Genomic DNA, 57671 nt, shown 5'->3' with positions numbered 1-57671 from the left:
TTCTCGGTAGGCTGACTCAGATAAGCTCCACCCCTGGAATAAGCGTCAGAGGGGGTAACCTCGAACTGAATATATTTTCCCTCCAAGCCGGCTGAAAGCTCCAACACAGCTTGCACCGCCCCGTCGATCGGACTGTATGTCCCGTCGGGCGAATCGCTTTGCAGCCATCTGTAGACAGACCCGGCCTCCGGATCGCCGTCCGCATCCTTGTAGGTATAGGCGGCACTCAACTGCCTGCCTACAAATTGCACCCCGCTGATACAGACATTTTCCGCGGTAGGAGCTGCATTGGCCATTACCGGTACGGGCTGGCTGGACTTGGAATCCCCGACAGCAGGATCAGCCCCATTCTTGGGAGTCACCTGGAATTGAACGTATTTGTTGAGATCATCCTCTGAAACAGTATAGGTCCGGCCCAAGGCTTCGGGGATTGCAGCAAACGCTCCGGTTGGCGTATCGCCGATCAGCCAATTGTAGGATGATCCCGCCTCCTTATCCCCATTGGCATCGGTATAATCGTAGAGGCCTGTCAACACCCTTCCCGGCTTCGCGCTGCCATCCACTCGGACATTGGCAGCAACAGGCGCTTTGGGCTCAGGGTCCGGCGTGCTTGGGGTGAGTTCTACAGGATAAGCTGCCGCTGCGGATGGATTCACATCCGATACGGCGCGGACCGCAATTATGCCCGCCTCCGCAGTGTCGGTTACGGTCAGCGCGCCTGTGGTTCTGTCAATGCTGACTCCTTCGGGGTTTCCATCTACAGACCAGGTAATTGCGGAATCGGTGATGCCTGTAGTGTTGCCCATCTGATTCTTCACCGTTTTGGTGTAAAAATAGGTTTGGCTGCCTGCCGGAGGAATGGCTGCGGAAGCGCTTCCGCTAATCGCAATCGTCGATGGCAAAACCGGCTCCGCGATAATATCATCTACATAAAAATCCACATAATGGCCTGCCGGATCTTTCGTTTCTTTATCGTCGACCTTATGCTGAATGTACACATCCGCATTGTCGTACACATACCCTGACGGCGCCGGGGACGGTTCGGTGGGGAAGGTTTTGATGCCCTCGATATGGGTCCAGTTTGTTCCGACCACAGCTTCCGCCATAATGGGATAGGTGGAATTGTTCCATTTATTTCCTGTTTGGGTAATATAGATTGCGACGGCTCCCGAGCCGGACACACGCTTGACCCATGCGGAGAAATAATAGGCTTGGCCTGGCTCGAATGAAACCCCGAGCTGGCGAATATTGCCGGAGTAAGAGGTTGATCTGACCAGAGCAGCCGTGCTGCCGGCATTCCACCCTTTCAGATCCGTTTCAAACCCGGAATTGGTTAATAAATTGTAGTCCGGACGGACGGCGGGCTCCGCCAATGCGGCAGGGACTCCTATGGGGCCGATAGGAATTGAAGCCATAAGCATTGCGGATAAAATTAACTTTGAAATCGCTTTCTTTTTGCTGATCAATCAACTCACACTTCCTTTCTCAGATTCCAAACCGATTAGAAGCCGGCAGGGGCATGGCTTGACCCTGCTGATGCCGATTCACCTCCCACTCCTCAACTTAGCTTCACTATAAAGAAGGTTCAGCAGGGGTTCAATCCACATAAATTTCACCGGCACATCCCCTCTATTTGCGGTGCATCCACAATTTTTTCGGTACACAGCATGAGCTTCGCGTAAGCAATAAAAAGACTCCGGTAAAAATCACCGGAGCCTTATTCCATTACCCCTTCAACGAACCAAGCAGCATACCCTTATTGAAGTGCTTTTGAAGAAACGGATAAATCACCATCATCGGCAGCGCAGACACAACGATGGCCGCCATCCTTGCTCCGGGGGTATAGACAATCACCTGCTCCATCAGGGTAGCGGTTTCGTCCATGGATGTGTTCAGAACGAGGATTTGCCTTAAGAATACTTGCAGCGGCCACATGTTGGAGTCATTCAAATAGATCAAGGCTGAGAAATACGTGTTCCAAAAGCCGACCATATAAAACAAAACAAAGGTGGCGATGGACGGCTTGGATAAAGGAAGCATAATGCTGAAGAACATCCTCCACTCCCCGCAGCCGTCCACCCTTGCCGATTCCTCCAGCTCATACGGGATGGAGGAAAAGAAGCTCCGCATAACAATCATATAGAACGGAGCCACCGCCCCCGGAAGCCACAGGGACCAGAAGGTATCGATCAAGCCGAACTGCTTGATAATCAGATAAGTGGGAATCATGCCGCCTGAGAACAGCATGGTGAATACCACCATGAAGTTGAACACCTTCCGTCCCTTCAGCCATTTCTTGGACAGGCCGTAGGCCATCAATGTGGTGATGGCGATGCTGATTGCCGTGCCAATCGCCGTAATCACCGCCGCGTTTTTGAAGCTTTGCGAAAAGCTGTCGTTGGCCAGCAAATACAAGTAGGCGTCCCATGTCCATTCCTTCGGTATGATGAAGAATCCCCGGGTCAAATATTCTTTTTCGGTGGCGAAGGATGTCATCAGAACATACAGCAGCGGAAACAGGATGAATATCCCCCAGATGATGAGCACCGCGTAGATGAGAATATCGAAATATCGTTCACTGCCGGATACGCGCCTGTTGTTCATCAGTATACACCCTCCCTTCCCGTTCCTTTGGCAATGGCGTTGGCGGAGAGCACCATCACAAGCCCAACCACCGACTTGAACAGGCCAACCGCTGTCGTATAGCTGAATTCACCCTGCTGTACCCCAACCCGGTAGATGTAGGTTTCAAAAACATCGGATACGGCAAGATTAAGCGGGTTTTGCAGCAGGAATACATGCTCGAAGCCCACATCGATAAAGCTTCCCAGACGGAGGATGAACAGGATGATAATGATCTCCACAAGAGATGGCAGGGTGATATGCCAGATCTGTCTCCACCGGCTGGCTCCGTCCACTACGGCAGCCTCATACAGTGTCGGATCAATGGAGGCAAGAGCGGCCAAATAGATGATTGCACTCCAGCCCACTTCCTTCCAGATATTCTGCAAGAGCCATATCCAGCGGAAATGGTCCGGGTCGTTCAACCCTTGGTATCTGGGAAGACCGAGAGAATCGAGAAACAGATTGATCCCGCCGAATTCTCCGGCAAACAGGACAACGGTGATGCCAACAACCACAACCATAGAGACAAAGTGGGGCAAATACACAATGGTTTGCATCGACGTTTTGAACCATTTCAGACGAACCTCATTAAGAATCAAAGCGAACAGAATGGGGGCCGGGAAATAAAAGCAAATATCAATCAGGTTAAGCACGAGGGTATTCTTAAGGAGCGTCAGAAATTGATGCTCGGTGAACAGCCGGACGAAATGATCAAGTCCCACCCACTCGCTCCCCCAGATCCCCCGGAAGGGACTGTATTTCTGAAAGGAGATGACAACGCCGAACATGGGCAAATATTTAAACAGAACAATGCACAAAAGTCCCGGCAGAACCATGGAGTAGATAGGGAAAGCCCGTTTAAGATAATGGGCAAAGGCTGAGGAAGTCCTTGGCCGGCTATTGGTGCTTAATTCGCTTACAGTCGATTTCATGCTCTCCCGCCTTCCTTGTGAGAAAGAATAGGCCGGCCGCGGATGCAGCCGACCCGGCATTTATTTATTTGCCATTATATTTGGCGTAAGCGTCGTTCATTTCCTGAATGATCTTGTCTCCGCCGTTTGCCTTCCAGGCTGCAATGGCCTTGTCGATGCTGTCCAAAGGCTCCTGCCCCACGACGATTTTCAGTTGGGTCTCCTTGAATTTCGTGTCCAGATCCTTCCATAGCTTCGCATGAGTCTCCGAATAGATTTCCAGGCCGCCGGAGTCATTTTTCCAGGGATATTTGGCATTGTTTTTATTAAAGCTATCAATGAACTCGGCTACCTCCGGGTCCGTCCACCTGAATATATTCATATTGGGGTCTGCGCGTTTGAAAAACCAATTGTTCAAAATCCTCGGAAGATCCGTGTCGATAAGCGGAGTTGACGTATATTTGCCATCGGCCACCTTTGTATAGTGGGGACCCTCAATCCCGCTTTTCATAATATCCGTACCTTCGTCGGTGACCCACCAGTCCAGAATCTTCAGAATGCGCTCCTGCTTTTTGGGATCGATTTTGCCGTTGACCACCACTTTATTCGCCCCGTTCAAACCTGTCCCATTACCGCGGAGACCGGTGGGACCAATAGGCGGAGCAAGCTGAACCAATTCGGCGTTGGGGTCGATTTTCTTCAGCTTTTCGTTATCCGCCAGCATGGCAGAAGGGTGATGGGTGTATATGCCCGACTTGCCCGACTGCATCAGCTCGTAAACATTTTGGCCTTTTTTGCTGAGGAAATCCTTGTCCATAATGCCTTCTTCATACATTTTGCGGAGATAACCGAGGAAATCCTTTTGCTCCTTGGCTTGAACCTGTTGGGGAATCAGCTTGCCGTCCACCAGCTTCCAGCCGTTGGCCAGGCCAAAGGCGGCCCGCAGTTGGGCTGTGTTCACGCCCAGTTCGTTGTCGGTGGTGAAGCCAACCGTATCCTTCTTCCCGTTTTTGTCCGGGTCATTAAGGGCGAACGCTTTCATGAGCTGATAAAACTCATCTAGGTTAAACGTCTCTTCCTTCGGCATCGGCAGTCCCACATTGCGAATCCAGTCGGCCCGAATTTGATAGCTGTCCCGGATTTCAATTTCCCACAGCGGTATCCCGTATGTCTTTCCCTGCGGATTCAGCATCTTCCATTGATCCTCCGGGAAGGCCTTGGCCAGATTCGGATACTTGCTCAAATGAGGAGCCAGATCCATGAAGATCCCCTCATTCTGCCATTTGCCGAAATTATCCGAGGTGACTCTGTACATGTCCGGCAAGCTGTTGGACGCAGCCATCACATTCAATTTGTCTTTGTATGTCGGACCATCCGTCCACATGAGCTTCAAATCGATATTAAACTTTTCGTTCAGATACTTGATCGTCGGGTGGTCCTCCCTCCACTTGCCGCCACTCCACGATTCCGGTAAAAAGGTGATAGTCAGCTTTTCCTTGCCGTCATCCACGGCGCCCGCGGCAACGCTTGCGGCGGCGCTTGGCTGGCCCGCTGTTTTCCCGGGTTCTTCCGTCTTTCCATTCCCTGAGCAGCCCGCCAGAGCGGAAGCGCCCAGAGCGCCTGCAAGAAAAAGTGCGATTTGTTTTCTCAAGTTTTAAACCCCTCCTCTATTTTGCCTTCACGTATATCGTAGCCCAAAAGAACCTGCTTGTTTTTTCACATTTTACGCTTTGTTATCCAATTTTACTTTTTGTAAGGGATACGGATGGAAACCACCGTTCCTCTTGCCGGGAACGAATTGATGCCCACTCCGTACCGGTCTCCATATTGCAGGACAAGGCGGGCATGGACATTGGCCAGTCCCAGGGAATCCTGCGTAGCGTTCTGGTCTGTAGCCTGATAGTCGCCCATCTGTACTAGAGAGCGCCGAAGACTCTCGAGTTTGTCTGCCCGTATGCCTGGCCCATTATCCGCCACTTCAAGGACAAGATCATCTCCTTCGTCGAAGGCGCTGATCAGGATGGCGGCATTCCCATTCTTCGGCTCCACCGCATATTTCACCGCATTCTCCACGATAGGCTGCAGGGACAGCTTAACAAGATGCGCCTCCATAAACTTCTCGTTTACATAAATCTGGCTTTGGAAATTCTGCATGAACCGGATATGAATGATATCCAGGTATTTCCTAAGATGGTCGATTTCCTCGCGCAGCGTCACCTCAAGAGGCTCCAGCTTGGCCGTGTACCGGAAGAAGGAAGCCAGGTTGCCGGCAATTTTCTCGATCCGGGGGACCTCCTCCAGATAAGCCATGCTTCGGATAATATCCAATGTATTATACAGAAAATGCGGGTTGATCTGCCCCTGAAGGGCCTTGATGGCCGCGTCCTTCTGTCTTACCTCCAGCTGTATCTCCCGCAATTGATACTGGATCACATCCTCGATAAGCTTCTTCAGCCGTTGGATCATTTGGCCGAAGCTGCGGTTCAAGCTCTGAAACTCATCATTGCCGGGGTGAAATTCCACCTGAACGTCCAGATTGCCCCTCTCTACTTCGTGCATCACCTTTTTCAACCGGACCACAGGCTCCATCAGCAGCTTGGTCAAGGCCGGCACAACCAGAATGACAAAGAGAAACAGGAAGGACAGCACGATCAGCATGGATTTTGTGGCAACATTCAATCCGGTCGCCATCTCATGAAGCGGGACAATGGCAATAATTCGCCATTCGGTAAACTCGGACCGGGTAAATGTGATTAAATAGTCCACATCCCTGGCTTTTTGCAGAGTGTCCGGTTCGTGGAGATGAAAATCATTTAGCGGCGTCTGGGAAATGGGTTTGCCAAGAAGGCTGGAGTCCGGATGATGCACAATCGTGTCCGCGGAAGAAACGATGACGAAGGTGCCCGTTTTCCCGATGGTGGTTTTGCCCATCATTTCCTTCAGCTCCGCCAGGGACAGGTTAATCACCAGCCTGCCGATAATGCGCGCATTCTCCGTGCTGAATACAGGAATAACCAGGGATACAATCGACACCTTATACGGATAGGACTCATAAGTGGGAAGCACTGCTGTTTGGGAAGTAAACGGCAGGTTGAGCCATGGCTCCTCCGGCCGGTAATCGGGCTGTCCGTTGGAAGAAACCAGCTCGCCGTTTTCCTTCAGAAGAATCAGACTTTCAATCTCGGAGTAGTTGATTGTGATGTAGCGGCGAAGAATATCTTCTATAATTAACCGGGTTGATGATGTCAATGGGGTCTTTCCGGCCAGCCAGGCCTGGATCATTCCGGTTTCCTGGCTCGGATACAGCGGGCCGCCGAGAGGAGGAAGCGGCCCGGCAATAACAGCTGACGTGGATTGAATCATTTGCTTGAAATAGCGGTCAATTTGATTGTTCAGACTGGCCGAGGAGCTTTTTGCAAGGTTATAGAAGTCCTGGGTTGTTGCTTTGGTGTAATAATGCTGTGCGGAGAAGGCGATGATCACAACCCCCATCAGACTGATCGTGAGGAAGGCGACGATCATCTTCTGCTTCATGGAGTACCGGTACATAAAATGCTTCATATGATTCATGGCCCCATTCTCTTTCGGAACGAATTGGGAGAAACGCCTACCGTATTTTTAAATACGCGGATAAAATAAGGCTGTGTGGCAAAGCCCACCTGCTCGGCAATCTCATAATTTTTCAGCTGTGTCTCCAGGAGAAGCTGCTTGGCCTTTTCAATCCTGACCTCCTGAATATATTGAACCAAGGTTCGTCCGGTGCATCTTTTGAACCAGGAGCTGAAGTAGGAAATGCTCATGTTCGCATATTGCGCCATTTCTGTTAACGAAATATCCTTCTTATAATGCGTCTGGATATAATCGCAGACCCGTTTGGTCATCAGATGGGTATCCGCTTTGTTCTGCTCCGCAGAATGCATGATCAGAAGCATGGCCAATTGGTCAAAATGGCGGATGATTGCCGTGTCCTCCGCATCGGCGGGAATCGAGGGCAAGGCCTGCCCCGGTGACAGCTCCTTCACCAGGCCGGTCAATTTCCATTCAAAGATGCGAAGCAAATTCAATCTGGCGGCGGGATTGAGATGTTTAAGCCTCAGAACAGAATGGATGAGGTCGGACATCTTTCTGCCGGCGGTCTGTGGGGTTATCTCGCCGAGGCTGTTCACAAGCTGCTGGAACCGCGACATATATTGGCTGATTTCCTTCAGGCTGCCGATACTTTGCTCGGATCTGCGCAGCGCCTCCCGAAGCTGGTCCAGATCCACCGGCTTCAGCAAATATTCCGTAACCCCGTAGCGAATCGCTTTTTGCGCATATTGGAAATTATCGTACCCGCTGATGATGATGAAGGCCATCGGAATCCCGTATTCATGAATCTTCTGGATCAGCGACAGGCCGTCCATCATCGGCATCATAATGTCCGTAATCAGCACAGTGGGCCATGACTCCTGAATCAATGCCCAGGCCTCTTCCCCGTTGGTCGCCTGCGACACGGTGAACGTCTCTTCTCCGATCCGGTTCACCATCTCCACAACAGAGCTTCGAATCCAAGGCTCATCCTCGGCCACCAAGATATGATACATGGCTGTCACCACCCTATCATTAGCGTTATCCTTTTATTGTAGCAAAAAATTATTATCCGATTTTTTATTTTTTATCTTATCTTCCAAAACATGTGGCAAAACCACCGGCCCTTTAAAGAACCGGTGGTTTTGTGGGTTATGTTTTATGGCGTGATCTTGTTGCCGCAGAAATATATTCCTAACCTGCAGCAAAGAAGCTATAATCTAACTGTACAAGGGGGGGATTAACATCATACGGCAGGTGGAAGAGGATCGAAAAAATCTGGAATCCCTTGTCGGGTATGAGGTAGTTGGCATGGCGTATCCCGGCGGCGGTGTCAATAACAATGAGTTCGTTGCCGATGTCATTAAAAGGCATACGTCCATCCGTTATTCAAGAACCATCACGTCAACAGGCAATTTTGATATCCAGCATGAGCTTCACCGCTTCAATCCCACCGTCTATCATCATCGGGAATGGGATATGATGTTCAAGCTGGCAGAAGAGTTCCTCCGGCAAACCAAACAGCTTGCCGACAAAACTGACGCTGCCGGAAATAGCCCCGATTTTTTTGCCGAAGCGGTCCAGCACCTCCCCCTCTTCTCCGGGAATGTCGCGGACAAGCTCATGAAATCCGTCCCCGAACAGATCCACCACAGACAGCTTGTGGCTGCCGCGCGCCCCCGGCTCTCCATGCACGTATCCGCCGATAATAAAATTGCGGTACATGTAACTGAGAGGCTGCAGCCTTTCCTTGACCGGCCAAGGCCATTGGCCCAGGCTTGCGCCTGTGCGGGAATCCGCATATGCTTCCATCATGATCTTCAGGAATTGGGATATGGTCGGGGCACGCCTCAGCCTTCAAGACTTCTGCTCCCTTTCGCCCATAAAAAGTGTCAAAGTTTTGGAAGTGGGGCCGGAAGTTGACTCCAGTCCTGCTTCTTCATTATCCATGTCAACTCCGATAAATACCAATTTGATCACCCGATCTCCCATTCAGAATCCCAATCGGGTGATTTGTCAAGTTCATCAATCTGATGTAATTTCCGTTCCTCCGTCCGAGATAATCCCCCGCCTTCTCTAACCAATTCGGCATCAATATTTATTTCACTACAGAATTTTAGTCTGCATATTCACACCTCTCCTTCAATATGTAGAAAAACCGGACATTAATGTTTGTCCGGTTGTGTCAAGGCTTCGTGTTATCGAGTTTCCCGATGCAAGGTGTACTTTTTTAAACGTGGACAATATTTCTTCAACTCAAGACGTTCCGGATTATTTCTCTTGTTTTTTGTGGTTGTATAGTTCCGGTCACCGCATTCTGTACAAGCCAAGGTAACAACTACTCTCATTCGTATATTCCTCCATGTTCTAAATTTTTGTTCAGAACGAGATCATTTGCCGCTCGAATCTGATCCTCAAGCAATCGGAACATCCTCTTGGATCACCGCTCCATCGAGACTGACTTTCCCAATTTTGTTCATTATTACAGCCGGCAACAAATCCCTTTCTTCTTGTCTAAAATGCATAACCTTACCACTTTATTTAAAGCTGGGCAACGGATCGGGAAGCTTCCGCCAATTACTGTTCATCTCCTCGGGTGTCAATAACGCTGTGTCCAGAGATCGGACAATTTCATCCCGGTTCATGTCAATCCCAATAAAAACAAGCCTCGTCACACGATCACCCCATTGATCATCCCAGTCCGGTGTCTTCGGATAATCCTTGCCAAAATAGGAGACTCGTTCCTCCTCCGTTAATGAAGCGACCCACAGACCCGCTGGGGCCAGTTGCCGGGACACACCTGCTTGACTGAAGGAAACAGCCATATTGTTACGGGTAGCAAGCCACAAAATCCCCTTGGAGCGTACCACCGATTGAGGCCACTTGGCCATCCAGTGCAGCAGCCGTTCCGTATGAAAGGGAATCTTCCTGGTATATACAAACGAAGTTATTCCGTATTCCTCGGTTTCCGGAATGTGTTCCCCTTTTTGCAATTCCTGAATCCAGCCGGCCGACATACTGGCCTTCTGAAAGTCAAACAAATTCGTATTCAGAATATCTCTGGGATCTACTTTCCCGTGACTGGAACGGATAATCCTCGCACCGGGCTGCAAGCTCCGCAAGGCGGACTCCAGCTTTTCCAGCTCTTCCTCGCTGACCAAATCACACTTGTTGATGATAAGCACATCGCAGAATTCCACCTGCTCAATCAACAAATTGACAACCGCTCTCCGATCGCCCTCCCCGGTTTCCTGCCCCCGGTCGCGCAGGGTTTCCCGGGTGTTATAATCCCTCCAAAAATGATAGGCGTCTACCACCGTTACCATGCAATCCAGCCGGGTCAGCTTGGTCAGGTCAATTCCTTTTTCTTCATCTACATAACTGAAGGTCTGGGCTACAGGCACGGGTTCGCCGATTCCGGTGGACTCAATCAATATATAATCAAACCGCTTTTCCTCCGCAAGTCTTTGCACCTCTGCCAGCAAATCATCGCGCAAGGTACAGCAGATGCACCCGTTGGACAACGAGATCAGCTTTTCCTCCGTACGGCTCAGCCCTCCCCCATCGCGAATGAGGTCGGCATCCACATTAACCTCGCCCAGATCATTTACAATTACGGCAACCTTTAGCCCTTCCCGATTGTTCAGCACATGGTTAAGAATGGTTGTTTTGCCAGCTCCCAGATATCCGCATAACACAGTGACGGGAATTTTTTCATCTGTCATTACCTGCATCTTCCTTTCTTATCCCATTACGGCATGACATGTCTCACACTGACCAAAAATATCAAATTGAAAATTTAGTAATCGATAATTTTCAGGAAGAAATAATTTTAACTGATTCGGATCAATTTGAATGGATGTCATGGTTCCGCAATTCTGACAGATAAAATGATAATGCGGACGTTCCTCATCTACCAGTCGAAAACGAATCTCGTTTGCATAAGCAAAGGATTCAATCAGCTTTAAATCCAAAAACAACTTAATGTTCTTATAAACAGTTCCATAGCTTAATCCTGTAAATTCAGGAGCCATACATTGATAGATTTCCATGGCCGATAGAGGACGCTCCGCTTGAAGCAACATCGTAAGCAAGCATTTTCGCTGCTCGGTAATGCGATGACCCGTTGTGGTTAATTTTAACAACAACTCCTCCTGATAATTCCGTTCTTGTGCCATGATAGTCCCTCCTGCTTAGAGGCGGATACGAAGGCTTTCACCTTCATATCCGCTTGCCAGCCTTATTCGTTTAATGCCTTTTTGCAGCGCCGCCAAATTATTTTTCATGATGCCAATGTAATCCAGGTTATTTTTCTTATCCTCGTCTGTTAAACCTTCCAAGGGATTAAGCACATCCGTTTTGGCGCCAAGCTCGTTAGCGATGGTTTGTGCTACCTTCGGATCGACCAGTGTTTCAAAGAAGATAGTCTTTACCTGCTTTTCCTTGGCAAATTGGATAATATCCGCCATCTTGTCCGGAGAAGGCTCCTGTTCCGGTGAAAGGCCGGCAATCGGCACCTGCGTCAGTCCATACTCCTTGGCCAGATAACCGAAGGCAGCATGCTGAGTAACGAACTCCTTGCGTTTGACATCCTTTAATCCGGTTTTATAAGCATTATCCAGCTCCTTCAGCTTGGCGATATAGGCATCGGCATTCTTCACATAATCGTCTTTATGGGCGGGGTCGGCTTTGACCAGGGCAGCCTCAATCGCCTTTACTTCCTTCTGAGCAAGCACCGGACTCAACCATACATGGGGATCAAGAGCATGTTCGTGATGGTCTTCTTCATGCGCCGCTTCCTCTTCGTGTTCTTCCTCGCCTTCATGCTCTTCTTCATGTGTTCCTTCCATCAGCTCGATTTCCTGGCTTGCTTCCACTACAATGCGCTTGTCATTTGCCGCTCCCTTCAGAGCGTCCTCTGCCCATTCCTCCACTATCCCGTTATAGACAAACACATCTGCTTCCTTGAGCTGGGCAATGTCTTTGGGGCTCGGCTCCCAGTCATGGGGCTCCACGCCGGTTGGGATCAACCCGATAACCTCGGCATGGCTGCCGGCTACTTGCCGGGAGAATTCCACCATGGGGTAGAAGGTGGCCACTACCTTCAATTTTTTGCTTGTATCGGTTGGTTGGACGGAAGGTACGGAAGAGACCGCAGGTGAAGGACTGGATGATGCTGTTAAATCCGATTCCTTGTTTGCTCCGCAGCCCGTGAGCAGCAAAGCAAGAGCCGCTGTTGTGATAAACGCATGTTTTACACTGAACCTCATGATCGAATACCTCCTGATTGACAATTCATTTGGTTTTTATATTTAGCCACTTTCAAAACAAGCTTGCGCAAGCCTGTGCCAGCTATTAAAAACAGCAGCAAAATCAACGCAATGGTGCCTCCCGGAGGCGTACTGAGCCGGTAAGAAGCGGCCAGCCCTGTCCATGAACCGATCAGCCCGAAGACCATAGAGAAGACAATTGCGGTGTTAAAGGAGGGCGCGATCCGAATAGCCAAGGCGGCAGGCAGCACAATCAGCGCCGATACCAGCAATACGCCTACAACCGGTATAGCGGAAGCCACGATCATCCCGGTTATTATGCTGAACAGGAGGGAGATCCGGTCAACCGGAAGCCCGTTGGTTTTAGCCGTATCCTCATCGAAGGTTATTTGGTAGAGAGGACGCCGGAAAATAAAAAAGAAAGCCGCTCCCACAGCGGCAGCGATTCCCAACAGCAGCAGCTCGCTGCTATTGATTGCTACCACTGAGCCGAACAGATAGGACGACAAGCTTTTATTCAAGCTTTTGTTCAAGCTCATCAGCACAACGGCGGAAGACAGCCCGCCGATCATGATAACCGCAATGGATATCTCACTATACGTTTTATAAACTCTCCGGACATACTCCACGGCAACTGCACCGATTACAGCTACGGCAAAACCGCTCCATACCGGATTTACCCGCAGCAATGCTCCCGCCGCGACCCCGGCCAATGAGACATGAGACAGCATATCCGCCATCAGAGCCTGCCGTCTCAGCATAAGATAGACTCCCAAGACAGAAGCGAGCAAGGCGGTCAGCCCGCTGGAGAAAAATGCCCGCTGCATGAAGTCATAGTGCAGCATCTCCATCCCCCATCCTCCCTTCGGACCAATTCAATGATGCGGTCCAGCCGGGATTCCAGCTCCGCCAAATTATGAGTGACCATGATGACCGTCCGTCCTTCCTCCCGCACCTGCTGCTGCATCAGTTCGTAAAAAGCCATCCGGCTGGCCTGATCCATTCCCGTTGCCGGCTCATCCAGCACCAATAAATGAGGCTCCTGGGCCAATGCACGGGCGATGCAGACCCGCTGCTTTTGCCCGCCGGACAGCTCCCCGATCTTGCGATGACGCAATTCCCACATCCCCATCTGCCGCAGTGCCCCCTCCGTCTGTTCCTTGTCCCGATTTCCCAGCCTCCTCAGCCAAGAACCTGCCGTAAACCTGCCGGAGCGGACAAATTCATGCACGGTGCTGGGAAAGCCGGCGTTAAAGGAGGCGATCTGCTGGGGAACATAACCGATACGCAGCTTCTCTCCATCCTCCTTCTGCTTGGCAAGGTATATTCGCCCTCTCCACGGCTTCAATAACCCCAAAGCCAGCTTCAGCAAGGTGGTCTTGGAGGCTCCGTTGGGGCCTGTTACCGCTACGAATTCACCACTTGCAATGGTTAAATTAACGTTTTCCAAGCTTGGCGTATCCGAATAGCCAAAAATCACTTCTTCCATGGAAATCAAGTCCATTTTCATCAACCCTTATTCACATGTTTACCAGCTGGACTTGGTTATTCCCGGTATTTGTCCTTTATGGGCCAATTCACGAAAGGCAATCCGCGAGATCTTATACTTTCTCAGATAGCCTCTGGGTCTCCCTGATATCTGGCAGCGATTGTGAAGCCTTGTCGGCGAAGCATTCCTGGGTAACTTGCTTAGACCTTCGTAATCCTTATTTTTCTTGAGTTCCATCCTTTTCTCGGCATATTTAGCAACAGTAGCCTGTCTTTGAAGTTCCTTTATTACCTTTGATTTTTTAGCCATGACTCTCCGGCCTCCTAGTTGTAATTTTTACTATTATTATAATATAAAAAAATAATTTATACGTAATATTTACGATTTAATTATAGTGGCAGCCTTTTTCTTTTTCAAGTCTTATAACCATAATATTTTTCTATGCGTCTGCTTCCAAAAATTTCAGTGCGCCATTGTAAATACCGACAGCAAGCTGTTCATGGAACGTAGACAGCAGACTGTTAGCTAATTCCTCAGGGTTAGACAGGAAACAACCTTCTACCAATACTGCAGGCTGCTTATTCTGCCGCAGCACAACGAACGGTTGTTTCTCCACCCTGTGCCTTGTATTTTCCCCACCGATAGAATCGTTAATCCCTTCTTCAATGAGCTGTGCGGCTTTTAAGGAATTTTCGTTACTATAAAAGGTAATGGCTCCGGCTACAGTGGGGTCCTCCACAAATGCATTTTGATGGATGCTGATAAATAAATCCGCATGATTTCGGTTGGAAATATCCGCTCTGCTCTCCAGGGAGACGGTCTCCTCATTCGTGGTCCGTGTCATAATAACTTGGGCACCTGCCGCGAGCAGCTTGTTTTTTAGTACAATGGCAACGGATAAATTGACGTCCCTTTCATAAACCTTCTTGATTTGTGCGATGGCCCCTGTATCCTTCCCTCCATGACCCGGATCAAGCACGATTGTTTTCCCGGCAAGCTTCCCTAATGCTTCCTTCCGAGAGCTTGCGGAGATACTGACGCTTGCAGCTACTGCAGCATTCGGCTGTCCGTAAGTCCAGACGACCTGCTCAGCCGGTACCCAAAGAGAGCTTTGGAACTTTTTCTCCTTTAACTCAATCCACTGTCCGCTTACTTGCTTCGGTACATACGAAGAGCCCTCCTCTGCAATTCCAAGCTTCTCAAACGAATAATCAGGACCGCTATATAGGGGCGTCTGTGAAGCAACTCTCAAAATCTGGGTGGGATCAGAAAGCTTATGCATTTGAACTTCCCCTCCCTGCAGCCATCCGGTTTGACTTGCTCCCAGCTTTACTTTTGTCCATTGCTTCTCTTGTTTAACAACCGGCAGCCATTCTCCAGCCGGAATAACCATGATCTCGGGGGAGGTTTCTTTGGCCTCGTTGCGCACAACCCCCTTTTTCAATAATTGAACCCATAAGGTAGAGGCTTCGGGACTGCCGGCGGGTGACAGCTTGCTGATTCTTAATTCCTTCTCTTCACCCTGCTGCTTGGCTTCCTGTACAGGAAGAGAAGCAGAATTCGTTTCTACAGCAGTAGTTGATGCCTCAGGGACCTGATCACTGTAAGGTGATAATTCCGCTTGACTTGGCAATTCCATATTCAGCATTCCAACCAACATTTTATCAGGAATAAAAATGGCACGGGCTGTCCAATGTTCAAGATATGCTCCCACTTCAGTTGGAATTAAATCCGGATATTTTACAGGAACAATGATGAGCGTTAGTAGAAAACTCAACAGAGAAACTCCAATCAATAATATTTTTATTATGCTGGTCATTATTCCCGCTCCGAAAGTTGGCTTATTGCTCATGTGCACGTATCTCTCCTTTCTCTCAATCTGCTAACGATTATATGAGAAAAAGAGATAGATTATGTGGCTTTCACGATTTTACATGCAAAAAACGCACCTACAAGGAGCTTGCTCCTCATAAATGCGTTTCCAAGTCCTATATTAGGAGCGAACTAGCTCACTAGGTCTCACTAGGCGCATCTTAATGAAACATTGAAGATATTTAGAAAATCTTAACAAGGTTTTAATACTCACCAAATCATTCATATAAAGCCCTTGCCAAAAACCTCAAGCCCAATACGAAATATTACTACCAGGTAGGAAGCGAGCATGGAGAAAAAAGTCCTGTAGGCCAGTTCCAAACCTCCGGCGCAGCGGGAGACAAGTTTACTTTCGTCCAATATACGGATACTCAAAATGCTTATTGGAACGAGCATGCGAGAAATGAAGCCGCCTATGGAGCCAGTACTCTGGAAAAAGCGCTGGAAACGGCCCCTGATACCGACTTCGTTATACACACGGGAGATATTGTGGAAATCGCCGAGGTGGAAGATGAATGGGTTGATCTCCTGGAGAAATCCCAAAAATCGATTTTAAGTCGGCCCTGGGCTCCCACTGCCGGAAATCATGATGAATACGGTCTTAATTACAATGAACTCTTTCCCGAAACCTACAACAATCACTTCAATGTTCCTGCGGCACAAGGGAAAATTGATGGCGGCTCCTACTATTCTTATGATTACAACGGAGTTCATTTCGTAGTCGCAAACACAAACGATTATAAAAACCCGGCCAAAAAAGCGCTGGGCGAAGAGCAGCTTGCCTGGATCAAAGAAGACGTCCAGGAGGCTAGAAAACGGGGCACAAACTGGGTTGTTTTGCAATATCACAAGCCTCTGTTTTCCAAATCGTTAAGAGAGGATTTCATGAAGCTCATTGATGAACTGGATATTGACCTTGCGCTTCAAGGACATGATCATGTTATATCGCGGACCAAGTCGTTGAACTATGCTTCAAAAGAAGAGAGCTTCGTGAACGCCCAAATCGATTTTGCCGACATTGTGCTGGGCAAGGATCATGTTGAGTACTATCAAAATCCCAAAGGAACCACATTCATCCTTCCCAACACAGGCGGGACCAAAGCATACGATGCGCTTTACGACAAATCCCTGGAGCACATTAAGTCCGTCAGACCCAAGCTGAACTGGCTGACCCAGGAACAGCTTGACCACTACAACTCGTTGTTTGCTTACGGCAAGCAGCCGCAAAAGTCCGAGAACTTCAAATCCTCACATGAAAACTTCAGAGATTCATCGGAGCAGAACTTTGCCGTTTACGAATTTGATGATAACGTGCTGAAGGTCAAGCTTTATCAGGTCTATGGCGAGCTTTCCAACAACGAGCCTCGCCAGGTCAAGCTCATTGATGAGTTTGGGATTCAAAAGAATAAATAATAAAAAGAGGCAACTTGCTTAATGGCTTTTCAGCCAGCAAGTTGCCTCTTTTTACTATTCTGGATGCAGGAGTGCTCGAAGGATGCACGAAGCTTGCCGCGGCGATGTTGGATTTCCTTAAACCACAAAATTCGAGGCAAAAAAATGCTTGACAAATAAATTGAGCCGGATTAGAACTCTTATCATAAATTTTCCTCGGGTAAGAATAATTTCTTTAGTACAATAAAATTGTAATATTTACATTTAAATGCAGTTCCTACGTTGTTTTTTGGGAGGAGGTTTTATCTTATGCATAAAGTATGGCATATAAGCAAACCCCTGTATTGTGGGACATAAATCTGCTAAAACCGATTTCAGGTGAAATTCTTTGCCGGTATTGTAATTGCGTTTATGCTATTTCAATCACGGGAGCCTGTTGTTTTAGCCATCGGCACTTTTTTTGCAGGGATTGTTGCTTTCTTGACCATTCTTTTTTTGGCATAGGAATGGTTTAGTTGGGAAACTATTAACCAAATCAAAAAATTAGAGGATTCTAAAAATAACCTCAATGATACATTAATCTGAATTTATCGTTGGCTGATGAGGTGATACTTGATTCATCCGCCAGAAGTTGGCCGGTAGAGGCCTTAATCTGGACAAATTTGCCGGTTTGAACCGACTTGATGCCGATTCCTCCATTCCCCTGATCAACAAAGATAAATTTGTTCTGATTGCCGATGACGGATGCATCCTTCGCCTTCAACGGATCTGTTGTACTGGATACGGATACATAAAGGTTGTTGGCGAGGGACTTCAACGTCCACATGCCGCTTCCTGCATAGGTGACCAAGAATTTTTCCGCATTGGAGGCTGACTTGAAATAGCTTAGAGTTGCGTTGGCCAACAAAGGCGAAGTCCCGCCTGAAGGAGCCGTTATGTAGCTTGTTGTCTCCTTCACATTAAAGGACACCGTATGGGACAGCGAATTGGCCGGCCTGGAGATACGTGAATACATCAGGGAGCTGAAGGGCTGATGATCCGTATGCACCGATTCGGGCCAGATGGCGGCATTCATGCTTCGGGTATAATATACGGGATCAGTAGCAGCAGAATCCGCCAAGCCCTTGACGTATTTATAATGGTTCCAAACCATGCTGTAGACAGGTCGGATCTGGCTGCGCCCGGAAGTGGATACGGCCGATTCCACACGACCCCAGCTGTTATTAGTAGAGGTATAAACTGGTGCAAAAGGAACGGACTGCCCAAGGTTGTATTTGGCGGTGTATTCGAACCCCTTCAGAATCAAACGGTTGGAATACTCGTAAAGATCCTCAAAAGAAGCGTCTCCTTTCTTTTGGACATAGGACATCTGCGCCATCGTAGCCAAAAGACCGAGTCCCAACTGCGAATGGGGCTGGTCTCTGCCGCTCTCCTCACTTTGTGCCAGCATGGCATCGCTGGATACCTTCAAATAGTTGTTGATATTGCCGTTAAACTTGCCGGACTTGAAGGCCGAAACTGCCTCATTGTATATTGCAATGTCATCACACAGAATACCTATGGCCATAATGGAGACCATTGCCGCCTGATCCTGGTTGCCCCTGTAATAATAAGGATAAGCAGTACCGTTATTTTTCCCTTGATGATTGGCCAAGAAGGTCTTCAAGGGCGGATAAAAATAATTGCGGAGCATATTTTTTGCCGCCGTCAGTTTTCCACTGTTCACCCAGGCCGAATCCGCCCGCATGATATCCGCCGCTGCCGCCAGCTTGTAGGCAGTAAGCCCCGCGAGCAATTGGTTCTCATCTCCGCCTACTGCCTTGTTTACCGTTTCTGACCAGGCGTCAAGGATCTGATCCGCCTTTGCCTTCGCCGCCGCCGCTTCCGTGGCATTGTTGGAAACCTTCCATATAATGGCCTGGGTCAGCGCCGCCGTAGCGTCATCGAACAGCTGTTGGTTGCCCACATTCTTGGAGGAATCCCCATAGCGGGCCGGAGCCGCTACCGGACTGGGATTATATGTGGAAGAAGCATATTTATTCTGCTTCCCCGTCTCCCAGGCCTCGATCCATGGGCTAGTACCCGATGCAATATTGGTCTTGGCCCGGTCAAAATCGCTCTGTTCATACAAAATGCCGGAATGAGTGAAGACAGGGGCAGCCTCTGCCTTGTTGCCGGCCATCCATGGACCGGTTGCCGGAACCGTGAACGCAACCAGCCCAGCCAGAACTAGCAAACGCGTTCGTGCCCAAATTTTTTTACCCCTTTTCATCATGTTCATCTCCTTTACCTGCCATATTGTTTTCCCAACTTGACACTATGATGTTCGCTTCAAGCTGCACTTTGTGCTAATTTGGCCCTCCTTTCATAGGCTTTGTCATCAGCGGTGTAACCGCATTCATTTTATGGGTGATACACTCGCCTACTTGAGCATAAATCACCTTCCATTTATTGGCTACCCCAAAATGTCACGATTTCTACTTCATGTGGGACGAGTTTGTTTACAGAAAAAAATTATTCTTACCTAAAAACTAACGAATTCCCCAAAATAACACGATCACCAAAATGATTTACTCAAATTTTCACGAACTAAAAAAACATCATGTTCATCTAAAAAGAACGCATATATACTCGTGATATATTCAAGCTGAAAGGATGTGAAAGCGCTATAACCAAATGTGAGAGACTATTGACTTACAAATTCGGAAATCGGAGGTATGTCTAAAGATGTTTAATCGACTATGGAACAAGCGGATATCCTGCATGGTCGCTTTGAGCATGGTGTTCAGCTTTTGCGCAGGGATTGTCTCTCCTGCTTATGCAGAGGAATCCGAGGGCCTCAGTACTGTTGTACTTAAACTTAGCCCGACAGATGACGCCAGCGTAAACTCATACAGCACCAGCGCTACATCACCGAGCGGTACATTGATCCTGGGAGCCAACAGGCAATTTATGATGAAATTCGATTTATCCGGCATTACCGACCCGATTGAAAGCGCTACCCTTAAGCTCTACAAATCGAATGCGAATAGCGGAGCCAATTATTCGGTGTATAAAAGCGTCTATGATAATTGGTCGGAGCAATCCGTCACATACGCAAACCGGCCCCAGGACCCCCCGGAGGAAAATCTAATCGCCAGCGGCACAGCAAGCGGCGCTGCCGGAACCGTGGTTGCGGTGCCCTTAACCGATACGGTTAGAACTGAAGCCGAAGGTGACCAGGTTTTGACCCTTGTATTCAAACGGGATAATATAGTTGCGACCCCTGGAGTCGATTTGGCCTCCAAGGAGCACGCCACCGTCGCCTGGAGACCTGTGCTGGAAGTCTCCGTTTTGAAAGCGCTCACGAATGAGGAGCGCATAGCCAGCGATAAAGCAATGCTGCTGCAGCAATTCCAGGGTAAAACAGTAACGGAGAATCTGAATTTGCCCACGGAGGGACTCCTGAACTCCTCCATTGTTTGGACCTCGGACAACCCTTCGGTCATTAGCCATACAGGCGCCGTTGTCCGGCCCGAATATACGGAAACGGATATTCCGGTGACGCTGACGGCAGCATTGGCTTACGGCGCAGCCTCCGACACTGCCGTCATACAGGTGACAGTCCAAAAGCTGCCTACCCCCACCGACACCCAGCGGGTGGCCAGGGATAAGGAGCTGCTGGTTGCCAAATACAACAATATGACTGTATACGAGGATGTCTATCTGCAAACGGTAGGAGATTACGGCTTCTCCTCCATTGTCTGGAGCTCAGACCGGCCGGACGTCATCTCGGACACGGGCGCCGTCAACCGCCCCGCAGCAACTGGAGCTGACGCCAATGTGAAAATGACCGTGACCCTCCAATACGGCTCAATTGCCGATTCGTCCGTGATCAATATGATGGTGCCCAAGCTGGCTCCCCGCACCGCATCACTGGAGGGGAGCATGGCCGCGCTGCTGGATAAAGCCGAGCTGCTGCTTGGTCAATACAGCGTTGGAGCCGGCCCCGGTCAGGTCAGCCAAACCGCCAAGGACCGGTTCGCCGCCAAGGTAGAGGCCGCCCGCTCCGTTCTGGCCGATCCCTCCGGGGATTTGGCGCTGGGAATCAAGCAGCTGCGGGAAGCGGGAACGGCCTATCACAAAAGCACCGTCATCTCCGACAAGGTGGTGGATGCCAAAGCCAACAAGCTGGAATTCTCCGAATACCGGCAAACCCTTCACACGCTGATTTGGGAAGCGGAAACCATGCTGCTGATTGAACCGGAGATGTACACCCAAGCCTCCAAACAGGCGGTAGCCGATGAAATTGCCCATGCCAGCTCCGTTCTGGAGGGAAGCTACCAGGTGCCCTTTGTCCGCCATCGCGCCTTTTATTCCCCTCGCCCGGACGAGGATATCCGGTTTGCCATTGAGCATTATTCCAGAGCCTCCCACCCGTTCTCCAACAAGTACGGGCTGAAAGAAGCGGTGGCATGGTATCCCGGCAGCCATATTCTCTCCGGCACGTATGCGACCGTTTCGCTCCCGCCGGTGGATGACGCCTTCATCTGGACAACGGAGAAAAACAAGCCCCATAACGGCGGTACGCTGATTTACGGGGAAGGGCGAACCGCTTACATGAAATTTGATCTGTCCGCCATTTCCGGAGAAGTGAAGCAAGCCCAGCTTCGCGTAACCAACTGGAAAACCGACCGGAATACCACCGAGGTCCATTATGAGACCGACGATTCCTGGTCGGAGGGCAGCCTCCTCTACCCGGCTTCGGGAGAGCCGGCTTTGGGGCCTGTGGTCAGCACCTTTACATTGGGGGCCAAGGACGCGGCGGGAACCGGCGTGGCGGATCTGACCGTTCCTGTACAGATTGAGCTGCTGGGAGACAAGCTGCTCAGCCTCAGCTTCAGCAATGTGGCGGGAACCCGGTACGCCTCGGAAATTCACTCCAAGGAAACCGCTGCCGCCGCCAATCGGCCCTATCTGGAGTTAAGCCTCAACCAGATCGTAGACGCCAAGCTGCAGGACAAATATGATAGAATCACCGGCGCCGCAAACGACCTGTTGACCAGTAGTGAAGCCGGAACACAAGCCTGGCAGTATCCGCAAGCGGCTATTGATACGCTGCAGGACAGCCTTGCTGCCGCCGCCCAAGCTAGGCAGGAAGGTGAGGTGCAGGCTATCGGCGCTGCGCTTGTCAACGTGTATAATGCCATGAAGGCCATGCGGGATGCCCAGACTCTCAGAAGTGAAGCCGAACCGGAAGCCTCTTTGTATTTCACCCAAGAAGGCTTGGAGAATTTACGGTCCAAAATTGAACAAAGCGCCGATCTGAAAGCCAAATACGAAGAAGCCAAGCAAATATCGGATGAACAATCGCTGGATGATTTGCTTGACCAGAAGCGGTTCCTGCAGGATGATGTGGATTATGATGCCCTGAACAAGGAATACAAGCTGTGGAGCAATTCAACAACCTTGATCTTCACTCCCCCGTCGGGTACGGCTTCCATCAAATTGCAGTTCACGCTGGATTCGGCGGACAATGAAGCTTCAGGTCTCGGACATACATGGATCGACAGTGTGGTCATATCCCCCGCCGATACGGCAGATCTGGATATCAAGAATGCAGGCTTCGAAAATGGTGACCAGAATCCCGAATATTGGACACCGACAGCAATCAAGGGAAATCCGGTTCTAACGTGGGAAAGCCGAAGCAATTATTCCAATGAGGGCAGCCGTTCCATCTATATTGAAAACCCCACTGGAAATGACCAGGGAGCCTGGACTTCCTCACAGGATATCGCGGTGGCAGCAGGTGTATCGCACACGCTGACCTTTGCCGCCAAAATTGATGGCAAGCTGAAAAATGGTGTAAAGGCAGTTATTACGTATAAGGATGCCAACGGAACAGCGCTGGGTTCAACGGAACTGGCTAATAACCGCAAATCCACTATAGCTGCTCCCAGCAACTTGAGCCTTCAAGCAGATGCTTTGGTTTATGCCGTTACCGGAGACATTGCTTATGCGCAAAAGGCCAAAGAACGTATTTTTTTGAAGCTTAACGACTTCCTGCAAGGCGCTGAGTATTGGCAGATCGCTGATGCCAGACCGGACAATATCGATGCCTACGGAAAAGTCCAGGGAGGACGGGTCGCCTCCGTCATCGCTTCCGCCCTGACCTTCATCAAAAATGCGGAAGTATACTCGGATGAGGAATACCGGGATCTTCTCAACAAACTGAATTATTTAAATCTATTCCTGAATGATGGCAGAGACCGTAATGAGCTGGACGATTACAATGTACAATTGGGAGCGAGCAACTGGGAGTCCGACGCAGTCATTGGGGCCGCCATGCTGTCCATGGTATATCCCGAATTGGATAACGGCAAGCAGTTGATCGCTAACGCCAACAAGTTAATCAAAGCGCAACTTCTCTACAGCGTGGGGGAAGAAGGAGAATGGCCGGAATCCGTGCGTTATCATGTGGCGGTACTACAGCGCTTTGCCGCTTATGCCAAATCTCTGCGCAACCAGACGGGCGAGGATTGGTTTGCCTTCCCCAAGCTCGTGAAGATGTTTGAATACAATACGGACGTGCAAACGCCGCCGTATGCCTATGCAAACGGCTACATTAACTCGCCGATATTCGGCGATGATGTGATGACCTTCGGAAACGAGTTTGCCTTGCTGGGCGTCTATTACGATGAGGTTGCCCGAACCAACAGCGGACTAGCCTCCAAGATGTATCAGACCTGGGTAAAGGCCGGCAGCCGTCTGCCGGCCAACGGAGTGGAAACCATTCTGCTGGAAAGTTTCTTTACTCCAGTCGGTGAAACGCCTGCATATGTACCATTCAAACTAACCTCCACAGATATGTATAAAGGCGTCGGACTTGTGATGTTCCGCAACCATTTCGGCACCCCGAAGGATACCTTCATGTCTGTGATGGCCAATACGACTGCATTGGGCCACGGTCATTATGACCAGGGCAGCTTTACTTTGTATGCAAACAGTACGCCGCTGGTGCTGGACCCGGGCATTGAGAGCTATTTTGCCGGCTCCACCAACTGGTACCGGGGTTCCTCCACCCATGCAACGGTGCAGTTCCGAAAATCGGACAATTCCTCTTACTTGAATACGCCGACAACAAGCACTAATCACGCTTTCTCGACCAATAGCCATCTGGATTCATTTTCGCTGCAGGTCGCCGACCCGAACAGCGGTTCCACAGGCACCCAGACCCGTAAAATCGCTTATATCAAGGACGGCTTTGAAGCCTTTGTCGTTTGGGACCAAATAAAAGGAGCCTCCGCCGGCACGATCTGGAATCTGCCCGTTGCCGCATCCAAGCCGTCGGAGATCAACGGCAGCCGGATTGAATCGACAGGACACTATGGCACCGATCTGGAAACCACTGTCCTAGAGCCCGCCAATCCGGCCATCACCCGGGAATGGGGCAGAACAACCAACATGGTACCGTCAGTGGACGGCGAAAAGAAGCTTGATTATATCCGCATTGCCAACGGCCCAAACATGAACTACCTAACACTGCTTTATCCTAAGGCTCAAGGTGCGGAGGGATTGACTACCGAGAAGCTTGAGGTCGATGCGCCGCTGGATGTTTACCGCTTGCGTACGGCGGGCGGCAAGATAGCCTATGCGGTCGTCAATAACAATGGGGACTCGGCCTCACTGAGCCTGAATTCGGACGCCGATCTGATGAACCTGAAGACAGAGGAGGTATATATCTCTACAGATGGGACGGTTAGCCTGCCGATTGCCGGAAACGAACTGGTCATCCTGATGGAGTCTGCAAAGCCGCCGCTGTGGCCTGCTGAAGCGGCAGTATCCGCCAAAAATATTACTGCTACAGGGGCCACTATCCAATGGAGCCCTGCCACTGGCGCAACAGGTTATGACCTGCGTGTCGGCAACAACTGGTATATGGGAGTTGCCGACACACTCTATACAGTGACGGGACTTCAGCCGGAAACCGGCTACAGCGTTGAAGTCCGCGCTTACAATGATGACGGTTATGCTGCAGACATGATTGCCGGGCAGTTCACCACCATCAAAAACGCCGGTTCTTCTGTTACGGATACCAATCAGTCAAGCAATACCGGTGTAACATCCGACAACAAGCTTCAGACCGTCGGCACTGATGGGATCATTGATGCTACAGCGCTGAAGCTGGCATGGAAGAACACTGACCAAGTGAATCTGAGGATTCTGGGTGATATAGCCATTCTTCCTGCAGCTGCGCTGGCAGACGCGGCCTTGAATCCGACTTCCTCCATTGTGATAACATCAGACCTGGGCTCCTATACCCTGCCGCTTAAAGTGCTGCAACTGGCAAAACAAGCAGAACTGCTGGGTGTGAATGTGGCGGACCTGAAATTCCGGGTCACGATTGCTGCAGCTTCGGCAAATGAACAGGGAGCCCTTGCAAGCGCAATTGAGTCCATCGGAGCCAAACTACTATCTTCGGCAGTCGATTTCAGACTTGCCGCCGAGACAGAGAACGGCCGCGTGCTTCCGATTGAGAACTTCGGCAGCACCTATGTGAAACGTACAATTGCATTGAAGGGTGCGGAGGCCTCTCAAACGGCAACCGTTGCCTTATACGATGCGGCCGCGCGACGTCTTGCCTTTGTTCCGGGCAAAATAAAAGACGGTGAAGCTGAATTTATGCGGCCTGGCAACAGCATTTACACCGTTATAGAACTTAACCGGACCTTTGAAGATCTGAAAGGCCACTGGGCTGAATCGGATATTCAGCGTTTGGCAAGCAAGCTGATCGTGGAGGGCGTGTCCAATGCCACATTCGAAGCAAACCGAAGCATTACCCGGGCTGAATGGGCTTCCCTGCTCGTCCGCTCTCTGGGCCTGACACTGTCCGGAGAAAGCTCCTTCCGCGACGTTTCTCCGGACGACTGGTATTATACGGCTGTTTCGGCTGCAGTACAAGCCGGAATCGTGAACGGATATCCCGATAGCACCTTCCGGCCCGATGCTCCGATTACCCGTGAAGAGCTTGCCGCTATGCTTATCCGCGCTCTGACGTTTGCAGGCAGCCCGGCTGTCTCCCTCACTGCCGAACAGACGGTAGCCGTGCTTGGAAATTTCAGTGACAGCAGCAGCATCCAGTGGGCCAAACAGGAAATGGCGCAGGCAATTCAGGAGGGAATCCTGCAGGGTCAAGCGGCGGCATCCTTGGCAGCGTCCGCCCAAGCCACCAGAGCAGAGGCGGTAACCATGCTGAAGCGTTTCCTGGAGAAGTGCGATTTTATCGAATAAACCCAAGCACAGGATCAAGGGGCGGTCCAGAAAGTCAGTGAAAACTGACACTGGACCGCCCCACCTGGTAATCATGCGCTTTACAACGCTTGTTCATCTCCAAACAGCTTGATTGCGTAAACCTCATAACAGGGTGCACCGTGAGTGGACTCAAACCAGCAACGGATTTCAACGATGCTATGCTTACAAATCTTCAAACCCTGCAATTAAAAAAATGAAAAAAGCAACGATAATAATGTGAGCAATTGAAAAAATAAGATGTGCCGACAGTTTCCAATCTGTATCGGAAAGTTTCCACTTTATCAGTAATTTATGAAATAAATAGCCCAATAAATTAGCAACCAATAGAGACTGTATTAGCCATTTTGAAACAGTAATAAATGCAGGGGTATTATTTACATTTGGTATCAAAAACCAACTAAAACCCTCGAAAGCCAAAGAAACAACTATGATTACCCACGCAAAAAAATGAATTGGAACAGCTATCGGGATATTCTGACGAATATGGACCAGCTCCCTTGTCGCTTTCATCCTTATGCTGCCCCCCTCACTGTTAAGTTTCTCAAATAAAAGTATATCGTCAGTTGTTACAAAATGGGAAGCAAGAACGTCATCTTTATTATAAAGTTAGATTTCTGTAATATTTTGAGGGTAATCCAATCTATAATCACAAGGGGGGCCGCTATGCCTTTTACTTTTTCCCATCCCATCTATGCGCTTCCACTGAAATATATAAGTCCCAAAAAGCTTAATGTTACTGGTCTGGTATTGGGGAGTATGGCTCCCGATTTTGAATATTTCATTATGCTGGAGCCTTATAGCAGAATAGGCCATTCTATATTGGGCTTGATTGCGCAAGCACTTCCTTTGAGCATATTGCTTGCCTTTATCTTTCACCGTGTTGTTAAGGAGCAAATGGCAATCCATTTGCCTTCAATGTTTAGTCTGAATCGAAGAGCATATCATGCCATAAGAGAATGGAAGCTTTACAGCACAAACGATTGGATAATTTTTCTATTATCAATCACTGTTGGTTTTTTCTCGCATATAGCATTAGACGCTTTTACGCACAATCAAGGTTATTTTGTTATTCACCTTTCTTTTTTACGTGAAACATACTGGGGTTTGCCATTATTCAAAATATTGCAGCACAGCTTATCTCTATTGGGGCTATTGTTAATTTTTATTTTTATGGCAATTTATCTTCTGAAAACCAGCCCTGTTTCGAATAAAGCGTTGAACACAACAATGAAGCAAAAACTGTTATTTTGGTTGGCTGCAATAGCATGTTCAATCATTGTCACCGGTTTAAAGCTATTGTTTACCCCAAGTAAAAATATCATTGGCATCTTAGTTGTAGCTCCCATTTCCGGCTTGATGTTAGGCATAGCCTTGATCTCTTTAACAATCAAATTAAATAAATCCGTTAAATGAAATGTATTGTCTGCGGGAACAGGCCCGACCCTTCCTCTTTTCCTGTTCCCGCCGCGGCTTATCCTTGCCCTCACAATAGCTCGATATACCCTTCTGTTCCGTGTACGCGAATTCGCTGCCCGTCTTTTATCAGCTTGGTAGCATTTTCCACTCCCACAACTGCCGGCAGCCCATATTCACGGGCGATAACTGCCCCATGGGTCATCAGTCCGCCCACTTCGGTGACCAAGCCTTTAATGGAGATAAACAACGGCGTCCAGCCGGGGTCAGTAAAGGAGGTGACCAATATATCCCCCTCTTCCAGATGGGCATCCTCCATGTTTAAAATAACCCGCGCCCGTCCTTCCACAACTCCGGAGGAAACAGGCAAACCCGCTATCGCTTCGGGCGGCAGGTTTTCCCGTTTGTACTCGCCTGTAATGATTTCGCCATCAGAGGTGATGACAGCCGGGGGCGTTAGCTTTTCAAACTGTTTATGCTCGTCCTTTCGCTTGCTGATGATCTGCTTATCCAGCTTATATTCACGTACAACCTGGCGAAGCTCTTCAAAAGTAAGATAATAGATATCTTCTTTTTCCTGAATCACACCGGCTTGCACCAGTCGTTCGGCTTCCTTCAGCAATGCCTGCTTATATAGGAAGTAACGGCTAATCATACCGTATTTAGGATATTCCCTAAACCCGCTGAAATTCCGGATCAGGCTAATGGCCCGTTTGGTCTCTTCGGCTTTTGCTTCACCCTCCGGCAATTGCTTCAAGCGGTCCAGCAATTCCTTCTCTTTTTCCAAAGCTTCCTGCCGCCCTTGCTCAAACTTCATCTTGCCTGCATTCGGCGCAAAGCTTTTGATGTTACCCAGAATCATCGGAAGAAGCGCAATTGGTTTTTCACTCCAACGGGTTCTCGTAATATCGATTTCCCCCACACACCGCATTCCGTACTTATGAAGAAAAGCACAAATCGCGTCATGAGCTTCCTGACCGCCCTCCAGCTTTACGAGCTCCTCCAAAAAGTGCTCGTCTTTCGTATGCTGCAAAAAATCAATGACGTCCGGATAAGGACGAATCACATCTGCCACATCCAATAACGCCAGGCCCATTTCTGACGTAATATTGTTGGGGACGGATTGGGAAAGGATATCTGCCGCGTTTTTCTCGCCTAGCCACTTATTCATATGCTCATTGATCCATAATGAAGCATTCATGGCAGCCATATACAAAGCGGAGCCTTGCGGGTCAAATAAAAACTTTTTTAGCACCTGGATGTCCTCCAGAATAAAATCCAATACATCTGATCCGGATTTCATTTGGATGGTATGCTTTAATTCATCGATGGAGGCTTGATTTTTCTTAATCAAATCAGAAACGATTGCCGGGTCATTCGGGATTTGCGGTTGGGACTCCGGCGGAACCCCTTTGGGACTGGGACTCCCTTCTTTTTTATCATTCGGCAATAATTTTATATAATCCCGCTGGATTATGGTGGTGAGTGCGTCCTTTATGAGCGGAGCGGATTGCTCAAAGGAGCTTAGCAGCATTTCTCTGCTGTCAGACGAAGCAAGCATCTGTGTAACATCAACAAATAATCTTCCGCCGGCCTTAAACCTCGGTCCAAAGGATGTTAGCTCGAATAAAGACATCCCCAAGGGTCTCAAAGGATCAGTCATCATTTGTTGGTAACCGACGGATAAGTAAACGTGATTTTCCTGGTCATTTGCTTCAGGGATGGGGTATAAGGTAGTGATAGGCCGACTCTGGACAATATAAAAGGTATCATCAGCCAAACACCATTCGATGTCTTGGGGGCATCCAAAATAAGCTTCGATCTGTCTTCCGATGCGCGCCAACCGCAAAATTTGTTGCTCCGTAAGGGTTTGAGCCTGTTGCCGATCGGGATCGATCTGCCGTGTCTCCGTTCCCCCTTCCTTCCGGCCATAGATAGCCAACTTTTTGGCCGCTATCCGCTTATTGACGATTTCCCCTGCTTGCACTTTATAACAATCGGCAGAAACCAAACCGGAGACCAGCGCTTCCCCAAGTCCAAAACCCGCATCAATGGATAGCAGCCTCCGGTTGGAGGTAACCGGATCAGCGGTGAATACAATCCCCGAGGCTTCCGGGAAAACCATTCTTTGAACGATCACGGATAAATAAACTTGGCGGTGGCCGAAGCCATTTTGTATACGGTAGATTACCGCGCGGTCTGTGAATAGGGAAGCCCAGCATTTGCTGATATGCTGCAGGATTGCTTCTTTGCCGATGATATTTAAATAGGTGTCTTGTTGGCCGGCAAAAGAAGCATGCGGCAAATCTTCAGCAGTCGCACTGGAACGCACCGCATAGGCATGTTCCTCGCCAAACCGGGAGAGATGGCAAGTTACTGCATCCATAACATCGGAAGGAATCTCTGTATCCATAATGATTTGCCGAAGCTTCCCGCTGATTTCGCCGATTTGTTCCCGGTCTTCTGCTTTTAGCATGGTTAATCGATCCAATAAAGCATGAACCGTTTCGTTTTGCCCGATGGCTTTTTGATAGCCCGCTGTGGTAACACAAAATCCTTCCGGTACTTGTATCCCTTGAATTTTGGATAATTCCCCTAAATTCAACCCTTTTCCGCCAACAAGCGAAAGCTGCATGTTTTCCGCTTCCTGAAAACTGAGCACGAAAGAACTCAACCCACATCGCCCCTAACCTTGAATTTAAAAAACATTTGACAAGAGCTCGCCGGCATGGTATATTTAAATTGTAAGATGCAATATTTATGATTATATTCCACAACACGGTCGTGGTTTGATTATATCATTGTATTTGTTTACATGCAATCTAAAGAACCTGGCAAAGTTGCCCAGGTTCTTTTTCAACATATCAGAAAANTTGTATTTGTTTACATGCAATCTAAAGAACCTGGCAAAGTTGCCCAGGTTCTTTTTCAACATATCAGAAAATATATATCGGAAGCGGCAGGGCAATTGCATTAGACTTTGTACGAAACATGCCCCTATGCGTTTCTAACGCGGTTGTGCTGTGGTTTTGTTCGCTCACAGTAGACATTTTGCGAATTTTGTCTTTCATACAGTGGACATGAGCAGAGTAGCTCTCTCCTCCCCTACTTTGCTCACAAAACACAATATACGGAAAACGCACGCTGTTCAACAACTATATATAGACGTATATCCTGGAGCGACCTCTATAGCCGCAATGTCCACTTTCCAACGGACATTCAGGAAGCTTTTGTCCTTCTGACGCATACAAAACCTGGATACCGTCTTGATAAACGCGCAGCTTCACATTAAAAGCTGCAGCTTCCTTCTACCCTGCCGCGTTCTTGCCGGTTCCGGCCGCAGGCAGCGCAGGCCGTTTACTCCCTGTCTGCATCCGGTCACGCTGCACCAGGTACATAGCGGCCAGCACGCCTGCGCCGCCGATGACCTGGGACAGGCTAACGGATTCGTTCAGCAGAAAATAACCGGCCACCGCGGCTGTAATCGGCTGAATATAGCCGTAGAACGAAGATTTGAACGGCCCGAGCCGGGCCAGGGACCAATTATGCAGCGTAAACCCGACCAGCGTGGCCAGAAAGGCCGTGTACAGCAGGCTCAGCCAGCCTGCGCTGCTGATGCCCGCAAAATACGCGGCATCCGCCTTCCACAAGACATAAGGCAGCATGGAAAGAGCGCCGGCCGTCATTTCCCAGGAGATCAGCAGCATCAGCGAATATTTGGCGGTCAGCTTGCTCATGCCGATCAGATAGAAGGCGCCGAACAGGCTGCGCAGAAGCAGCAGCACATCGCCCCGAAGGGTATCGGGACCGAAATGCAGCCCCTGCTCCCCTCCGGCGACAATCAGGACGACGCTGGCAAAAGCAACCGGCAGACCGACCAAAATACGGGGAGTCAGCCGGATCTCCCGGAGCGCAAGGGAGATCATGACGGTGAGAATCGGCATGACCCCCCGTCCGAGAACGGAGCCGTTGGCCGCGTTGGAATATTGGAGGGCATAGGACAGCAGCGCCTCCATGCCCACAGCCGAAAGAACGCCAAGGAATAGGATCAGCCCCAGACTCCGGGCTTCCATACGAAGGCTTAAGCCTTTTTTCCGGAAAGACGAATACGTATATGCCCATAAAACCGGTGTAATGATCAGGTAGCGAAGCCCGTTAAACATAACAGGGTCCCATTCCCGGCCGCCGATTTTCATTGAGCCCATGTTCAAGCCCCAAATCAGGTAAACCAGCAAAAATCCAAGGTGGGGATACAGGCTCTTCAAAGACCGGGATTCCATTGGCTTAAACCTCTCCTCTGTAGAAAAGCCTATTGATTCACGACATGGATGGGATTACCCTCCAGAAACTTCTGCAGGTTTTCCACCGCAATATCCATAAGTCTCGCTCTTGCTTCTTTTGTAGCCCAGGATATATGGGGAGTTATGATGCAGTTCTTCGCCGTCAGCAAAGGATTATCCGCCTTAGGCGGCTCCACCGAAAGCACATCCAGACCTGCTCCCGCAATCACACCATCGTTCAAGGCTGCAGCCAGATCCTCATCTACAATCAGGGGACCTCTGGAAGTATTGATCACAAAGGCGGATTGCTTCATTTTGGACAGACTTTCCTTGTTGATGATGCCCTGGGTCTCCGGAAACAAGGGACAATGGAGGCTCACAATATCGGCTTCCGCCAGAAGCTGGGACAGTTCGACCCATCTGAACCCTTTACGCAAAGACTGGTCGCTTTGATGATGGTCATACGCAATCACATTCATCCCGAAGGCCTGGGCAATATCCTCCGTCTGCTGCCCGATTCTGCCAAAGCCGATGATGCCCAGCGTCTTGCCCTCCAGCTCCACCAACGGAAAATTCCAGAAGCAGAAATCCTGGCAGTTGGTCCAATCCCCATTATGAACGGCCACATTATGCTCCTGCACATGGTGGCAAAGCTCCAGAATCAAGGCAAAGACCATCTGCGCCACAGATATTGTTCCATATGTGGGAATATTCGTAACCGGAATCTGTCTCTTCCTAGCCGCTTCGATATCCACTACGTTGTATCCTGTAGCCAATACTCCGATATATTTCAGCTTCGGCAGCTGCGAGATAAGCTCCTCGCTCAGCGGCGTTTTGTTGGTGATCAGAATATCGGCATCCTTGGAGCGCTCCAGAATCAGATCGGCAGGCGTCCGGTCATAAAGAACAACCTCGCCCAACTGATGGAAGCCCTCCCAGCTTAAATCGCCCGGGTTCAGCGTATAACCGTCCAATATCGTGATTTTCATCCTTTTCTCCTTATACCCTTGCCCATGCAAGGTTTAATGTTCGTTTGGCATTCGCCACTACAATATCCGGGTCTTCATCCCCAAAGGGCTTCACTTCAAAACTGACAATCGGCGGATTGCTTTCATTCAGGAATCCGATCTGAAGCAGCAATCGCAAGTATTCCACCAGCTCATCCATATCATTCTCCCCACCGGGAAAGCCGAACCGCGGATGGACGTCCCCATAAGCAGGCAGTGAAGGCTCCTTCACAACGCAATTTCCCATGTGGGCATGCACGATATAGTCTTTGATGGGAAGAATGGCTTCCTCCGCTGTTTCCTTAATCAATGGAATATGGCTCAAATCCACCATTAACCCGAAATTATCGAATTCTTTTGTTATATCCTCCGCATACCGTTTCGCCAACGCTGCCGGACCGACCAGACTTTTCTTATCGATGTCGTAGTCAAACACCTCATGAACCACCCGCAGCCCACCCTTGGATTTTGCATAACGGCATAGCTCGCGGGTGGAGGCCAGCAATGCTTCATAGGCTTGTTCCTTTTGGTCTTCCTCATATTTTCCGCTCAGAAAGGCGAAGCCTACTGCACCCATTTCATAAGCTTCATCAATCCCTTCCTTCAAGGTTTCGACGGCTTTTAACCGGCCTTCCTCATTCAGATCATTGATGTTAAGACCCGTCGTCAGCAAACGGGGCTGTCCTCCGTAAGCAACGGTCATATGAGAGGAATCCAGCATTTTTTTAACCTGGGCCCTTGTTTCCCCGTTCTTGATCCAGGTGATCTCGATGACGTTAAAATAATCGTCCACCGCAAGCTTCCGCACGGTTTCCACCAGTGGGCCCTCCCCGTTCATGGTAGAAGGATATGCCATAAAATGTACCAGACCAACCCTCATGTATTTATGCATAGACTCGAACATCTTTTTATTCCTCCTTTAATTCGTCAGATTCTGATACTCCAGCACCTGGTTGACCGCATGAATGATATGGGGAGTCATAAGTCCGTATTTATTCAACAGCCCCTGATATGTGCCGCTTTCGCCAAAGGTATCCGCCAGACCGACCCGCCGCAGCCGGGCGGGGCAGTTCTCCGACAAATATTCTGCGATAGCGCCGCCCAGTCCCCCCAGAACCGTATGCTCCTCTACGCTGACTACCGCCCCTGTCTTCTTGGCATACCGGACCAAAGTTTCACCGTCCAAAGGTTTTATTGTAGGAAACTCCACCACAGCCGCGCTGATTCCCAATTTCTCCAACTGCTCCGCCGCCGAAAGAACATAGGGAAGCAGCGTTCCGCTTACAGCAAGAGTTACATCGTTCCCATCCTTTAATACCTTGGCGCAGCCGATCTCAAAGCTTTCGTCCCCTCCATGGCAGGAGCCCGCCAGATCGCGGGACAGCCGCAAATATACCGGCCCGTTATGCTTCAGCATAGCAGCCACTGCGCCATAAGTCGTTTCAATGTCCGAAGGAACCAGGACGGTCATATTGGGCATAGCCCGCATGATGGATATATCCATCACTGACTGATGGCTTGCACCGTCGGCAAAATCGGAAAGTCCCGCATAGCCGCCTGCAAGCTTTACATTAAGCTTGTTGTAGGCAATGAGGCTTTGCACCGGGTCCCCGGCTCTTAAAGCCAGCAGGAATGCAAAGGTAGACGCTACAGGGATTAGTCCGGAAGCTGCCATACCCGCAGCGGCGCCAACCATGTTGGCTTCCGCAATCCCAAAGTTAAAAAACCGCTCCGGATATTTTTGCGCAAACAAACGGGTCTGTGTGCTGCTGGATACATCGCAGTCAAGAACGGCCAGTTGCGGAATTTCCTCGCCCAGCCGGCACAGCGCTTCGCCAAACACCACTCTCATTGGCTTTGACACGGTCATCCGAGCACCTCCTTTAATTCCTTCATGGCTTGGACGTACTCATCCTTGCCGATGGGCTTCCCATGCCATGCCGACTGGCCTTCCATGAAGGAAATCCCCTTCCCTTTTACAGTTTCTGCGATGATAGCCACCGGTCCACGCTTCTGAAGCGCCTCCTTGCAGGCATCCAGGATGGATTGAACATGATGTCCGTCACAAGCAATCGTATGAAGTCCAAAAGCCTCCAGCTTCGCCTTTAAATCCCCCATAGGCATAACTTCCTCCACCGTGCCATCCAATTGCACATGGTTTCGGTCGATCAGGATAACCAGGTTATCCAGCTTCCATTTGGCAACGGACATCATAGCCTCCCAGTTTTGCCCTTCCTGCAGCTCCCCGTCTCCGCAGAGCACGAAGGTTCTGTAGCTCCTTCCCAGAAGCTTGGCCGCCAGAGCCATGCCAACCCCCACGGAAATCCCCATTCCCAGGGAGCCTGTCGACATTTCCACCCCTGGAAGCTTGAACATGCAGGGATGGCCCTGAAGACAGCTTTCCATCTGCCGCAAGGTATTCAGTTCAGCCGGATCAAAATAGCCCTTCTTCGCCAAAACCGCATATAATGCAGGCGCAGCATGGCCTTTGCTTAGCACAAACCGGTCCCTGTCCGGCCATTGCGGCTCCCCGGGCCTGATATTCATGATTTCCCCGTACAGCGCCGTTAAGATTTCGGCACAGGATAAGCTGCCGCCCGAATGGCCGCTTCCTGCCTTATGGATCATGTCGATGATGGTTATCCGAAGCTCTTGTGCTTCGCGCTGGAGCTTTTCAGCCGTGGGCATTGCGCTTCCTCCCTTCAAGGTCGTTCTCACTTATTCAAGTTATACTGCCGGATTTTGGGCAAAAGGAACTGGATTGCCTGGCGGGCCGCCGTATCCGGATCGGGCTTTGCCAGAATTTCTACTGAGGCCCACCCGTCATAGCCGATTTCCCTCAGTCCGCTAAACACCTCCTCAAAGTCCAAATGCCCCTGTCCGGGAGCCAAGCGGTTGGAGTCTGCCAAGTGGATATACTTAATCCACGCAGCGTTGCGCTTAAGGCTTGCTCCGATTCGGTCATCTTCAATATTCATGTGGAAAACATCCGGCATCAATCCTACATTCCGGTATGAAAGCTTTGACAGCAGCCGGCTGCCCTCATCCAGATTATTGACAAAGTTGATCTCATAACGATTCACCGGCTCCAGAATGATCGTAACCCCATGCTTCTCCGCATTTTCACAGACCCGTTCCATCGTTTCAATAAAAAGATTCTCCATCTGGCTGCATGTCTGGCTCTCGGCAATAAATCCCCGAACCCGCCCCACATTGACCAGCCTTCCAAAGTCCTTGGCCAGGCCAATAAAGCCGTCAAATACCTCTACCGCCTTATCCCGCACGCTTCTGTCCGGATGGGTAAAATACAAGCCCAAATCGGCAAAAACCTGACCGGTGCTAATACAGCTCACTTCCAGCTTGTATTGGGCCAGCCAAGCAGCCAGGTCATCGGGGCAGATATCCTCCGCAGTTTTCAAGGCCAGCTCGACTCCATCGTAACCGTACTCAGAAGCCTTCCGCATCGAATCGCGGAATCCCCTCCAAACAACAAACGCCGAGGGCAAGGCCTTGTCACCGGCAATGGCCACCGACAATCTCATTGTGCGTCACCTCCTATGGATGGAATCATTTTTCCGGGCCATGCTCCCAGGCATTGGATGTGCATAACGCTTCCTCCGCCTCGGCGATCAAACCCAGGGAAATATCATGTCTTCCCCCTTCATATTCAGTAGTCAGCCAGGTCTCCAGAATATCCAGCGCTTCAAGAACACCGGTAATTTTGCCGCCAAGACAAAGCAGATTGGAATTGTTGTGAGCCCTGGTCATTCTCCCCATATAAGTGCTGGTGCAAAGCGATGCCCTTATTCCCTTGAACCGGTTGGCAAAAATACTCATGCCAATCCCCGTGGAGCAAATGAGGATTCCTCTGTCGGCCTCCCCTCCGGAGACGGCCTCAGCCACTTTGGCTGCATAATAGGGATACCGGACGATCTGCGCAGAATCCGTTCCAACATCATGGTAGGCAATTCCCTTGCTTTTAAAATAATCGATAATGTGGAGCTTAAGGTCGTAGCCCCCGTGATCGTTGCCGATCCAAATCGGTTTTTGCTGCATGCTTTTGTTCCTCTCCTTCTGTTCATCCAGTTTCGATGAAACGTTTCATTTAGAACGCAAAAAAATGCTTCCCAACAAAGGGCCAAACGATAAGGACTCATACGCTTACCGCTTGGCATAACCGACACTTTCCCGGATGATGAGGTCCGTGTCCAAAACCACGGTTTCCGGCTGGTGGGCCGCTTTCTTCTCTATGGCGAGCATCTGCTCGACCAGCGCTTCGGCCCCCATGGTACCCAACTCATATTTGGGCTGGCGCACTGTAGTAAGCTGGGGTGTGCAGAGAGAAGCCATATCCACATCGTCGAACCCCACCAGAGAAAGCTGATGCGGAATCACCAACTGCCGCTCCCGGGCTGCTTTCATCGCTCCCAACGCCATCAGATCATTGGCCGCGAAGATGGCCGTAGGAGGATCAACGCCGCGCAAAAGTTCCGTCGTGCATTTGTACCCGCTGAACCAGTCGTAGGAGCCCCTCTTGATCAGCCGTTCATCCACCGGAATGTGCTGCCGGGTCAAAAATTCCACATAGGCCTCCTGCCGGCACCGGCTGCTTTTGGATTCCAGCAATCCGCTGATGAAGGCAATTCTCCTGTGTCCGGACTCATACAGCAGGTCCATGGCCTTCAGGGTTCCCCCCCTGTCATCCACATTGATGATATCGCAGCCCGGAATCTCCGCATCATACATGTCCACCAGGACAACCGCGCATTGCTTCCGTATTTCCTGTATTTCATCGCTGCTTATGCTGGGTTTGACAAGGATCATTCCGTCCACATTTTTTTCAATCAGGATGTTGATATATTCCCGTTCTTTTTCGATGCTCCGGTCATTATTGCACAGGAATAAGGAATAGCCGTAACGCTTCGCAACATCCTCCGCACCTCTTGCCACTTCCGGATAGAAGGGGTTGGTTATATCGGGGATCAATAACCCAAGGCTTTTGGAAGCTTTGGTCTTTAAGGTTCTCGCTGTAATATTCGGTCTGTATTTCAGCCTTTGAACCGCCTCCAGCACCTTCTTCCTGCTTTCCTCGGTGACTGAAGGATGATTATTCAATACATTGGATACCGTTCCCAGCGAAACTCCGGCTTCCGCCGCGACTTCCTTCATTGTAGCCATTATTCCGCATTCTCCTAAAAAACGATTCTAAGCCAACTCCGAAATGAAACGTTTCATAGTTATTTTATACCCTGCCATTCTTCATGTCAATGGCTATAATACAAGCTAATGTCTCTGCTTCATCAATTCGGCATCTACAACCGTAAAAATGTTGAGAACAGCATAAAACGGAAAGCTTACTTGACATTTCTTGCATTGCACGATATGCTTCATTAATGGAAAGTTAACTTTCCATGAATGAGGGAGGAACGCATGAACAACCGTTTGGAAGAAATCCGCAAGCAACGCGGAATTAAACAAGAAGAATTAGCGGCTGCTCTTGAAGTGTCAAGGCAAACTATCGGTTCGCTGGAAAACGGACGTTATAACCCTTCGATTCTTCTAGCGTTCAAGATTGCCCGGTTTTTCGGTACGAGCATCGAAGAAATCTTTATTTATGAGGAGGATGAAAATGTATGAAACACACGATTTCGTATATTCTGTTTACCATTTTAAGCATAGGACTATTTGCAAGCGGTTTGTACTTCATTAAAACACTTGAAGATCCGCAAGGTATATTGCGAGTGTTGCCGTATATCTGTGTTGGACTTGGCTGTGTCATGTTTGGTCACGGTATTGGAGGAATAGTCGATCAACTCGCTATGAAAAATAATTCGGCCGCAGCAAAGCAGCTTGAAATTGACAAGAAAGATGAGCGTAATATGGCAATCGCTAATCGGGCAAAAGCGAAAGCATATGACATGATGATTCATGTGTTTGGAGCCTTAATTCTTGCCATTGCCTTAATGGGTACAGATTTAACAGTGGTATTGCAATTGGTTTTTGCCTTTATGTTTATCCTTGGATATAGCACTTATTACCGGTTTACGTACTATAAAGAGATGTGAAAAATTGAGGTTTCATAGGTGTTTCTTCACTTGAAAACAACGACTAAAATATCTTCTTTAGGAGTAATCGAAAGATTGCTTCTTTTTTATGCCATTTTTGAGAAGGTGAACTCTTATATGGCGTAGTATATCTGTTGATTCCGCAGAATAATCATCATTGGGTTATTGGGCCGATTCCGGCTTATCCGCGGCGATACCGCCGTCGAAGCGCTCCAGCAGAAACTGTCTGAAGCGCAGGGCCGGAGGGGACAGGTAGCCTTCTTTGCGGGCGAGGCCGATGGTCCTGCGGCAGCTGACACCGGCGATGTTAAGCCGGACCGCTGTCTGCTCCTGCTCCAGGCCGGGGATGCGCGGCAGCAGGGAAACTCCCAGACCCCGCCCGCCAGCCACCGCCGACAATGCCAAAATGAATCTTTTCCATCCTAATATTCACCCTTTCCCCGTTGACTACAGCTTTCGCCCGTCCCGGTCGCTACCGGTTCCGGAATAAGGCACGCCCGTCTCCATCACCAGCCGGATGCCATTCTTCAGCACCGCGTAGGCACGCCGGCAGTCTCCACCTGCATGCCGTCCCCGGTAGTAGGTGCGGGTGCTTCCCTCGCAGGCGGCCATGACGAAATCCACTGGCTCCAAACCGGTCAGTTGGATGAAAATATGTAGGTTCATTAACGGGACAAGCATAGTGCCCCACCTGAACCTAAGTTTTCTTACTCATGACTGCAGTCACGAGTTTGCGAAAACTAATCATCAATTTCCTGACGAAGCGTATTTGCCTCACTATTCAACAATCCAGCTTTTCTAAACCACTCCCTGCACTAAAGTGCAGGGAGTGGTTTAGTCTCTTACAGCATTAATTTACCGTTACCGTGATTTTCGCTTCATCGCCTTTATACACCGCTATAATCTCTGTCGTTCCGGCATTTAACCCTTGCACGATTGCACTTGCTCCGCGTGACTGCAGGAGCCGCGAAATAAATCCGTCTTTACTATACCAAATGATATTTTGGGGATCCGCAACCGGATTATTGTTGCTGTCCAGCACCTGGGCACTGATCGTTTGGGTTCCATATAAACCCAACGATAGGTTGCCCGAGTTGATCTGAACGGTGTACGGAGTGTTATTCGGGCCTGGATACGTATAGCCTTTCGTATTTCCGTAAGCTTGGCTGTTGAAATCGCTGTTTCCGCCTTCCCAATCTGAATTCCCACTGTTTACAAATTGCGGATCCGTACCCTTCACGCCAAGCACATATTCATCCGAATTGACAACGTTTAACTGTCCTCCGGATAAATTATATAGAGAAGTTCCGTTATTTTTACCGACAATCGAATCGTAAATATTAACTGTATTCGCGCTTTCGAGTCCGATTTCCGAGTTCTGGCTATTCCAGAATGTACTATAGTAAGCATCTACTTTACCATCACCAGTTACATGCAAGTTGAGTGCGTCTCCGCTTCCGCCACGTTTGAACGAATACCCGCCGATGGCACGGATGAGTGTAGCTTTATCAGCCGACCATAGCCGATAGTTCCGCTTATTGCCAAAAGAGACCGTATCGATTAATACCGGATTTGTCGATTTATCATCCCAGCCGCCATCCGTACTATCGAATGCCTTACTGCGTACGTACGTCAGATTGTAAGCCGGGCGTTCTGCCGTGAATCCGTCACCATTCCAGTAAGAAGTGCCGCTCTCATGCCAGCTGTTACGGGCGGTCACATCCTGGAACAAAATATCATGATCGAAGATGTGGGGAGATTCTGCCGGTGAATTCCCTACACTAAAACCGGATGGAAAATTGCTGCTGTTCCAGTTCGCCTGACCTCCCGCGTCGGCATTAACCCCAATGATGCTGGCCAAGTAGTTTCCATTCCTGAAGCGTATGGCTCTTTTGGTGAAATTCGTGTAATTTCCGTCCTTAACCACGATATCGTGCGTGCCCGCATCCGGGTTGGATCGTGTCGCCTTTCCCCAGAAATAAACGCCGTCGCTCATGTCATGGACGCTTACGTTATAGATGCGGATTCCTTCGCTTTGCCCATTAACATAGATGCCGGTAAAATAGTTGCGGATAATGATATCCTGAATCCACCAATAGTTGACGTTAAGCGGCACGTCTATGAATTTACGGGAACCTTGGTTGGACAGTGTGAAATCGCCTTTGAACTCAGGCAGCCCGCCGCCGGTATTCACGCCGATTAGCTTCTTCATATGCAGAGCGTCCGTGCCGCCGCTGGACAAGCTTAACGTCTGCGGCACCGTGTACATTCCGCTGCCTATATAAAGCGTGTTTGTATTGCCGGTTGCATTCCATGCTGCCTGCAAACCGCCGACTTGGTCACCCTTGAATGCGTTGGCCCAGCTGCTTCCGTCTTTTGTCCCTGCACCTTGCGGTGTTACATAGCGGTTGACTGGCTGCGGCTGCGTTGGCGGTGTTGGAGGAGTTCCGACCGTAGTAGAGGACAGAATCAAATCACCAAACTCCGATGTATTTTTCCAATTATCTACACTTCCTGCCCATACGAGCTGCCCTTCACGGACTCCACCGTTATCGTCATCGTTGACAGCGATATCGAAGCCAATGCTGGACTGTGCTGCTGGCACAATGCCAAAGTTGATCCATGGGATAGCCATCTCGATGGCATATCCCCCTGCAATCGCCGACCACGCATGCTTCACGCCGACGGTTTCGTTCTGTTGCTCGAATACTCCGACATCATTGTATCTTTTACGGAATTGCCAGTCTTTTAAATTGTAGATGATCCCTCGACTGTGATCGGCGTCAATAAATATTTCAACTGAATCATCATCGAAGGAATCCGTCGACGAATCGTTGTACAGATTGCTATCCAACACTTTAACGCCTACGTACAAATATTTGTCATCCCATAGCGCCCCATAAGTAACCGTATTGTCTGTCGCTCCTTGGACAACCTTGGATGCGCTTTGGCTGATGGACCAAACAGACTCATCCAAAGCACCATTTACTGAAATCGGAGCTAACGTTTTTTTAGCGGTATAAGTAGGGGTAGCAGGAGTAGTAGGAGTCGAATCCGTAACGACAATATCATCAAGGATGTATGTGGTAGAAGTCCCTCTGGTGCCGATTTTCCCTGCAGAGAATGTGGAATCGGAAGCGGTAATCTTTTGTATCCCATCTACATATCCGGTTAAATTAGCTCCATCTACTGATAATTTAAGTGTATATACCGTATTCGTATTAATAGTTATGGCCGTTTCAGCGAGAAGCGCAAAGGTACCGTTTACTCTTTTGCTCAGTTGGATGTTGTCGTTCGAACTATCGATTTTTAAATAGTAAAAGTTATTTGCATCCACGTATCTTGCGAGAATACCCGCGTTGCTTCCGGAAAGCAGCTTTACTTTCGATTCCACGGAATAATTCGTCCATCCGGCGTTTCCGGCGACAGCAAGCTTCTCTGTAATGCCTCCGCTCGCATATTGGATCTTGTAAACCATCGTGTTGTCCGATACCACGCTAAAATTAGCTGCTCCACCTTTCACTACGGACCAACCGGCTGCATCTCCGTCTTCAAAATTATCGGAAAATAAAGTTGCTGCGAATGCCGGTCCCGGTTTAATCAACCCCATCGAAAACACCATGCTGAAGACTAATAAAACCGCCAATGTCCTGGTGAACCATTCTCTCGACCTCATAAATAAACGACTCCCTTCAGATTAGAAGATGATTACAAGATTGAAGAGGTATAGCAAACCTTAGAGATTCAATTAGGGCGTGTCTGAAAACTCCGAGGGGAGTGGATTTTAGCGAATTTTTGTTCATGGCAAGGCACTTTTGCGCAGGCGTACCGGGGGTACGTCAAGCGAAAGTAACGCAGCAAGGGACGAAAAGGCGGTGAAAGATGCCCTCAACGAGTTTTCAGACACGGCCTAGCTGGGCTTAGCCGTACAGCGGAACCGAAATAAAAATTCTGCCTGGTCGGGTGCCTTGCTTGTATGCAGACGAACGCGGTGAATGACGCGGGTTCGGACAGGATTGGCATCGTTACGGAGCACTTCATGCTTCGCAGCCAGCAAGTCTGCCTCGTAGTACATCTCCACCTTCCCCTGATCCCCATCCCAGATGACGCAGCCCTTCTCGATGAGCGGCTCTGTCAGACTGATAAACGCTTCGGTGAGCTGGTTGGTGGACACCCGGAAGACGAAAGCATCCGTCATCTTCAGCTCAGCCTCCCCACTAGCAGGGTCGCAAGCCCATTGAAATGTCCGATTGAAGGAGCTTAAGCCGGCTGCCTCCGGGTATGCTTCTGTCAAATCCAGCTTGACGACCAGCATTTGTTGACCCATATCCGTTTCTCTGACGATCCCCCGGTATGATTCACCTGCGCCCTGAACACAGCCGTTAATAACCGGTACAGAGTGCCCTTCCGAAGAAGTATGCACATGCTCATATCGCTTATCGCCGAAATAATCCCGGGTGTATGCTCCTTGTCCCAGATCGACAAGCAGCGTCTCTCCTCCTGCATGCAGGATGAAGTGACCCAGATCATTATGATTATGCGGCTCGTTGTTGTGCCCTCCCTTAGCAGCGAAAGCGAACAATGTCCCACTGAGCATTCGCTTGTCTACCACCCAGCTCGCATCGGTGAACACGTAAGTTCCTTCCGCATAGGGTCGGTGGAAATGGGTTGAATCTGTCCAAAGCAGATTGCGGACCGTCTGCGAAAACCTGTACGTCGCATTCTCATGAAAACGGGCTGCCCGGGTCATCACCGGAAGTGGCGCTTGAATACGATCATGTAGCCTGCTGTGCAGCCCGGTACTAAGGAATGGCTGCTCCACACAATCCGAAAAGCTGACGGATTGCGGTGAAGTCAGTGCCACGACAGCCGGAAAGCGAGCGATAGCCGTTATCTTGTCCTCCTGAAGCAGATCCAGCTCCCCTCCGGTATACTCCCTCAGCATCTCGGCGAAATAAACGTAATATCCGAATCCGTACTCCCAGTAGCTGATTCCTTCCTGGCAGCAGCCGTCCACCGCGAACCCTTCCAGGAAGCACGCCATCGCTCCGACGAGTCGTCCGATCATGCCGGCCAGACGCTCACCGTCGTCAATCAATAGCAGCGCGGCCATCCCTACCGCTCCGGCGCAGACGGAAGCCCAGTTACTTGTGCGCCACTCCCAGCGGAAGGTGTAAGCGGAGCTGAATACCGGCCCGAATACCCGGCGTTCGAGCTCCTCCTTGACCCGGTGCACGACCCAGGGATTGAGCCGGTCTTGGAGGAGGTACAGCGTCTCCGCCAACGCGTGTGCCGTCTCCGCCGCGAACAAGTCCACCATCTGAGCCATCGGGACGCTGGATTCAATCAGCTTCTCGTAGGACCATGGCAGATGAGCGGGCAGCGCCCACGAGTGCTCCTCGCAGATCATCCAAAGCAGATCCTCCAGAGTCTCCAGCGTCCCCTCCACTGGAAACAACCAGCACTCCAGCGCCAGAGCAAGCAGCCTTCCCCGGCGGTCATAATAAGGCTTCTGGTATTCCACGCGCGTACCTTGCTTTACAAACAGATGAAACTTGGAGAACAGAAGCGCCGGGACCGGCTCCTTCCTGGCTCTGGCCGACTCCACCCGAATGTCCTCTAATAGCGGGGCGAAGACCTCAGACTGCATAATAGACTTCTTCAGTTCATCGGTGAGCGGCGCACCCAGGAGGTGATCTTGGGTGTGCTTCGCTGATAGTATAGCCGAACGAATGCGGTTAAAGCTGATCATCGAATCCCTTTCTCCCTCCAGACACATCTTCTTTGTTATATTAATCTTCTGATACGACCCCGGAATTCCTCTCCCGATACTGCCCCGGTGTAATGCCCTCAATCTTGCGGAAGTAACGTATGAAATTGGTCGGATTCGTATACTTGAGCTTCTCGGCAATCTCCGTCACGGTCATACTCGTCTCCGTTAACCAGCCCTTGGCCATCTCAAGCCGATGCTTCAACAAATATTCGCTAAAGTTCACGCCAGTCTCCTGACGAAACACCTTGCTAACATAATGAGGATGATAATGAATCCGGGAAGCGCATAGCTCCAGCGTGAGAAGCGTATCGAACTCCTCGTGGATCATCTGAATGACCGCTTCGGATATATTTTGGAACTGGGAGCTGCGGCGTTTCTCTAGAAGGGCGATAACCGGTGTGATCAGCCTCTGCAGGAACCACTCCTCCATCTCTTCCACCGTTCGGAGCTGAGTCATCTGTTCAATGAGCGATGCCTCTCCATCTACCAGTTCTCTAAGTGGCACCCCTTCAGCCTGCAGCAGACTGGTTATTTCGGTCAGCATCCGGAATAAGCTCAACTGGTATTCATGAAAGTGAAATGGCGGCCGCACCAGCTCCTGCATGAAGCTATGCAGCTTTTCTTCCGCCCGCAGCCGGTATCCGCTTTTGATCAAGGCCAGCAGCTCCTGCTCCAGCTTCAGCGGATATTGAACCGCCTCGGCCGATCCGGAATTAACATCCTCGCTGTAAATAATGGCTTCATTTCCGAGTCGCATCCGGTAGTGCAGCGCTTCCATCGCCTCCCGGTAAGCCCGCGGCACGTCTGTCCACTGCTCGACCGGCTTGCTCAAGGCGACGCTGACCGTCACGTCCAAATAGTTGGACGACGCCTTCTGAATCTCTTCCGCCCATAGTTGAAGCTCCGTGTTCCAAGCCACCGGGTCGTCCAGCACTGTGCCTACCACATTCAACTGGCTGCTGTTTGAGACGATCGGTGTTAGCCGGTTTGTCTCTGGAATGATCTCGCTGACCATGTTGCTGATAGCGAACAGCAGCAAATCCTGATCATTGCGACTATACCGCGTCCCCTCCAGCGTATCAATCTCTACTGCCATCACCGTCATTTTGTGCCAACCCGCTGCATAACTGAACATGCCCAGCTTCTCGGTAATTTCACGCTTGCGCACATCACCCATAATGAGCTTCTGGACGAAGAACGCCTCAAGCTGCACGGTGTAGCCTTCGATCTGGCTGGACATCTTCTTCTCCCGATCGAGCAGCTTCTTGACGCTCTGGCCGATCTGCTGAATATGATCCTCCGTGCTGTTGGGGTCAGGATTCTTATCCCCAGATCCGGCAAGCACACTATGGAGCATGCGGATCGGCCGGTACATATTTTTAGAGCCGAACCAGGCAGCTAACAAAATCAAAAACAGAATCCCGGCGCAGATCCACCAAATGTACTGCCCGATGGATCGGGATTCCTTGGTAATCTCATCAATCGGAGCGGCTGCAATATAATACCACCCCGAAAAGCCGGAGTGGACAAATGTCACCTCGTACTTTTGACCGTCATGTTTAATTCCCAGCTGTCCCTCAAGGTCGTCGCCCGACAGCCGCTTCTTCAATTCCGGGTTGCCCAGCAGCTGCTGTACGGAGCCTTGATCCTGCCCGATTATCAACTCCATTTGTCTGTCCAGGATCGCTGTGCTTCCAAGCGGGTTCGCCCGCAGGAGCAGCTTGCTGAGGTGAGAGTACGGGATATCCGCAACCACAAGCATCGCCGGGTTGGTTACATAAAGCGGGCTCTTCTTCAAAAATCGGATTCCTTGCTCATTCTTAATCCATGTGGAATTCAAGGAGGAATTCAGAAAGTCCTGGTAGGGCTGCAGTTCCTCTTCTTTATTATCAAACGTGGTAATCCCCGCATTGCTCACACGCCAAAGGTATTGAAGATTGTACAATGTCACGTCGAATACGCCAATCTCATAGATCTGGATCTGGCGCATGCTGGATTCGAGCCTGCTGAACGGCTCATACTTATTATAATCCAGTGGAATATTATACAGATCCGTGCCTTGCGGACTGTTGAGGAACGCCACCAGGGCTGTCTCCACCGTCTTCATATTCTGCTCGACAGCAAGCTGGCTGTACTTTATAATCTGCAGATTTCCGGCTTCCACATACTTCTGAATCGTCGTGGAAGCGCGGAAGTAAGACAGGAAACCAAGGATAGCGAGAGGTATAACGCCAAGGAGGAACCCATAAACGAGTAATTTATTCAAGTAAGTCATTTGGCGAAAGTTCATGTTGATTCCTCCTTGGCTGCAGCCTTATAACTTTACTTGCCTTGCGCCTTCTTGTATTCTGCGGTTAATTCTGCGATGACCTTGTCGCCGCCCGCTTTCTTCCAATCTTCTATAGCCTTCTTAAAGCCGGCTTCGTCGATTTGACCCATAATAAACTTCACTGTGGCATCCATCTTAATCTTATCCAGCTCCGGCCCCTTCTCAGTCTTCGTTGGTGAGATCAGGGGGCCGGCTACGTCAAAAATGGCGATCTTCTCATTGGCTGCAACCAAGTCGGCAACCAACTTGCTTGCCGGTTCCGACTTCAGCGGGGTGCCTGTATTCATGTGTGCGACTGCCAGCTCTCTGAAGGCAGCGGTTCCTGTTTGGGTTTCAGTCGACAGCGTTGCGTTAGGTACAAGTAAGTCGCCTTCCATCGTATAATCCACATCTTTAATACCGCGATAGGCAATCGTCATTCCTTCACGGGATGACAACTTGTCGAAGAAGCCAAGAATCTTGAGCAGCTCCGCCTCTGTTTTAATAGAGCTCTTGGAGAAGAAATATCCGCCCAACGTACCGCCTGTGGAGGAAGCCCTTAAGCCCTTAGGCCCCGGAAGACCTTGAATGAAGCCGACCTCACTGTTGGGATCCAGCTTCAGCAGATCCTTCTGATATGTCTTCAAGTTGCTGTCTACAGAGATAATAATACCTGCCTTGCTCTTTGTGAATAACTCCCCTTGCTGCGTGGTGTTGAGCAAAGCGAAATCCTGGTTAATCGCTTTGTCCGCATACAGATTGCGATACCACTTCATTCCTTCGAAGAATTCCGGCGTCATGAAGTTGGGCACAACCTGATCGTTCATAAAACCGTGATTCATAGGTCCGCCGAAATAGACGGAGATATCGCGCCCCAATGCATCAAGGGAAGAAGACTCCGCATAGCCGATGGTGTCATTTTTACCATTTTTATCGGGATCATTCTCCGTAAACGCTTTCGCCATTTTTGCCAAATCGTCAAGCGTCTTCGGCTCGGCGATGCCCAAATTCTTCGCCCAATCCTTGCGGTATGCGATAAGGTGCCTGGCGCCATCACGGAACCGCGGAAGTAAATAGATCTTGCCGTCGTAAGTGACCGTATTGATCACATCTGGACTCAGCTTGCTAAGATTCGGGAACTGCTTGAGGTAAGGTCCGATCTCCCAGAACGCGCCGGCTCTCACCGCATTGATCACGTTCGTCATACGGGCTGTATTCGACAGCATCACCTGTGGCAGCTCGCCGGTGGCCAAGGTCGCGTTAAATTTATCATTGTACGCTGTTGCCGGAACCCATGTAAACTCCAGCTTCGTATTGGTCATCTTCTCTATCTCGAGCTTTAGCGGATTGTCATCCTTTATCGGATCGAGAGCAGTCTGGGACATAATCTTGATCGTTGTAGGCGCCTCGTTAGTAGCCGCTGGCTTGCCGCTGTCCGCTGCCGGCTGGGGGCTGGCACCGTCGGTGCTGGAGCCGCATCCTGCCAAAAGTGTTCCTGTTAACGCCGATGCCATGACAGTAACCGTAATCTTTTTCATCGTCGAATTGTTCATGAATGAATAGACCTCCTAATTTATTATAACTTAGAACTGCCAACCTTCATACTAACCTTTCACAGAACCCAGCATCACCCCTTTAGCAAAGTGCTTTTGCAGAAACGGATACACGCATAAAATGGGAACCGTAGCTACCGTAATCACAGCCATCTTGACCGTTTCCGTCATAGACGCCTGTTCGGCTGCAGCCTCAGGATTATCAAGCCAGCTCTGCGACAGCATAACGATGTTGCGGAGCAGCACTTGAATCGGCCATTTGGCTGCATCATTAATATAGAGCACCGCCGGCATGAACGTGTTCCAATGCCCTACGGCATAGAACAAGCTGAAAGTGGCTATGGCCGGCAAGGAGAGCGGCAACACGAGCCGGAATAAGATGACAAGATCGTTGGCGCCGTCAATCTTTGCGGATTCCTCGAGCCCCTCGGGCATTTGCTGGAAAAAGTTTTTCAGAAGAATGAGGTTGAACACACTGATTGCTCCCGGCAGAAGCAGTGACCAGTAAGAATTCAGCAATCCCAGCGCTTTAACAAGCAGGAACGTGGGAATCATGCCCCCGCCGAACAGCATGGTGAACAGGACCATCATCATGAGGGGCTTGCGTCCGATCAGATCCTTGCGGGACAGCGGATACGCCATAATGGAGGTGGCAACAATATTGATCGACGTCCCGGCCAGCGTGATGAAAATCGTAACAAACAAACTGGTCAACATCCGGTCGTTGGCGAAGATGGTTCGGTAAGCGTCCAGTGAGAACTCCGTTGGGAACAGGATGAAATCCTTGGAGAGAACTTCCCGCTCAGATGCAAATGAGGTCGCTACGATATGAACAAATGGAACGGTTGTAGCCAGCGCGAATAAGGATAGGACGGCAATATTCAAATAGTCGAATAACCGGCCAGCGACTGTGTCGTGATGCTTCATAGATAGACAGGCTCCTTCCCTTATTAAATAATTCCTTCTTCTCCGAACATCTGTGAAAGCTTGTTCGCAATCAGCAGAAGCACGAGTCCGACGAAAGACTTAAACACCCCTACGGCAGTCGAGTAGCTGAAGGCGCCCTGAACTATTCCTGACGTATACACATACGTATCGAAGATTTCGGCCACTCCACGGTTCAGTGAATTTAATAGCAAGAACATATGCTCGAAGCCAAGCTCAAGAATATCGCCAATTTTTAAAATAAACAGAATAATGATTGTACTGCGAATACATGGCAGAGTAATGTGCCACAACTGACGCATCCGACTCGCCCCGTCCATCCTGGCCGCCTCGTATAACTGAGGATCGACCCCTGCCAGTGCAGCCAGGTAGATAATCGTACCCCAGCCCGTTTCCTTCCAGATCGACTGCAAAATATACATGGGGCGCAATTGATCCGGATCCATCATAATGGTAAACTTCTGCATCCCCATGGAAGCAAGGATTCCTTGGAAGACCCCGTCCTGCATTTCGAAGATCACGTAGAACATGCCGACAACGATGACCCAGGACATGAAGTGCGGAAGGTAGATCAGCGTCTGAATGATTCGCTTGAACTTTAACGCTCGCAGTTCATTCAACATAAGCGCGAAGATGATCGGCATGGGGAATACTAAGGCAAGATTCATTAAAGAAAGCAGCAATGTATTCTTCAGCAGCATAAAGAAGGTCGGATCGGTAAATAACCGATGGAAGTGCTTCAAACCTACCCATTTGCTGCCCGTCATTCCTTGGAAGGGGGAATAATCCTGGAATGCGACGACAATGCCCCCCATCGGTACGTACTTAAATAATAGAAAGTAGATAATGCCCGGCAGGAGCATCACATAGAGCCAGCGGTCCATTATCATCTTGCGCAACCGACTCTTCTTCCTCACAGCACTTGCCGTTCTAATCCTTTTCGACTCGGTGTTGGACGAATGATTGTAAACAGCCAAAAAGACTCACTCCTTCATGTCACTTTCCTGTTCATTGTAGGAGTTAAACATCTTGACAGTCTATATTCATTTATTCAAAAGCTCGAAAACCCCCTTTTTCACCACATGAGTAATCATTATTTCATGGGGTATGCACATTTATTGACATCGGAATAACGCAATTCAATCGCCTCCAAATGATTAGAGAACCGGCTGGCCGCAGCATTATCGATAAATAATGAGGCTTCGAGTAGCCCAAGCTGCAGAAAAAAGACCCGCAGGCGAGTACTTTTCAAAGTACTCCTGCAGGTCTTGCAATTGATTTTTCTTGATCACGACCGGCTCAACTCGCTCAGACGATCCCGCGGCACTGGGATAGGAAGATCGCCATTCTACCAGCATTAAAGACGCTCGTTAAAAGCACCTTGCATTATGGATTTCATTGTATCTGGCGGAAGGCTATAATCAATCTCCATGTACGGTACCTTTACTTCGTTTTAGTTCTCCAGTAATGAAAGCGGGACGCCCAGGCTCCGGTCGTTGTCGATAGTTCAAGGGACGGCGTTGTGTTAACTCCGGCCTCAATCAAATGGACTTGATTGTATGGCAAGTGAAGATGGGTCCGGTCGAAGCCTTCGGATTCATACCGTTCCGGAAGGCCGGCAAAAATGACTGCGACGGAAGCGCTTTTGGCAGCAAGCACAGCTTCCTCCACCAGAACCGCATCAAGATCATCGCGCTCCAATTCATATCCTTTCGCATAAGCAACACTGGCGGAGCTGCCTGCGGATTGAGCTATCTCATGGCTAATATCCTCCAGCCTGGTGGGATTGATATGGGAGCTGCCTCCCCCCTGATACCGCGGTTCTTTGGCTAATGCACCGATGACAGCAACTCTTCCGTTCTTCTCCAGAGGTAAAATGCCATCTTCATTCTTTAACAGCACCATGGATTCACGCGCGACTTCCCTTGCCAAACGGTGATGGGCTTCAGCGTCATAAGCAGCACCCGGCTTCTTGTGATCCGCGGCTTTAAAGATGATCCGCAGCAGCCGCTCCACAGCTTCATCCAGCTTCGGCTCCGGAAGACGGCCGCTGCGAACCGCCTCCACAATTTTGCGGGTTCCCGCTCCGCCGGAAGAGGGCATTTCCAACTCTAAGCCGGCGAGCAGTCCCTCGCTCCTTTCGTTAACAGCGCCCCAGTCGGAAACGACAAAACCTTCGTGCCCCCATTCCTTCTTCAAAATATCGGTTAGCAAACGCTCGTTCTCGGAGCAATATTCTCCATTCAATTGGTTATAGGAGCACATGACGGTCCAAGGCTGGGCTTTTTTTACCGCTCCTTCGAAGCTGGCCAAATAAATTTCCCGCAGCGTGCGCTCGTCTATCACGGCATTTGTCGTCATCCGCCGGTGCTCCTGGTTGTTCGCGGCAAAATGCTTCAGCGAGGTACCGACTCCCTGACTTTGAACCCCTTCGATATGAGCTGCGGCCAGCTCGGAAGACAGATAAGGGTCTTCCGAGAAATATTCGAAATTTCTCCCGCATAGCGGCGACCTCTTAATATTGGCGCCGGGGCCAAGCAAGATCGACACGTCTTCCGCCTGGCACTCCTCTCCCAGGGCGACGCCCACACGCCTGACCAATTCCCGGTCCCACGAAGTGGCAAGCCCCGCCGCCGACGGGAAGCAGGTGGCCGGCACACTATCGAAGAGGCCCAGGTGATCGGCAGATGCTTTTTGCTTCCGAAGGCCGTGGGGACCGTCGGTCAGCATGATCGAAGGAATGCCAAGTCTTTCGATGCCTTCGTGTGCCAAAAATCCAAGCCGGAGCACAAATCCGCTTTTTCCTCAAGCGACATTTCAGCTATCAATTTCTTGATATCCCGTTCCACAATTGCATTCTCCCTTTCGTCCATGTAACGTTATCTGATTAACCTTTAACCGCACCAATCGTCATTCCCTTGACAAAATACTTCTGGAAGAAGGGATACGCCACCAGAATCGGGATGACGGCAATAACAGCTATCGCCATCCGGAAGGTTTCACTCGGCAATTCTGCCACCTTCGATCCTGCGCTTGCGCTTAAGTCGCCATTGCTGGCAAGAAACTGAATGTCACTCATAATTCGATTGAGCACATTCTGCAAGCTGAACAGCTTGGGATTCGTAACATAGATCAAGCCGTTGTTCCAATCATTCCAATAGGCAGGCCCTGGAACAGGCCAACCGTAGCCAGAATAGGCAAAGATAAGGGCAAAACGATCTTGTAGTACATTTTAAATTCACCCGCGCCGTCCATGCTCGCGGATTCCAATACAGGAACGGGAATCGTCGTTTTGAAGAAGGTTCTCATGAGCATTGCATTGAAGCCGTTCATCAGCAAACCGGGGATAATCAAAGCCCACAGGGTGTTCTTGATATGGAAAATCTGTGTATAGACCAAGTAGGTGGGAACCAAGCCGCCGTTGAATAATAACGTAAAGAACAGCATGAAGGCGAAGAAGGTTCCGCCCGGCAGATCTCTTCGGGATAACGGATAGGCCAGCATGGAGGTGATGATCAGACTGGCCGTTGTGCCTACCACCGTAATGAGCACTGTAATGCCGTAAGCATTGAATATTAGGGAGGATTGCTCCCATAAGTAACGGTAAGCCAGCAGGCTGAACTGCTCGGGGAAGAACGAATATCCGTTTCGTAGAATGGACTTTTCTTCCGTTAACGAAGACATCATCAATAGCAGGAACGGAAGCAGGCAGCTTAAGGAAAACAGGGCCATTACGATATGGGCTGCCCATTGCCAGGCGTTGTTTTCTTTTTTCATGGTCATCCCCCTAGAACAAAGCATTTTCTCTGTTGATTTTGCGAACCACAAAGTTGGATATCATCACCAGCGTGAAGCCAACCAGCGATTGATAAAAGCCTGCCGCCGAAGACATTCCGATGTTGCCAAGCTGAAGCAGCCCGCGGAATACATAAGTGTCGATGACATTGGTTGTACTGAAAAGAGCTCCGGCATTCATGGGCACCTGGTAGAAGAGTCCGAAATCAGAATAGAAAATCCGGCCGATCTGCAGAAGGGTCAGCATGGTGATGACCGGGGAGATCAAGGGAATGGTGATCATGCGGATTTGCTGCCACTTGGAGGCGCCGTCCAGCTTGGCTGCTTCATAATATTCGGGATCAATGCCGATAATGGCCGCCAGGTAGATAATGCAGGCATATCCCGCCCCTTTCCAGACTTGCACCATGGTTAGGATAAAGGGCCAATACTTGGGCTCGTTATACCAAGCAATAGGCTCAATCCCCAATGCCGGCAGTATCGTCTTATTCATTAAACCGCTCTCCATGCTCAGAACGGAAAATACAAGGTAGCTGATCAGCACCATGGAAATCAGGAACGGCAAAATGATAAGACTCTGGTAAAGACGGGAAGCAATCTTGCTCTTGATTTCGTTCAAGAGAATTGCGAAGCTTACGGCAACAATAAGGCCGATACTGATGAACGCAATGTTATAGAGCAGCGTGTTCCTTGTAATGATGAAGGCGTCAGAGGTCTGGAACAGGAATTTGAAATTCTGCAGTCCCACCCAATCGCTCCTCCAGATTCCTTTGGCAAAATTGATGTCCTTAAAGGCAATCGCCAAGCCAAACATCGGCAAATAGCTATTGATCAGCAAATACGTGATTCCCGGAAGCATCATAAGATAGAGCGGACTGTACTTCCAGATTCTCTTCATGGCTTTGCCTCTCATTGGTTTCGTCATTCGTCGGGTTCCCCTTTCATCTCCAGCGTAAGTGGCTTTCATGTTGTACCCTCATCTTAAAGAAATCCGCCTCCCCCCACTACCGTTCCCCCGACTTCCCGCTAGCATTTTGCCGACCACTCCAATTGGTAAAAAAACCCGGAACCAACATAGGCCGGTCCGGGTTGAGTACTGTTCTACTTAAGAATGGCATTCAGCTCCTGGTTAATGACGGGCAACAATGCCGGCGGGATATGATAAAATTCCAGTTGGGCCATCTTTTCGATGGACATGACATCCATGGTCACCTCAAAGAAGGGATGATCCGTCACATGACCGAAGTACTTCAAGAAAACGGCTTTAGCCGCAGGATTTCTGTAGAGTGAGGCAATGGTGTCGTAGGTGGAATAATACCCCTCCTTCAGCACGACCTTCCCGGGATTGGACAGATCAAAACGTTCAAACCAGTTGACTGCATGCGCCGCCTGCTCTTCCTTCACATGAATGTATCCCGAATCAGGCTCCGCAACCCGGCAAAGCCGCATTTCATCCGTATAGACATTCCCTTCAGAATCGATTCCTTCTGTTCGCAGAAGATTCTCGTCCTCGGCGAGCCGCACATCCTTTATCGTCTTCACCCGCTCATCACTGTTGATTTCCGTCAGGAACAATCCGTTTAAATAGAAGCGGAGCCGGTTGACATTCGATAACACCACGATGTCATTGCTCTCCCGATGCCGATTCACGAACCGCCTCCCGGCCATATGAACGAACGGTTCTTTGGACCAATAAGCCTTGTATAAATAAAAGGCATCCTTGCGCAAGGATCGGTCAATGGTCACAAGTCCCTTCATATTTTTACCGGAAACTCCGCCTTCCTTGCGGTTGGCGCTGCCGAAATCAAACATATTCCATACATATCCCCCCAGTACAAACGGTCTTGTCTCGAAGGTCTCCAGAGCATTATGGTGGAATAGCATCTGGTACTCCTCCGTGTAATCTTTTACCTCAGGGGAGTAGCTGTGATAGCATGGATTCGTGTCCACCCCATACTCCGATACCAGCAAAGGAATTTCCGGTCTGGCCCGATGAAATTCATCCAGCCTGCTTCCCAAGTCTTTGATCTCTCCGTAGTACCACCCATAATACAGATTGTATCCGACTACCTCTGGTATTCGTTATCCGAGCTTGAGGTCATGGAGCGCAAATCATAATTGGAAGTCAATAAACTCATCAGATTGCGGTCTGTGTTCTCCAAGCGGTCATCGATTTGCCCCATATAGAGGGATATTAAATTCTTATAGGAGAACGCCACTTGGTTGTGCACAACGCGAATGCTATAGAAATTGTTGTAAAGCAAGAGTGCAATAAGGGGAACCGTTACCATCAGCAGCCCCGCGATTACCTTGAATCGGATCGAATTCCACGAAATGTGCGGGATCGTAAGCTTCATTACGCTCTCCTCCACTGTCCAAAAATCAAAAATGACTGCCGAGAACCCCCTCGACAGTCCGGCTGACTGGTTTTTGATTAATGTTTCCTAACTTGCCCTGATTCATTAACCATATCAGAGCAGATGGAGTTATACTACTGTTTTGACGACCTTTCACTGTGTATCTGACGACTTTTCTTTATTCGTTCCATCTCCTCGGACTGAAGCGATTTTGGGCTGATCAAACATTGCCGCGGCGCTGGAGTACGCGGCTCCGCCTATACATTTTGACATACCATGGCAAAAACTTTTCTCATGAAACGACGGAACATGAAACTTGCAGCCCCATTGAGTCGCTGCTCCTTTTTGCTAACAACATCAGAAGTAAGTCAGGTAGAACGCGCTCAGATCCGGAGAAAATAAGGAAAAGAGGCGATACCCATTACTCGTATCGCCTCCCTGGTGCATACTTATTCATCATTGGCCGCAATGTATATCTGCAGTCGGCCTAAATCCAATATAAATTATACAAACTGATCAGGAAATAGTTCTCTTACTTCCGTCCAGAGCATCTTATATCGCCTCCTATTTTGATTTTAACATTTCTATGATTGCTCTGAACACTCTCAAGCCAAGGAATGCTGCTGTTCTTATCCAAAATTACGAAGTTAGAGCATCGTACAAAGCATATATCTACCATACCTATTGAAGCTTGCGTGCATATTCGACAAACTAGACTATTTGTAGGCATAATGATTCAATACACCCTATTTGGAGGATACATTGATGCAGAACTTCGCTCATTTGTTTGATCGTTACTTGAATTATTGTCAATATCAGAAAAGACTTGATTCCAAGACATTGAAAGCTTATCGAATAGACATTACACAATTATTGCAGTTTATCGAAGGAATCGACGGCTGTTTAACCAAAAATAATTTATCAGATTACGTGGTCAACCTTCATAAGACGTTCAAACCCAAAACCGTCAAACGAAAAATCGCCAGCATCAAGGCATTTTGCAACTGGATGGAGTATGAGGAATTGATTCCGGACAATCCATTCTCAAAAATGAATCTGAAGTTTCACGAGCCACATATCTTGCCTAAAACAATCCCTTTTGATGTAATAAAAACCCTGCTTCAGTCGGCGTATCAGGAGTTGAAGCACAGTTCACCTCATAAAGAGCTCGACTGCTTGCGCAATATAGCCGTTTTGGAGCTTTTGTTCGCAACTGGCATGAGGGTTTCGGAGCTTTGTTCACTAAAATCGGAAGACCTGAATCTGCTGAACAAACACATTCGTATCTACGGAAAGGGTTCCAAAGAGAGGATTATTACCATTAGTAACCCCGATGTGCTGGCAGCATTGCATAAATATAAAATGGCTTTTAGCCAGCAAATTGAAAGTACAGGGTATCTTTTCGTCAATAGGTTAAAGAGCCGCCTCTCGGAACAATCGGTTCGATTTATGATTAACAAGCTTGCGTTAAAGGCGCAGGTACACCAACACCTGACTCCCCATATGTTCCGGCATTCATTTGCCACACTTTTATTGGAGGAGGATGTGGACATACGGTACATTCAGCAGATATTGGGGCATAGTTCCATAACGACAACCCAAATTTATACCCATGTTTCAACTAAAAAGCAGAATGATATACTCAGTTTAAAGCATCCGCGAAATCGGGTCTTAATCAAATCATGAAATAAAGGGTTGAATATAGGCTCATCCTGCCCCACTCCTTGTATTGGATGAAGGATAATATGTAATTATCGG

At 49.5% G+C, this 57671-nt stretch carries 41 protein-coding genes and 4 pseudogenes (1 of these 45 running past the window's edge); 6 read left to right on the top strand and 39 right to left on the bottom strand.

What is annotated here, in order from left to right; translation table 11 throughout:
- The 15 genes from DQG13_RS03675 to DQG13_RS03600 form a co-directional block, all read right to left on the bottom strand.
- On the bottom strand, positions 1-1373 hold the start of the coding sequence (locus DQG13_RS03675) for an Ig-like domain-containing protein (RefSeq protein WP_181592549.1). 3289 nt of this gene lie to the left of the window's left edge; the window shows 1373 of its 4662 coding nt (coding positions 1-1373); the start codon lies at positions 1371-1373; its stop codon lies beyond the left edge, outside the window.
- A 352-nt stretch (positions 1374-1725) separates the two neighbouring features.
- On the bottom strand, positions 1726-2604 hold the full coding sequence (locus tag DQG13_RS03670) for a carbohydrate ABC transporter permease (protein ID WP_113018368.1): 879 nt from the start codon (positions 2602-2604) through the stop codon (positions 1726-1728).
- Positions 2604-3557: an ABC transporter permease gene (locus DQG13_RS03665; RefSeq protein WP_113018365.1), complete on the bottom strand. Its 954-nt coding sequence runs from the start codon at positions 3555-3557 to the stop codon at positions 2604-2606. Before DQG13_RS03665 ends, DQG13_RS03670 begins: the two co-directional genes overlap by 1 nt.
- Positions 3558-3621: 64 nt before the next feature.
- Positions 3622-5187 carry a type 2 periplasmic-binding domain-containing protein gene (locus DQG13_RS03660; RefSeq protein ID WP_113018363.1) on the bottom strand — a complete coding sequence of 522 codons (1566 nt, stop codon included), beginning with the start codon at positions 5185-5187 and terminating at the stop codon, positions 3622-3624.
- 92 nt (positions 5188-5279) lie between these two features.
- Positions 5280-7106: a cache domain-containing sensor histidine kinase gene (locus tag DQG13_RS03655; RefSeq protein WP_113018361.1), complete on the bottom strand. Its 1827-nt coding sequence runs from the start codon at positions 7104-7106 to the stop codon at positions 5280-5282.
- Positions 7103-8119 carry a response regulator gene (locus DQG13_RS03650; protein ID WP_113018359.1) on the bottom strand — a complete coding sequence of 339 codons (1017 nt, stop codon included), beginning with the start codon at positions 8117-8119 and terminating at the stop codon, positions 7103-7105. Before DQG13_RS03650 ends, DQG13_RS03655 begins: the two co-directional genes overlap by 4 nt.
- A 388-nt stretch (positions 8120-8507) precedes the next feature.
- Positions 8508-8918: a hypothetical protein gene (locus DQG13_RS03640; protein ID WP_113018356.1), complete on the bottom strand. Its 411-nt coding sequence runs from the start codon at positions 8916-8918 to the stop codon at positions 8508-8510.
- Between the two features lie 383 nt (positions 8919-9301).
- The gene (gene rpmG, locus DQG13_RS03635; RefSeq protein WP_113018354.1) at positions 9302-9451 is read right to left on the bottom strand and encodes a 50S ribosomal protein L33; all 150 of its coding nucleotides are present in this window, start codon (positions 9449-9451) and stop codon (positions 9302-9304) included.
- Between the two features lie 189 nt (positions 9452-9640).
- Positions 9641-10828: a GTP-binding protein gene (locus tag DQG13_RS03630; RefSeq protein ID WP_181592548.1), complete on the bottom strand. Its 1188-nt coding sequence runs from the start codon at positions 10826-10828 to the stop codon at positions 9641-9643.
- A gap of 18 nt (positions 10829-10846) precedes the next feature.
- On the bottom strand, positions 10847-11281 hold the full coding sequence (locus tag DQG13_RS03625; RefSeq protein ID WP_113018351.1) for a Fur family transcriptional regulator: 435 nt from the start codon (positions 11279-11281) through the stop codon (positions 10847-10849).
- 15 nt (positions 11282-11296) lie between these two features.
- A complete protein-coding gene (locus DQG13_RS03620; RefSeq protein WP_113018350.1) occupies positions 11297-12373 on the bottom strand; it encodes a metal ABC transporter substrate-binding protein in 1077 nt (358 codons plus the stop codon).
- Entirely contained in the window at positions 12370-13224 is an 855-nt protein-coding gene (locus tag DQG13_RS03615; RefSeq protein WP_113018348.1) for a metal ABC transporter permease, read from the bottom strand. The genes DQG13_RS03620 and DQG13_RS03615 overlap by 4 nt, the downstream gene beginning before the upstream one ends.
- The gene (locus DQG13_RS03610) at positions 13170-13877 is read right to left on the bottom strand and encodes a metal ABC transporter ATP-binding protein (RefSeq protein ID WP_113018573.1); all 708 of its coding nucleotides are present in this window, start codon (positions 13875-13877) and stop codon (positions 13170-13172) included. Before DQG13_RS03610 ends, DQG13_RS03615 begins: the two co-directional genes overlap by 55 nt.
- A 24-nt stretch (positions 13878-13901) precedes the next feature.
- A complete protein-coding gene (gene rpsN, locus DQG13_RS03605) occupies positions 13902-14171 on the bottom strand; it encodes a 30S ribosomal protein S14 (RefSeq protein ID WP_113018346.1) in 270 nt (89 codons plus the stop codon).
- Positions 14172-14301: 130 nt separating this feature from the next.
- A complete protein-coding gene (locus DQG13_RS03600) occupies positions 14302-15714 on the bottom strand; it encodes an N-acetylmuramoyl-L-alanine amidase family protein (protein ID WP_113018344.1) in 1413 nt (470 codons plus the stop codon).
- 245 nt (positions 15715-15959) lie between these two features.
- Between DQG13_RS03600 and DQG13_RS03595 the strand changes: the two are divergent.
- A pseudogene (locus DQG13_RS03595) lies at positions 15960-17147 on the top strand (purple acid phosphatase family protein); the annotation flags it as partial.
- A 544-nt stretch (positions 17148-17691) separates the two neighbouring features.
- Here DQG13_RS03595 and DQG13_RS03590 read toward each other — a convergent pair.
- The gene (locus tag DQG13_RS03590) at positions 17692-19401 is read right to left on the bottom strand and encodes a fascin domain-containing protein (protein ID WP_146767095.1); all 1710 of its coding nucleotides are present in this window, start codon (positions 19399-19401) and stop codon (positions 17692-17694) included.
- A 452-nt stretch (positions 19402-19853) separates the two neighbouring features.
- Between DQG13_RS03590 and DQG13_RS03585 the strand changes: the two genes are divergently transcribed.
- Entirely contained in the window at positions 19854-26396 is a 6543-nt protein-coding gene (locus tag DQG13_RS03585; protein ID WP_113018340.1) for an immunoglobulin-like domain-containing protein, read from the top strand.
- A 183-nt stretch (positions 26397-26579) separates the two neighbouring features.
- Here the strand turns inward: DQG13_RS03585 and DQG13_RS03580 are convergent, their stop codons facing one another.
- The gene (locus tag DQG13_RS03580) at positions 26580-26927 is read right to left on the bottom strand and encodes a hypothetical protein (RefSeq protein WP_113018338.1); all 348 of its coding nucleotides are present in this window, start codon (positions 26925-26927) and stop codon (positions 26580-26582) included.
- 153 nt (positions 26928-27080) lie between these two features.
- Between DQG13_RS03580 and DQG13_RS03575 the strand changes: the two genes are divergently transcribed.
- Complete coding sequence (locus tag DQG13_RS03575; protein ID WP_113018336.1) at positions 27081-27830, top strand: DUF4184 family protein; 750 nt, start codon at positions 27081-27083, stop codon at positions 27828-27830.
- Between the two features lie 70 nt (positions 27831-27900).
- Here DQG13_RS03575 and ppsA read toward each other — a convergent pair whose 3' ends face one another.
- The 9 genes from ppsA to DQG13_RS03530 form a co-directional block, all read right to left on the bottom strand.
- The gene (gene ppsA / locus DQG13_RS03570; protein WP_113018334.1) at positions 27901-30504 is read right to left on the bottom strand and encodes a phosphoenolpyruvate synthase; all 2604 of its coding nucleotides are present in this window, start codon (positions 30502-30504) and stop codon (positions 27901-27903) included.
- A 634-nt stretch (positions 30505-31138) separates the two neighbouring features.
- Positions 31139-32110 carry a DMT family transporter gene (locus DQG13_RS03565; RefSeq protein WP_113018332.1) on the bottom strand — a complete coding sequence of 324 codons (972 nt, stop codon included), beginning with the start codon at positions 32108-32110 and terminating at the stop codon, positions 31139-31141.
- Between the two features lie 29 nt (positions 32111-32139).
- On the bottom strand, positions 32140-33099 hold the full coding sequence (locus tag DQG13_RS03560) for a D-2-hydroxyacid dehydrogenase (protein ID WP_113018330.1): 960 nt from the start codon (positions 33097-33099) through the stop codon (positions 32140-32142).
- Positions 33100-33109: 10 nt separating this feature from the next.
- Complete coding sequence (locus DQG13_RS03555; protein WP_113018328.1) at positions 33110-34021, bottom strand: sugar phosphate isomerase/epimerase family protein; 912 nt, start codon at positions 34019-34021, stop codon at positions 33110-33112.
- Between the two features lie 15 nt (positions 34022-34036).
- Positions 34037-34987, bottom strand: coding sequence for a transketolase family protein (locus DQG13_RS03550; protein ID WP_113018325.1), 951 nt, complete (start codon positions 34985-34987; stop codon positions 34037-34039).
- Positions 34984-35805 carry a transketolase gene (locus DQG13_RS03545; RefSeq protein ID WP_113018323.1) on the bottom strand — a complete coding sequence of 274 codons (822 nt, stop codon included), beginning with the start codon at positions 35803-35805 and terminating at the stop codon, positions 34984-34986. Before DQG13_RS03545 ends, DQG13_RS03550 begins: the two co-directional genes overlap by 4 nt.
- A gap of 26 nt (positions 35806-35831) precedes the next feature.
- Complete coding sequence (locus tag DQG13_RS03540) at positions 35832-36659, bottom strand: sugar phosphate isomerase/epimerase family protein (RefSeq protein ID WP_113018321.1); 828 nt, start codon at positions 36657-36659, stop codon at positions 35832-35834.
- Positions 36660-36684: 25 nt separating this feature from the next.
- On the bottom strand, positions 36685-37173 hold the full coding sequence (gene rpiB / locus DQG13_RS03535; protein WP_113018319.1) for a ribose 5-phosphate isomerase B: 489 nt from the start codon (positions 37171-37173) through the stop codon (positions 36685-36687).
- A 105-nt stretch (positions 37174-37278) separates the two neighbouring features.
- On the bottom strand, positions 37279-38295 hold the full coding sequence (locus tag DQG13_RS03530; protein ID WP_113018317.1) for a LacI family DNA-binding transcriptional regulator: 1017 nt from the start codon (positions 38293-38295) through the stop codon (positions 37279-37281).
- Positions 38296-38547: 252 nt separating this feature from the next.
- On the opposite strand from DQG13_RS03530, the gene DQG13_RS03525 reads away from it, so the two are divergent.
- Entirely contained in the window at positions 38548-38754 is a 207-nt protein-coding gene (locus tag DQG13_RS03525) for a helix-turn-helix transcriptional regulator (RefSeq protein WP_113018315.1), read from the top strand.
- Positions 38751-39182 (top strand): DUF6442 family protein, encoded by a 432-nt coding sequence (locus tag DQG13_RS03520; protein WP_113018313.1) that lies wholly within the window; start codon positions 38751-38753, stop codon positions 39180-39182. Before DQG13_RS03525 ends, DQG13_RS03520 begins: the two co-directional genes overlap by 4 nt.
- Positions 39183-39344: 162 nt before the next feature.
- On the opposite strand, the gene DQG13_RS03515 is transcribed toward DQG13_RS03520, so the two are convergent.
- The 13 genes and pseudogenes from DQG13_RS03515 to DQG13_RS03455 form a co-directional block, all read right to left on the bottom strand.
- Positions 39345-39587 carry a type 2 periplasmic-binding domain-containing protein gene (locus DQG13_RS03515; RefSeq protein WP_113018312.1) on the bottom strand — a complete coding sequence of 81 codons (243 nt, stop codon included), beginning with the start codon at positions 39585-39587 and terminating at the stop codon, positions 39345-39347.
- Positions 39588-39629: 42 nt separating this feature from the next.
- Positions 39630-39863 (bottom strand): hypothetical protein, encoded by a 234-nt coding sequence (locus DQG13_RS03510; protein WP_113018310.1) that lies wholly within the window; start codon positions 39861-39863, stop codon positions 39630-39632.
- Between the two features lie 169 nt (positions 39864-40032).
- Positions 40033-42858, bottom strand: a complete 2826-nt coding sequence (locus DQG13_RS03505; RefSeq protein ID WP_113018308.1) for a sugar-binding protein — start codon at positions 42856-42858, stop codon at positions 40033-40035.
- Between the two features lie 234 nt (positions 42859-43092).
- A complete protein-coding gene (locus DQG13_RS03500; protein WP_146767094.1) occupies positions 43093-44934 on the bottom strand; it encodes a heparinase II/III family protein in 1842 nt (613 codons plus the stop codon).
- Between the two features lie 40 nt (positions 44935-44974).
- Positions 44975-47245, bottom strand: a complete 2271-nt coding sequence (locus tag DQG13_RS03495; RefSeq protein ID WP_113018305.1) for a helix-turn-helix domain-containing protein — start codon at positions 47243-47245, stop codon at positions 44975-44977.
- Positions 47246-47277: 32 nt separating this feature from the next.
- Positions 47278-48816 (bottom strand): extracellular solute-binding protein, encoded by a 1539-nt coding sequence (locus tag DQG13_RS03490; protein ID WP_113018303.1) that lies wholly within the window; start codon positions 48814-48816, stop codon positions 47278-47280.
- A gap of 51 nt (positions 48817-48867) precedes the next feature.
- Positions 48868-49743, bottom strand: a complete 876-nt coding sequence (locus tag DQG13_RS03485; RefSeq protein ID WP_113018301.1) for a carbohydrate ABC transporter permease — start codon at positions 49741-49743, stop codon at positions 48868-48870.
- A 23-nt stretch (positions 49744-49766) separates the two neighbouring features.
- Positions 49767-50633, bottom strand: a pseudogene (locus DQG13_RS03480) (ABC transporter permease); the annotation flags it as partial.
- A 613-nt stretch (positions 50634-51246) separates the two neighbouring features.
- Positions 51247-52610 (bottom strand): annotated as a pseudogene (locus DQG13_RS03475) (glycoside hydrolase family 3 protein); the annotation flags it as partial.
- Positions 52611-52648: 38 nt separating this feature from the next.
- Positions 52649-53538, bottom strand: a pseudogene (locus DQG13_RS03470) (carbohydrate ABC transporter permease).
- 10 nt (positions 53539-53548) lie between these two features.
- Positions 53549-54481, bottom strand: coding sequence for an ABC transporter permease (locus DQG13_RS03465; RefSeq protein ID WP_258525436.1), 933 nt, complete (start codon positions 54479-54481; stop codon positions 53549-53551).
- Between the two features lie 176 nt (positions 54482-54657).
- The gene (locus DQG13_RS03460; protein WP_113018299.1) at positions 54658-55575 is read right to left on the bottom strand and encodes a hypothetical protein; all 918 of its coding nucleotides are present in this window, start codon (positions 55573-55575) and stop codon (positions 54658-54660) included.
- Between the two features lie 47 nt (positions 55576-55622).
- Positions 55623-55913, bottom strand: coding sequence for a hypothetical protein (locus DQG13_RS03455; protein ID WP_113018297.1), 291 nt, complete (start codon positions 55911-55913; stop codon positions 55623-55625).
- Between the two features lie 765 nt (positions 55914-56678).
- On the opposite strand from DQG13_RS03455, the gene DQG13_RS03450 reads away from it, so the two are divergent.
- On the top strand, positions 56679-57599 hold the full coding sequence (locus tag DQG13_RS03450; RefSeq protein ID WP_113018295.1) for a tyrosine-type recombinase/integrase: 921 nt from the start codon (positions 56679-56681) through the stop codon (positions 57597-57599).
- Positions 57600-57671 lie beyond the last annotated feature (72 nt).

Origin of the sequence: Paenibacillus sp. YN15, assembly GCF_003285005.1 — a bacterium.
Lineage (GTDB): Bacteria > Bacillota > Bacilli > Paenibacillales > NBRC-103111 > Paenibacillus_AR.
This window is presented reverse-complemented; position numbering and strand designations above follow the sequence as displayed.

Bases quoted from the DNA above. Each gene is read 5' to 3' on its own strand.
- DQG13_RS03530 (WP_113018317.1), bottom strand. From the start codon at position 38,295: ATGGCTACAATGAAGGAAGTCGCGGCGGAAGCCGGAGTTTCGCTGGGA.
- DQG13_RS03575 (WP_113018336.1), top strand. From the start codon at position 27,081: ATGCCTTTTACTTTTTCCCATCCCATCTATGCGCTTCCACTGAAATAT.
- DQG13_RS03490 (WP_113018303.1), bottom strand. From the start codon at position 48,816: ATGAACAATTCGACGATGAAAAAGATTACGGTTACTGTCATGGCATCG.
- DQG13_RS03525 (WP_113018315.1), top strand. From the start codon at position 38,548: ATGAACAACCGTTTGGAAGAAATCCGCAAGCAACGCGGAATTAAACAA.
- rpsN (WP_113018346.1), bottom strand. From the start codon at position 14,171: ATGGCTAAAAAATCAAAGGTAATAAAGGAACTTCAAAGACAGGCTACT.
- DQG13_RS03545 (WP_113018323.1), bottom strand. From the start codon at position 35,805: ATGCCCACGGCTGAAAAGCTCCAGCGCGAAGCACAAGAGCTTCGGATA.
- DQG13_RS03550 (WP_113018325.1), bottom strand. From the start codon at position 34,987: ATGACCGTGTCAAAGCCAATGAGAGTGGTGTTTGGCGAAGCGCTGTGC.
- DQG13_RS03665 (WP_113018365.1), bottom strand. From the start codon at position 3,557: ATGAAATCGACTGTAAGCGAATTAAGCACCAATAGCCGGCCAAGGACT.
- DQG13_RS03640 (WP_113018356.1), bottom strand. From the start codon at position 8,918: ATGATGGAAGCATATGCGGATTCCCGCACAGGCGCAAGCCTGGGCCAA.
- DQG13_RS03565 (WP_113018332.1), bottom strand. From the start codon at position 32,110: ATGGAATCCCGGTCTTTGAAGAGCCTGTATCCCCACCTTGGATTTTTG.
- DQG13_RS03590 (WP_146767095.1), bottom strand. From the start codon at position 19,401: ATGATGAAAAGGGGTAAAAAAATTTGGGCACGAACGCGTTTGCTAGTT.
- DQG13_RS03500 (WP_146767094.1), bottom strand. From the start codon at position 44,934: ATGATCAGCTTTAACCGCATTCGTTCGGCTATACTATCAGCGAAGCAC.
- DQG13_RS03455 (WP_113018297.1), bottom strand. From the start codon at position 55,913: ATGAAGCTTACGATCCCGCACATTTCGTGGAATTCGATCCGATTCAAG.
- DQG13_RS03540 (WP_113018321.1), bottom strand. From the start codon at position 36,659: ATGAGATTGTCGGTGGCCATTGCCGGTGACAAGGCCTTGCCCTCGGCG.
- DQG13_RS03630 (WP_181592548.1), bottom strand. From the start codon at position 10,828: ATGACAGATGAAAAAATTCCCGTCACTGTGTTATGCGGATATCTGGGA.
- DQG13_RS03600 (WP_113018344.1), bottom strand. From the start codon at position 15,714: ATGAGCAATAAGCCAACTTTCGGAGCGGGAATAATGACCAGCATAATA.
- DQG13_RS03485 (WP_113018301.1), bottom strand. From the start codon at position 49,743: ATGAAGCATCACGACACAGTCGCTGGCCGGTTATTCGACTATTTGAAT.
- DQG13_RS03555 (WP_113018328.1), bottom strand. From the start codon at position 34,021: ATGTTCGAGTCTATGCATAAATACATGAGGGTTGGTCTGGTACATTTT.
- DQG13_RS03450 (WP_113018295.1), top strand. From the start codon at position 56,679: ATGCAGAACTTCGCTCATTTGTTTGATCGTTACTTGAATTATTGTCAA.
- DQG13_RS03610 (WP_113018573.1), bottom strand. From the start codon at position 13,877: ATGGACTTGATTTCCATGGAAGAAGTGATTTTTGGCTATTCGGATACG.
- DQG13_RS03520 (WP_113018313.1), top strand. From the start codon at position 38,751: ATGAAACACACGATTTCGTATATTCTGTTTACCATTTTAAGCATAGGA.
- rpiB (WP_113018319.1), bottom strand. From the start codon at position 37,173: ATGCAGCAAAAACCGATTTGGATCGGCAACGATCACGGGGGCTACGAC.
- DQG13_RS03655 (WP_113018361.1), bottom strand. From the start codon at position 7,106: ATGAATCATATGAAGCATTTTATGTACCGGTACTCCATGAAGCAGAAG.
- DQG13_RS03495 (WP_113018305.1), bottom strand. From the start codon at position 47,245: ATGAACTTTCGCCAAATGACTTACTTGAATAAATTACTCGTTTATGGG.
- DQG13_RS03650 (WP_113018359.1), bottom strand. From the start codon at position 8,119: ATGTATCATATCTTGGTGGCCGAGGATGAGCCTTGGATTCGAAGCTCT.
- DQG13_RS03625 (WP_113018351.1), bottom strand. From the start codon at position 11,281: ATGGCACAAGAACGGAATTATCAGGAGGAGTTGTTGTTAAAATTAACC.
- DQG13_RS03670 (WP_113018368.1), bottom strand. From the start codon at position 2,604: ATGAACAACAGGCGCGTATCCGGCAGTGAACGATATTTCGATATTCTC.
- DQG13_RS03615 (WP_113018348.1), bottom strand. From the start codon at position 13,224: ATGGAGATGCTGCACTATGACTTCATGCAGCGGGCATTTTTCTCCAGC.
- DQG13_RS03560 (WP_113018330.1), bottom strand. From the start codon at position 33,099: ATGAAAATCACGATATTGGACGGTTATACGCTGAACCCGGGCGATTTA.
- DQG13_RS03465 (WP_258525436.1), bottom strand. From the start codon at position 54,481: ATGACGAAACCAATGAGAGGCAAAGCCATGAAGAGAATCTGGAAGTAC.
- DQG13_RS03505 (WP_113018308.1), bottom strand. From the start codon at position 42,858: ATGAGGTCGAGAGAATGGTTCACCAGGACATTGGCGGTTTTATTAGTC.
- DQG13_RS03620 (WP_113018350.1), bottom strand. From the start codon at position 12,373: ATGAGGTTCAGTGTAAAACATGCGTTTATCACAACAGCGGCTCTTGCT.
- DQG13_RS03510 (WP_113018310.1), bottom strand. From the start codon at position 39,863: ATGCTTGTCCCGTTAATGAACCTACATATTTTCATCCAACTGACCGGT.
- DQG13_RS03585 (WP_113018340.1), top strand. From the start codon at position 19,854: ATGTTTAATCGACTATGGAACAAGCGGATATCCTGCATGGTCGCTTTG.
- DQG13_RS03580 (WP_113018338.1), bottom strand. From the start codon at position 26,927: ATGAAAGCGACAAGGGAGCTGGTCCATATTCGTCAGAATATCCCGATA.
- rpmG (WP_113018354.1), bottom strand. From the start codon at position 9,451: ATGAGAGTAGTTGTTACCTTGGCTTGTACAGAATGCGGTGACCGGAAC.